Source organism: Bacteroidetes Order II. bacterium (assembly GCA_016788705.1).
Lineage (GTDB): Bacteria > Bacteroidota > Rhodothermia > Rhodothermales > UBA2364 > UBA2364.
The window spans coordinates 1-47,757 of record JAEUSQ010000046.1 but is presented as its reverse complement, the minus strand read 5'-3'; the positions used below and the strand labels follow the sequence as shown (position 1 = coordinate 47,757).

Sequence of the window (47,757 nt, the reverse complement as noted above, 5' to 3'; positions counted from 1 at the left end):
ATAATAGTCAACAACGTCGTCAGCAACGGATGCAACGATTCGGGTATGTTCGATAAGTCGATATGAGGTAATTGATCGGGCATGATTCAAATTTAATACAACAGGCATGACAAATGTCTGTCATAGACCTCCTAAATAGTTGCTTTTATTTTTTGATTAAAACTGTTGATGGTCTTGAATAGTAGTAAAACAATGTAAAATGTAAATGTGATAGATTTTCAAAGCCTGCATGTTTTTTTGTTATTATTCTACTTGCACTTGTGCCAAAAAAGCCGTAATCTTGCACGTTGTAAGCATGTAAACGCTTTCGCAAACCCCAACTGAAACCCCAATTCTCATTCATCAAACATAGGAAGTAAAAATGAAAAAACTTCTACTCATGCTGGTGATGGGTGCTTTCCTGATTCCATTGACTGCCCAAGCGCAGACCCCATGGACACAGGCAGGTGCCTTTCCATCAGCAACTTTTAGCCCCACCACCAATCCTAAGACAAACTGGGATGGTCATGGTGTTGCGGTGGATCCGGACGGCAAGATTTGGTACCAACCTTATTACGCAACGGATAGTACCAATGTAAACTGGCAAGCCAAAAAGGTGGCCACTCGTGTAATCTATGTGTTTAATCCGGATGGTACACAAGCGTCTTTTTCACCCATTAAGTACATCCCGTTGCCCGGTGGCAAACGCGATACCTTGGGAGGCGTTACCATCAAAACAGCCGCTGGTGCCAAGTCTTTTGACCCGAATACCGGTCGGGGATTGCGCCTTGCACAAGATGGGCATATCTTGGTTTCGCAGTTCAACATCCTTTACAAACTGAACTACAAGACAGGTGAAGGGATGAACAAAGCAGTGGTTAACTCGTCTGGTCAATCTATTGCCGCAGCAGCAGTTGATAATGCGGGGAATATTCTGGTTGCCACCGTTGCTCCTGGTGTAGAGCCGATGAAAATGTACGACAAAGATTTTAACTTTATTGGCAACGTCATCGAAAAAAGTAAAATCAGAGGATACTCCCGCTCGTTTTTACTATCTCCGGATGGGAATACGATTTATTGGACGGGCTATGATAAGTCTGGGGTAATGGTTTATAAACGTGCGGATGAGTTTTCTCCCTATGATTCTACGGGTATCGTACTTGCAGGATTTTCTTCTGAGTCACTGACGTTCCATCCGGTAACCGGGCATTTATGGGCCAGTGCGGGGTCTTCCACCGATGCCCCGAATCGTTATCCCGGTGTTAAAACTATGTGGAAGCGCCGTACTTGGTACTCTTTTAATCCTGCAACCCTCACGCCTAAAGACCTTACGGATGCTGAGACGGCGATCGAAAGCCTGACTTGGAAGCCGAGTGTAGAAGCAGACACTTTGGGTCGTCCACGGGGCATTGGCTTCTCTCCGGACGGTAAAATAGCCTATGCAACCGTTTTTGCTGCGGGTTCTACGGCTGGTGTGATCAATCCTACCCTTCAAAAATTTACGGCTGCTGCCGCTTCTTCGGGCAGGATGATCACCTTGATGGTAAACATGGCTTCTACGCGGGATACCGTTGGGGTGAAGCGTATGATCCAAGTGCGTGGGGATAACGGTGGTCCCTTGCCAGATGGCAACAACATTACATGGAACGATGCAACCACGCTGAAGCCTGTAAACGTGGGTGGTGACTACTGGAAAATCCAGTTCAAAGCCAATCCAGACAAAGACCTGAAGTATAAATTCTGGGGTGCAGGCGATGGCCTTGGCGACGGTTGGGAAAATGGTAGCGACCATGCGGTTGCCGCTGGTACGGGCGATGTAGATCGCGGCGTACACTTCTTTAACCGCACCGGGGGCGATAAAGCCTACGACTGGAAGCCATTCCGTCAGGTGGGTACAGACTCGGTGGCCGTTCTGTTCCGTGTTTATATGAACACCAAAGAAGCCGGAACGGCGGGCTACGACCGTACCAAAAACCCTGTGGTGGGTGTTCGTGGGGATGGCGCTCCGGGTGGCGTTGTGGATTGGGGTAGCACGAAAGTGAAACTGAAACCAGAAAGCGCCAACCAAAGCGAAACAGGCTACCATATCTACTCGGGTATTGGGGTCTATCACAAGTCCGAAACAGGTAAAGTTCAATGCTTTAAATATTTTGTTGAACCAAGTGGCTGGGATGGAACAGGGGGCAAAGGTGGTTGCCCGTCGGATGCTGATAACCGCTGGTTCAAAATCCCAACCAAAGACTCCACCCTCCATTGGGTGAAGTTCCAGAACGGAACCGATGCACCAAACGCAACCAGAGACAAACACAACGTGGTATTCTCGGTAAACCTTGCGCCATTGGAAGCCATTGGTATCTTTGACCGGACTCGTGGGGACTCCCTCCAAGTACGGGGCGACTTCAACGGCTGGGGTTGTTCAAAAACCAATTTCGACCGTTGCTTGTTAGACAAAGTACCTGGTGGTGCAATTTATGAGTTGACAGCCCTTTTAGAGAACTTTGGTGGTACCGAGATGAACTATAAGTACTACTTGGACTTCAACAATGCTGAGTTTGAGAAGAAATTTGCTTGGACACCCAATGGCTGGGAAGAGCCACTCTCTACAACGGGATCTAACCGGAAGTTTAATTTTGCAGCCGGAACCGCAGATCAAACATTGGAGCAAGCCCGCTTCAATGACATTCAGTCCAAAAACATTATGCCAGCTGGAACCACCGTGAATGTGAAATTTACGGTAGATATGCGTCCTGCCTTAACCGCAGATCGCACCTTCAATCCGGCTTCCGATTCGGTGTATGTGGATCTGACGGGCGACCCAATCTGGGCCTTAACACAAGGATTTGCGCCTCAGAAAGGAACGGATGGCAAGCCTAATGGCAATGCTGACTTTAACTACAAAGTATTCCTTACCGATGCAAACAATGATATGGTCTATGAAGGCACGGTTGCCGTAAAAGGTCCTATCTATGGATCCTTGCAATATCGCTATGCCTTTGGTACCAAAGCATCTGGTACTTATCTCGAAGAAGGTGGAACCACTGCTGGTATTGGCCGCCGTCGTACCCGTTATATCCAATGTACCTGGACGACCAAAGGCACTTGTGCCTCTTGGCCTGCAACGTTTACGCTGGCTTCCGAAACCTTCCAGCCTAAGGGCAATCTTCCTTATGAGCAAAACGTAGTGGCTGTAGAACCCGTAGAGTCTTCGCAATTGCCAACGGCCTTTACGCTCACGCAAAACTACCCGAACCCATTTAACCCATCCACCAGCTTCGAATATACCTTGGCCAAAGACAGCCACGTAAAGGTTCAAGTATTTGATCTGACCGGACGTTTGATTCAAACGCTCGTAGATGGTTTCCAAACGCAAAATACCTATCGTGTAACGTTCGATGCCAGCACCCTTGCTTCCGGTACGTATCTGTATCGTATGCAAGTAGGCAACAACATTATCACGCGCAAGATGACGTTTGTGAAATAAGCTAAACAGCCTATTATAAGCAAAAGGGGTTGTGCCAAACGGTGCAACCCCTTGTTTTTTATATTGTTACGTTTGTGTAGCTCTTGGAATATCCGCTTATTTTCCTACTTTCAACCGGTCTGCAAGCGACTCAGGCAGGCCCTCTTCTATAATTCTGGCGGCTGCGCCTTCCACATTGTACGGAACCCTAACGAGTTTGTACAAGAGGGAGTCCGTATCAAAAACACCAAATCCAAGTCTTGGATTGTTGTCGCGTGGTTGGCCTACGCTGCCGACATTAATCATGTATCGGTTGCCCGGACGCACACGGGTCACGCCTAATTTATCTGCCATAATGGCTGGTAGATGGGTATGACCGATAAAGCAAAAATCGGTTTTGAAGTGCTCGAATTGTTCCACCGTCCCAAAAAACGATTCCAAACGGGTGTATAAGTGTGGATTCATAGGCGAGGCGTGGACGATTGTAAAATTATGGGCCTCCACCATGTACGGTAAACTACGAAGATATTCTAATTGGTGATCGTTGAGTTTTTCGCGGTTGTGTTTTGCCGCAACCTGTCCGGATTGGGGCAGCACATCTAATCCGCGCCCAAAAACAATGGCCTCGTCGTGGTTGCCCATAACAGAAGCCGTACAATAACGCATCACCAAATCCACACATGGGCCAGGGTCGGCGCCGTACCCCACGATGTCGCCGAGGCAATACACCTCTTCCACGCCTTCTTTTTCTGCGGATTCTAAAGCTTTATAGAGGCCATGAAGATTGGCGTGTATATCCGAAATAAGGGCAATTTTCATAATGTAATTGAGTCAAGACGGTTTGGGATGCTTAACATAGGGCTGTTAATATAATTCGTTTTTAAACGGACAAAGCAAATGCGCTGATAATCTTTGAAGATTTGAAGCCAACTTCGCTATTCATAAGCCTTTGAAATGATGTACACACCCAATTTGATATTCCGTAACCTGACAATTTTAGATCCTTTAACCGGAGAAATCTTTGGTGAAGATTTGTTGATTCAAAATGGTCTTATTGCCGCACAGGGTTCTCATCTATCCGTTCCCGACGGGACACCCGAATATGATGGAACGGGTAAAATGGCCTCGATTGGTTGGATGGACATGCATGTTCACCTGCGCGAGCCGGGGTTTGAACACAAAGAGACCATCGAAACAGGTTGTCGGGCAGCTGCTTTTGGTGGTTTTACGGCGGTTGCTTGTATGCCCAACACCAATCCCCCCATTCATACTGCGGATGTGGTGTCTTTCATTATCGAAAAGGGTCGGAAAACGCCTGTTGATGTACACCCCATTGCCTGTGTTTCTAAAGAGCGGGCAGGAAAAGAATTGGCGGAATTGGCGGAACTCAAGGAAAATGGTGCGGTGGCATTCAGCGACGACGGTGCGCCCGTACAACATGGTGGTCTAATGCGGACAGCCTTGGAATATGGCGCTATGATTGATGCACCGATTATCAACCATATGGAAGACCTAACGATCAATCCGCATGGTCAAATGAATGAAGGGTTTGTTTCAACACGCTTGGGGCTAGCGGGTATTCCCGGCCTGGCGGAAGAGGTGATGATTGCACGGGATATTTTATTGGCGGAATTTACGGGCGGACATGTTCATGTAGCCCATATTTCTACGGCTCGGGGCGTGGAGTTGGTACGTGAAGGCAAATCCAAAGGCATTTCGGTTACTGCTGAGGTCTGTACCCATCATTTTGCACTAACCGACGAGGAAGTGGAAAAGCGCAACTATGATACCAATACCAAAATGCACCCGCCCCTCCGCACACAAAAGGATATCCACGCCATACTAGAAGGGTTAAAGGATGGTACCATTGATGTGATTTGTACCGATCATGCGCCACATGCTCATTTTGAAAAGGAAGTGGAGTTCATTGCCGCACCTTTTGGGATTTTGGGTCTTGAAACCGCTTGGGGTCTTATTGGCCGCGAATTGTTGGCTGGTAACGTCCTTTCGGTACAAGAGGCTGTCTATAAAATCACGGTTGCACCCCGCAAAATTCTCCGTCTGCCTGTTCCTGCGTTGGAGGTTGGGTCTGCGGCAAACCTCACCATTTTTGATACCACCACGCAGTGGACGTTTGAATCCCGCCATATTCATAGCAAGAGTATCAACACGCCCTTTGTGGGTGCGGCCATGACGGGAAAAGTCTGGGGGATTTATAACCGAGGGCAATGGGTTCCGGCAATGGTTTAGGCGTTAATAGGGCATCGCGGAAACAACAAAGGGGATGTGACACGTGGTTACATCCCCTCATTTTTGGCGATAGCTTGCTCAATGTACCGAGCCTGCGCTAAGAGCTGTAACGACCGTCACTGCAATGATGAGCAGGTTGATGTAAATAAACAAGACGGCTGAATATTTAAAAAAGTCCTCTATCCATTCTCGATCGCCTATGGAAGCCAGTACGGTAACCCATTTGGATTCCTTTGGCAAAATTCGGAAGGAGACCAAACGATTAAATAGCCTAAAAAACCACTGTCCCACCAAGGCCAGCAAAAGGGGAACCCCCAAGACCGTGAAATAGAAAAACATAAATGGACTTAGCAGCAAGAGGCCAAAAATGAGAATTAGTTTTTTGCCAAAAGTAAGGCTCCTAAATCCTTGCCAAACCGAGGGATATGGTTGAGCGGGTGTTTCCTTTTCATAAACATTATAGAACGCCAAGAAACCATATACCACCAACCCAAGCCACAATAAAATGACGACGGCATTGGCCCAAGCAAAATTTCCGGCCCAAAGAACCACGCCCAGCAATAAAATCAGAAAGAGGAACAGAACGCTATGAAAGTGAACCGCAAAAATAAGGTGTTCGTAATAAAAACGCCCTCGGTAGAAATATACCAATTTGAGTAAAAGTGCAAATAAGGGCATCATAAAAAACATTGCATACGAAAGTTGCTTAATGGCCGCATGGGCCAAATCTTTTGGTTTTTTCTTGGCCTCATGCCACCGGATTTGTGTTTTTAAAGCAAATCGGTGGAGTGCATCTGGATTAAGTCCTTTCGTTTGTAAGAAGGTATTAAGTTCTTCGTTAGACGATTTTAATAGTTTTCGGGCTTTTTCGGCGGATATTCTTTTCCCAGAGGTTAAAGGAATGGTCACAGAATCTGCTTCCACCACAATGCCTTGCGCGGCCAAAACCTTGTTTTCACGTGCTTTGCCCAACATCCGGACAAATCGGTGGTGTGTAGAATCGGTTTGTGCCACAATTTTGGAGCGGGTCGTGTCTGGCAATGCCAAAAAATCCAAAGAATCGGGTGTCCATATATCTGAAATAAAACCATATTCTTTCTGTGCCAATTCCGTTAGGTGTGATTGATCTGCTGGAAGGAGTGCAACAGCATGGGTTTTGACTTCGTGCAGGGTATTAAATAAATTTTGGCGGTTCTTTTTGGGTAATGGTCCTGTTTTCTCCTTGATTTTATCCACATATTCCTGAAGCCTACTTTGTGAATGCGAGTCTAAAGAACTCTCGGTTTGCTCCACAATACGGTCTGCAAAAAGTGTAGAGAGCAAGAAAAACACAAAAGCGATAAAGACATACATCCGAAAGGGCGGAATATGATAAGCACGTTTACCTTGGATAAAATCTAATGTTACCTCGCCCGGCTTGGTCATAATAGACTTTAGCGAGTGCCATAATTTGGTATCAAAATGCAGGGTGTTTTCCAATAATTCCAGGATCAGGTGACCAGCGGGAAGGTGTAGATCATGGTTCTCTTGCCCGCAATGGGGGCAAAAATTGGCGTGTTCAACATTGGTTCCACAGTTTGGACAATACTGAAACTTTTTTTTGTGCGACATGCGGATATAGGGTTAGGGCTGTAAAATACGCAACCGTTTAAAAAAAACACATTCAACCTTGTTTAGACCCCTGGCATCAGGACATATACGTTAGGATGCGGTCTAAAGTAGTTACCAAATAGTCTGCGTTGGCTTCATTAAAGCACATGGGAGGTTTTATTTTGAGGATGTTGTAATAATCACCAGTTGGATAGATGATAATTCCATGCTGACGCATGCGTTCAGAGATCCACATGGCCTCGTGGGTTGCGGGTTTGCGCGAGGATTTGTCCTGAACAAGGTCCACCCCCAAATAGAACCCATGCCCATAGATAGCCCCAATTTTTTCATGTTTGTCTATTAAGTTAGATAGGCGGTTTTTTAAGTATTGGCCTACCCGATCCGCATTTTGTTGCAGACCTTCTTCTTCCAAAACATCTAACACAGCATGGCCTATCTCGCAAGAAACCGGATTTCCTGCGAAGGTATTAAAATAGGTGTATTGGCGCTTGTAGGCTTCGGCAATTTCGGGTGTGGTGACAACTGCCGAGAGGGGGTGGCCATTGCCTATTGGCTTGCCAAGGGTTACGATATCCGGTAAAACCCCTTCTTTCTCGAAGCCCCAAAAATGTGTTCCCATACGTCCAAATCCAATCTGAACTTCATCGGCAATACAAACACCGCCCGCTTCATGTACAATTTTATAAACTTCCTGCAAGTATCCGGTGGGCATTTCTACACCACCGCCCGATCCAAGCAGCGACTCTGAAATAAAACCAGCCAAACCATGTCCGTTGGATTGTAGGTGCGCTAATTTATCGTGGGCATCTTGTGCATATTTTAGGGCAAGGTTGGTTTCTCCTATCCGAAAACGACCTCGGTAGGTATTGGGCTGTATAAGCGGATGTGTAAACGGTCGCAAAGACTTTGCTGCCGTTGGATTGTCTAAAAGGCAAGTGCTAATCTCATCAACGGCGGTGGTATTGCCATGATATTCGCCATCAATAACCAACATGTCTTTACGCTCGGTATAAGCCCGCGCCAAGCGTAGGGCCAAATCGTTCGCCTCGCTCCCGGTGCATACAAAAAATACCACACGAAGGGGCTCGGGGAAATAGCCCAACAACCGTTCGGCGTATTCCACAATGTTTGGATATAAAAACCGTGCATTGGTATTGAGCCGCTTAAGTTGCCGCGTTGCCGCCTCCCACACTTTCGGATGGCTATGGCCTATGTGTGCCACATTGTTTATGGCATCTAAATACACCTGCCCGTCGTCTCCAATCAGGTACTGCTTCCATCCACGAACCAAGTTCATGGGTCGTTCATAATAGTACTCTTGGGCTTGCTGTATGGACTTGCGCCGACGAACAGCCAAGTCATCCTGACGAGACCTTTCTATTTGGGCAAGGGGTTGCTGAAACAAAAAGCCAGGATCCCACACCCGATGCGCGTATAAGGCTTTTTCGCTGTTTTTGACGCGAAAAGGTGGGTTGACGTCTAACCCCAGTTGAAACTGAAAGGGGCGGTCGGAGGAACTCAGGCCCAAAACTTGCCCTTTCTCCACAGGCCCGTTTTTTAGTGTAGATACCACGCCCCGATACACCGCGTGAAACGTCGTTCCATTCTGAGCATTGAGCAGAACCGAAAACCCTTCTTCTGTTGTGGTAACATAACCGTTATCAATGGCATATACAGGCAATGGCGTAGGGGTGAAGACGGATATTCCAAGAGCGGTGTATCCTTCATCATGGGTCGGGTTGTCTGCGGAGGTTACCTGTATCTGGGCTTCTCCAAACCGCGAAAGGCCACATGAATCAGGATCAAGCAACGGGGTAGGAACGTCCTTTAGCCAAGCGCCTTCATCAAAAAGATCAGATGTTGGACTGAAATCGAGGATTTTATAAGGGGTTGGGCAAAGAAGGGGTGGATGAAGGGGGGCGGTGCTGTTTATCAAATCCGTAAAGAAGGCGTTTGGGGCAGAAAAACCACACACCACCCGAAAGGGTGCTACCAAATGCCCCATTGGGAGGGCCGTCAACGCCTCGAAGGCTGCGCGGTCTGCAAATGCTTGTTTGCGAACATACGCATTGTTGGGTTCTAAGGTGAGTTGCCGGGCAGAAGCACATACAATGGCACACGAACGCATGGCCAAAAGTGCAGGCAAGACCGAAATCTCAGATTCCGATAGCGGAAAAACCGCATGAAACGCTTTTACTACCGTTAGGGCGTCTTCAATGGGCGATGGGCTACCTGTCATGACGCTTTCCAATAACATGACTGCCAGCTCGCCTACTGTCCAAGAGTGGCAAACATCGCCAAAGTCTATCAAACCGTTAATGTGGTTTCCGGTATCGTCCACGAGCAGGTTATAACGGGTAATGTCGCCATGGATAATACTTTGTCTCAAGACCGGCGCATGGGTTTGCACTTCGGCATTAGCCCAGGTTATAATCGCTTCGATGCTGGCACGCAAAGAAGGATCTTCCACAAAACCGACCCATGTTTTTACCAGTTCTACCGCCAATTGTAAATCCCATTGTATAGGACGATGGGCGGCAGGATGCGAAAAATCGTGTAATGCGTGTGTAATCGTGCCCGCAAAATGGCCCATTTCGTGTAATAAACCAACCGATCGAAAGGGCACATCGGACAACATCTGACCCGGCAAAAAAGACACAAGGCGCCACCAATGCCCTTCCGCTTGTACCATTTCTACCCTAAATCTCGTTGGGATGGGTCTGGGGAGCGGCAACGTAGGGGTTTGTATCTGGAGATGGTCCAATATCCGGGTCTGTAAATCCAACCATTCGTGGGGTGTGGCTGCATTCGCAATTTTTAGTACATACCGTGCTCCGTCTTCGCAACGGACCAAAAAGTTTTGATCCTGATAACTGTCTAGTGGTTTTAAGTTTCCGGAAATATCCCAATATAGGGCTAATATTTCCAACGCTTTTTGTGTCGAAAACTGTGGGCAGGCTTCTAAGGTGCTTTCAAACATACAGGTTTTTTACGTTCAAATCTGGTGGCGAAATGGAGATAAGACCGAAGGCAAGATACAAAGAATTACGGAATGGGGATGCTTGTTTTTGTGGGCGAGGCCCGTTTTGATGACTTGAAATCCATAAGGATGCCCCTAAAACGAGGTGTTTTTTTGACAAAACGTTGAAAATTGCTTTTAGAAATCATTTTTTCGTACAAATGGATTCAGGGTCGCATCATAGGGGTGGCTTTTGTCCTTCACTAAGGCGCCGTAAAATAATTCGGATACCCTTCGTTCCCAAACAAAACAGGAATAAGGGAATGGTACATTTATGAGGAATATGCCAACCTGAATTGCGTCCGTCACGTAGAAGCGGGAATCGTTGTATATTTTATCCTTCTTGCAACTTTAAGGTTTCATGCGCTATACGCTGGGTTCTCTTTTTTTGGTCAGTTTACTTTCGGTACATTTGGCGGCACAGCCGGATCCTTATGTGTCGGGAGGGGAATTGTTACCCGAACAGGCGGCTTATGATGTGGGGTATTATGATCTCACATTGCAGATAGATCCGAAAAAAGAAGCAATTAAAGGCACATTGACAGTTAAAGCCCTCATACTCTCTCCCCTTCGCCATTTCGTGCTCGACCTAGATCCCCGCTTAACTGTTCGCCGGATTGTAGAAACGACCACATCGGGAGTAGAACCGCGCTCGGTGATCCGAAAAGGGGGGCAACTTTGGATTCAATTGGGAGCGGAGCGAAAAATTGGTGAACTGGTCGAACTCAGCATTCAGTATGGAGGCATACCCCGTGTGGCCCCGATACCGCCTTGGGCGGGTGGGTTTACGTGGTCTCGTACTCGTGATAACCGCTATTGGGTTGCGACCAGTTGTCAGACAGAAGGCGCCGATGTCTGGTGGCCCGTAAAAGACCATCCATCTGACAAACCCGACTCTATGGCCATGCGGTTTACCGTCCCACGTGGATATTGGGCGGTGTCAAATGGTAAATTAGTGTCTCGTACCAAAAATCTGGATAAGACCGATACATTTTTATGGAAAACCTCAGTTCCGATTAGTCCATATAATGTCACCTTGAATATGGCCCCTTATATTCGGCTAGAACAACCTTACAAAGACATTGAAGGAACAGAATACCCGCTTCAATATTGGGTTTTACCGGAAAATGTAGAAAAGGGCAGGACATTATTGGTGGAAGCGGCTAAACAGTTGGCCTTTTTAGAAAAGACATTAGGGCCATATCCATTTAAAAAAGAAAAATTTGGGATTGTAGAAGTACCCTTTTTGGGGATGGAGCATCAGACGGTCATTGCATATGGCGCGCGCTATAACAACGATGCCATGACGGGATATAATGGAGGCTTTGATGCCCTGCTTTTCCACGAAATGGCACATGAATGGTTTGGGAACTTAATTACAAACCGCGATTGGAAGGATATGTGGATTCACGAGGCGTTTACCACGTATTTAGAAGCGCTTTATGCCGAACACCTAAGAGGTGCTGTGGCGTATCGGGCATACATGAATATGCAGGAAAAACAAATTGGCCATGCGGCGCCTGTGGCTCCGGTAGTGCCCGTCAGCTCAAAAGATGTCCCGACGGATGTGTATAACAAAGGGTCTTGGATGTTGCATTCTTTGCGATATCTGCTGGGTGATGACCGGTTTTTTAGGCTGCTCAAGCAATTTGTGTATCCGTCGGATGACAAGCCTGTGCGAGCGCATTCTACCCCGAACGTGCGATTCTCCGATACCGACGAGTTTACTCGTATGGCAGAAGCGGTCGCTGGTCAGCCTTTGGATTGGTTTTTCGAGGCCTATTTGCGTGAAGCCAAGCCTCCCGTATTGCATATTACTCGTACCCGGCGATATACCGATCTCGTTTGGCATACATCGGGGCAAAAGCCTTTTCCCATGCCAATTGAAGTGTTTCTGGAAGGAAAATCACAGCGGGTTCCCATGTCCGAAGGACGCGCCAGAATTTGGGCATCCGAAAACCTTTCGCTGGTGGTGGATCCGGAGCGTTGGGTAATGCGGGGCAAAGATGCGTTTGAAAATCGGTTTGCACGTCCACTCTCGGAAGATGATTTTATCGGGCGTTATGTGATACAGCCAGGATACGCCTTCGAGGTTTGGAAGTCGGAAGGGAAATTGCTTTTCAGGGCGCCTGGTAGTTTTGTGCGGGAGTTAACCCCAATCAACGAACGCCAATTTGAAGTGAACGCTGGAGAAGCGGAGGTACTTTTTGAGGTTGATGATCGCCAAGAAGTGAATGTGCTTGTCTATAAGCGGAACCAGTCGGTTATTACTGGAACCCGTATGGATTTTGTGATACCAGACCAATTTTATCCGCTGAAACTTCCAGAAGAGATCTTGGATCGGTTTATTGGTCGTTATCGGGTGGGTAATGCGCCCAATGCTGCCGACGTGGTGATAACCCGTGAGAAAACCCAATTGATGCTTCAGGAAGGGGGGAATCCGCCCGTGGAAATTTTTCCAATTTCAGATGCTGTATTTGAATGGAAACTATTGCCTGCCCAAGTTCATTTTATCGAAAATACTGATGGTCTGGTGGTTGGCATAAGGATTGAGCGAGGAACCACGACCATATCCGCAATCAAACGTTAAATCTAAATCTATGCGTAACTATTTGCTGCTCTTATTAGTCTGTCCGCTATTCGCAATGGCACAATCGGATTGGGATCATGAAGCACTGAACAAAATTTATGCGCACGAAACGCCCTTGTTTTCTAAAACCATGCAAGTTGCGGATCGGAGTTCATACCCTCTTTTTTTGTTGATCCCTGCGGGTGCCATGACAGCCGGTGCCGCGAATATCCGTGAGTATACGTTAGAACAGGGTTGGGCGGTGGTTGCATCTGGTGTGGGGAGTTATGCGGCCATGGAAGCCCTCAAAAGAACCTTTAAGCGGCTGCGTCCCTATCAAACATTGCCCAATATCGCCTATTATCGGGGAGAAAAGACCGTTCCTGCGAACGACTCGTATAGTATGCCTTCTGGCCATGCAACACTTGCTTTTGCCCTGGCCACAGCCTTGACCATACAACACCAAAAATGGTATGTTGTGGTTCCTGCGTATTTGTGGGCTGGAAGTGTGGGCTTGTCAAGGGTTTGGAATGGGGTACATTACCCTTCTGATATATTGGCTGGTGCGGTTATCGGGAGCGGGGTGGCATATTTGGTACACCGGAATATCAACCGGATTACGCCAAAATCATGGCGGAACGACAGGGTGCAATATCAGATGGTACCACTGGGATTTTCCTTCCATAAAAATTTTTAACTTTTTCAATACCTCAGTAAAGAGATACGATGCCTAAATATCTGTACAAAACCACATTTGTCGAAATTCCATCCGAAAAAAAATGGTATGAATCGGCACCGCGCACCGATCCACATTCGTTGGTACGAAGCGGTTATTTTAAAGACCATCTGAACGAGATGGGAGACGAGGGGTGGCAGCTGGTTACCGTGGAAGCACTCAATACCGCAGAGCCCTCTTCTATGACACCATTTTCCATGACCAAGGGATATTACTTTTTTTGGATGAAAGAAGCCTGAGCGTTATGATCTCACGGATTTTGACGAGGTGCCTCTTTCTTTGCTTTTGTGAAGTATAAAAGACCCTTTGCATATTCACCAAGCCTAAAGTAGGAGAGAGAAGACGGAGGAAGTAAGTGCCATTTATGGGCCTTGTCCCAACTCTTGTAGGTGTGACAAAAGGTTTTTGCACGTTCGCAAGACCATTTCATACACCTCGTCAAAGCCCTTTTGCCCGCCATAGTATGGGTCGGGTACCTCACCATTACTGGGCATGGGGTCAAAATCCCGAAACAAGCGCACCTTCTGGACATCGGCATCCAACTCGTCGCCCGCACCCGCAATCAAAAGCATATTTTCCACATTCGAGCGATCCATACCGAGAATTAGGTCATACTGATCCAAAAAACGGGCTTTAAATTGCTGTGCCCGTTGTTTGGAGATATCCACGCCATGCTGTGCGGCGGTTTTGGTCATCCGACGATCCGGTGGCTCACCTACATGCCATCCACCTGTTCCGGCGGAAGCAATTTCAAATCGTTCTTCTAATCCGGCTTCTCGAACCAAATGGCGGAAAACGCCCTCGGCCAATGGACTTCTGCAAATATTGCCGAGACAAACAAAAACAATACGGAAGGGTGGTTTTTTCATTCGAGTAGGTTGTGGATATGGGTAAAAAGGCCATATTAAAGTACAAAACCAGTGGGAAATGGTCAAACGAAACAAAGGTATTTTTTCCAAAAAACGGATTGATATACCGTTACGGAAGTGGTATTATGGTTAAGGCATTGCTCCCAAAACGCAATTTCTGAATAACCATTCAACCTCCTTTCACATGACACACACGCAATATCTAACGGCAGAGATGGCCAAAGCAAAGGGCTGGCTCGGCCAAAAAACTGATTTTACAACTGACAAACAGGGCCGATTGATCGTTGGGCAGGGGGAATTTCGATACATCGTAAACTTGGGATGGGGGCAACTGGATCCATCCGTCACTCCTGTGAACGATTGCCACGAGATGGTACAAGACTCACAAGGGCGTATCTTATTGTTGACCAATGAAGTACGTAATAACGTGGTGATTTATGACAAAAGTGGGCATTTCATCGAATCATGGGGAAACGAATATCCTGGAGCACACGGCCTTACCCTGAGTCGGGAAAACGGGGAGGATTTTTTGTTTATCTGCGACAATACACGCCACCAAGTAATTAAAACCACGTTATCTGGAAAAGAAGTGATGGTTTTGGATTATCCAGAGGAGAGCGGTGTTTACGACTCGGCAGAACAATACATCCCTACCGAGGTGGCGGTTGCCCCGAATGGTGATTTTTATGTGGCAGATGGTTATGGGTTAGATTGGATCGTCCAGTATGACCACAGCGGGAATTATATCCGGCATTTTGGTGGGAAAGGTACTGGACAAAGCCAATTGAATAATGCACACGGAGTCTGTGTGGATGTCCGGAATCCTGAAGACCCTTTTTTGTGGATCACATCCCGTCCGGATCATACCTTCAAACGCTTTAGTTTATCGGGGGAATATCAAGGTAAAGTACATCTACCGGGGGCATGGGTGTGTCGTCCGGTTATATATGGCACTTATCTTTATGCGGCTGTGTTGGTCTCCGAAAAGTTAGGCTTTAATGGAGGCTCTGGCTTTATCACCATTTTGGATGAAACGAATCGGGTGGTCTCAAACCTTGGAGGACTTGAACCGACTTATAATGAAGGTCAACTCCAAGAAATGTGTCAGGCATTCCCCTTGTTTCAATATCCACACGATGTTTGTGTGGATGACGATCAGAATCTATACGTTCCTCAGTGGAATTCAGGAAAGGTATATCCGTATAAATTAGAGCGCGTTTGATTCAGAGGGCTTGTTGATGTGTTTTCGGTTCAACCAACGACGAATCAGGGCATACAAAGCGAGGAACCAACCAATTGGGTAGGGTAAAATGAGGATGCCCCACCAAAGCGGGTATGGACTTGTCCCGCCAATGCCACCTAATGCCGTAAAAATCCACATGGCCGTAACCCCAATGGCCATCAACACAAAGGCCATCAGAAATGTTTTGTGATCAGGATCGTGGCTGAGGCGTGTGGAAAAGGCTAATAGGACACTGCCTATAAATATGACAATGGAACCTTCTAAAGGGTCTATTGCACCGAGGAGTGTGGCGACAACACCAATTATGAATAAAATGTGCGGCCAATTGGTTTTGTTCTTCATGGGTTTTTAGTGGAGTGATTATCAAGTTGAACAGTTTAGGCTACGTGCAAAAAACGGACTGGTTTCACGTGTTTTGATAAATTATTATTGTACCAGGTCTCGTATTTCCCGTGTTTCCTCATGCAGCGACAAGAGGAAGTCGAAGAGATAGTCTTTTCCCGCCACTTGTGCCTGATGATGCCAAGGATTCATGACGGTGGAGCGTAGGACAAATAACCCTTCTTTTTTGTAATCGGCTTTACTCACCCTGAGCATTTTAAGCAATGCCGAAACCGACTTGGTGGCGTATTGTGAGGCCATAAACCGTGTACGCGAGACAAAAAAATCCTGAGAATACAAACTTTTACGGGTATCTTGTTTATTGCGGATTGTAAAACGGTCATAGATCATTTGGTTTAGCCGATTCAGTTCTATGAGGCTGCTATCCACCCGCACCAACGTGTCGTCGTGCCACGCCATCGGAACGGCTACAAAACACACAATATTGGTATCGGGCGGGTCATAAACGGGTACGAAGGTAAATGGGAATTTGCTCGTATTTTCTTTTCCAAAAACTTCCTCATCCAAGTATCGGAATAGTTTTTTGTGATGATTTAGGTATTGTGCAAAACGGCGGGTGTTTAAAACACTGGTTCGGATGATTTTGCCATGCCCGTGTGTTTCAAGCGGAATGGTTTTGTGTGCAAGATAACAAGCCGCCGCCGCCGCTCCTGGCTTTGAGCCTTCCAGAATGTAGGGCCCAACAGCATGAATGATCGGTGTATGATCAAGGTGATGGAGGCCGCCTTCTTCTTCCGAGATGTATTGGGCTTTCTGGACGATATGCTCGGTTACAATTCCTTGCTTGAATGCAATGATACCTGCCGGATACGGGATATAGCCCATTTTGTGTGGATCAATCGTAATCGAATCGGCGTCCGGAAATGCCAAAAAGGCTCCATATATTTCGGGGTCGCGCCACGATATTTCGATCGGAGGGCTTAGGGTTTTGCCTTGCCGTGTAATGGTAAAGGACTCACGGACATCCAATTTATCTGCATAGGACTGTAACACATCGCCCATTCCACCAGGTTCTTTTTTTGCAAGATCCGGATGACAAAAAATACTGCGAAAATATCCACCCCACGCGCCATCCACATGCAACCAAAAAGAACGGTTATGGTCCTTATTGAACTCATCACGGAGAAATTTTATGCGATGGACGGGGTCCACCGCTCCTTCTTCGGTTGTACCCGCTACGGCAATGACACTGGCGGTATATTCCTCCGGCTTTTGGTGTAGGAGCAATTCGCGAAGGGCGTGGACATCCATTCGGAATCGGGCATCCACTGGAACGGGTACAACTGCATCCTCACCATAACCCAAGATATTCGCCGCTTTTTTGATACTGTAATGCGCCGATTCCGAGACGTAAAGGCGGGGATTAAGCCCCAGACGATGCAGAACGGTAAATAAACCACGTTTGCTTACATTAAAAAGGCTATTCGCTACATGCTCATTTATTTCATGTAAAACCACTTCCGGAACTTGACGCTTTTCATAAATCAGGTAATGGGCTAAGTTGCGCAGGATGCGTACAGATTGATCAGATTTTAGGGCGATGAGGGTTTGAGGGGGTACTTCCAAAATAGAAATCGTATGGCCCTGTGCCATATTGGGCGTCCGGATTTGGAAGGCGAGTTGGTGTTTTTGGCAATATTCTTGTACTATAAAGGGCAGAAATTGTACGGTTCTGGCCACCCAAAGGGCCTCGATATTGGCCACTGTACCACCAGAACAAATATGCGCCCAAGCAGTTTCTGGATTATAACCCAGCATTTCTGCAATCATTTTACCTACTTTCAATTCTAATGGAACCGTTACCGAGGCCGATTCATCGGTGACATTGTTGGGATTATAGAGCATACCTGCAAAGTACCCCACCACCGAAGGCAAGGTTTGCTCGCTGAGCATATGGGCAATATAACGTGGCGAATAAAACGGGAAGTGGGCTTTTAGCTGATTTAGTACGGTTTCTAACTCGGTATCTAATTGGTCAAACCAGTGCTCATGTTGCCTTCTTTTGGTTCGGCTGATGATGATGGGGTCTTCAGGGAAATAATTGCGTCGCCAATGAATATAATCGTTAAAAATGTTCATGAGCATTTGCGCCCAAACATCGGCATGTTCTGCTTTGGGACCGAGAAACCATGCCGATAGTGGGTTTTGGGTGATCCCCTCAATCTTGCTGGGGTCGTGTAGCCGATTTTGGCTTTTTGCAGGGTGATGTTCCATGTGTTTTTGAACACAATCTACCGCAATTGGCCGCGCCGCATGTATAGGAACCTTGTAAGTGCGTGTCAAATTTTCCGGACAAAATGAGGTGCAAAGTTGTCGGAAGTGCTTTGAGGAACATAGGCCCAAATAGAACTTTGGGGTAAAAGATTAAAAGATACGGCCTGGTTTGGGTCTGTTAGGATTCCATTAAGGGCGAGAGCGAAATCCAGGCTATTGGCTTCTTAAGCGACATAGATGGGTGGTGCATGAACGGATGCCTGATGTACGTTAGGCGATGCTGATGAATGTTGTAAACAAGCATTTGTGGCAAAGCGATGCGAGCCATTTAACCCAAACCTTGCCCTGTCTGCCCTGTGGCAAAAGTTCCCAAACCATGTATTGGCCGTACACAAGGCAAGGGGCCTTCCCCATAAAAAAGATTTTTCCCGAGTGCAGAAAATGCGTCTGGGCAAGGTTATAGGTTTGCTGGTTTTGGAAAAAATCAAGTCCGTTTTAATAAAACTACGCCTGTCATTTCAGGAACCACAATCCCTTCATAGGTTTCTGTGGTTTCGGGCCAAATCTGTTGCCAATGGCCTTCAGGCATGTCAAAAGAGCGCGCTTCGGTTCCTGCATTAATGTACACCAATGCTTCCTGTAGTTCGTCGCGACGACGGAAAATTAGGTTCATGTCTTCTGCATGTACCAACTCATAGTCACCTGTACGCAAAACGGATTGGGTATTGCGTAGGGCGATGGCCTGCTGGTAATAGACAAATAAGTCCCGATCCCACTTTTCCGGTTCTTCCCAAGGGAAAGCGGCGCGACACCCCGGATCATCTCCTCCCGTCATCCCAATCTCGGTTCCGTAGTAAATACAAGGTGCGCCGGGTAAAGTCATGTATAACAAAAAGGCGAGCCGGAGCGCCGTTTTATCTTCTTGCAAAATCCAAAGTGCCCGTGCCGTATCGTGGCTGTCTAACATATTGAGTTGGGCATAAACAATTTCTGGATCATATAGACCCAGCATGTGGGCCAATACCTTGGCATAAGCCGGCGCATCCAGAGCGGATAGGTTCATGAGGTCGCGGCTATAGCCCGGCCGGAGAGAGCGGTTTCCTGCAAAACTCATGGCAGACCAAGCCATCATGTAGTTCATCGTCGCATCCCATTGGTCGCCCTGAAGCCAAGGCTGGGCTTCCACCCAGACCTCGCCCACTATATAGGCTTCTGGATTTGCGGACTTTACGACCTCGCGGAATCGTTGCCAAAAGGTATGGTCTTCAATTTCGTTGCCCACATCAAGGCGCCAGCCATCTATACCAAACGCTAACCAATGACGGGCTACGTCCAAGAAATAATCTTGTACATCAGGGTTGTTGAAATTAAATTTGGGAAGCGCGGCAAGATTCCACCAAGCGTTGTAATTAATCGGCTTGTCATCTTCTGGATACGGTCGTAGCGGCCAGTCGTGTACGGTGAACCAATCTATATAGGGTGAATTTCCTCCATTTTCCAAAATGTGATGGAATTGCCAGAATCCTCGGCTGGCATGGTTGAATACACCATCCAAGACCACTTTCATGTTGCGTGCATGGGCTTCGTCAAGGAGAAGGCGTAGGGCGTCATTTCCACCAAGCAAGGGATCAACGGTGTAATAATCGAACGTGTGGTAACGATGGTTGGCTGCAGAGGAAAAAATGGGATTTAGGTAAAGTGCATTGATCCCCAACGATTGGAGGTAGTCCAATTTTTCTACGATGCCATATAAGTCTCCACCTTGATAACCTTGTTCTTCGGGTGGACTACCCCAAGGTTTAAATTTTAGATGTGGAGGATGAATGACTTGACGTCCTTTTGCAAAGCGGTCGGGGAATATCTGATAAAATATCGCATTTTTCACCCAATTGGGTGTTGAGACAGATTGGGACATAGGGATGAAGGAACGTTTGAAGGTTATTTTGGATGAAAACAAAGTGTTTAAGCTACAATACAACCCGATATCAAAATGACAAAAAACGGACAAGATTTTGATGGCGCATCCCCTTCCGATGAAGTCGTTGCATGGCAGCGTAAAGAACAAGAAATTATGGAGGAATTGACAGAAATGCTTCGCCACATAAAGGTGGTCTCGGAAGATAATACAAACTTTAAAGTTCTTGAACCTGCATTGCCGCCCGAAATAGGATTGAAATTGATGGAATCGCAAGCACAGGCAATAGAAGGCGATGTGGCGGGGGCAAAGGAGGGCATAGAAGCCTTGATGGATCAAATACCGGGGAGCATGGCCTTAAGACTTGCATATGCAAATGTTTTGCTGCAAATTGATCCGGAGGAGATGGAGGAAGGTGCGTATTTAGCGCTATACGAGCGGGCCATCACCATTCTTGGCGTTCATTTGAATGTGGTCTTGAATCAGTTAGACCAGTTTGGTTTTGAGAGTATAGAAGACATTCATTTCCCAAGTAGCTATCCTGAGAATAGTTCTTTTTTAAATAGCCTATATTTCTTGGGACAAGAGCAGGAACTGATGGGGAATTATGACCAAGCGATTGAGTTGGGTATGATACAATTGCAGTTTGATGGGGCAGATATCTTGAATGTACGTCGTCGTCTGGTGGATTGTTTGCTGGTCTGCGAAGAACCACAAATGGCCTTAGAGATTTGTCAAGACTTTGAAGATGATGATTCAGCCGCGATGTTATACGGCAAAGCATTAGCGGCTTTTATGCTGGAGAAAAAACAAGCCCCGCGTTTTCTTCAGGAAGCCATCCAAAAGCACCCTTTGTATGCTTACGAGATGGCGGGGCTGGAAGCGCCTGAAAAAATAGAAGAAGCCTTTGAAATTGATCTTGAATATGCACAATACCTTCATAACTTGTGGGCGGATGTTGAAGGAGCGCAAAAGTTTTTGAAAAAAGAGCTAATGCGGCTTTCGTAACATCCAAGCCTGCTTTTTGCCTAACACCTCATCAGTCAATGAGCAAAGGAAAGGTTGTATGGATAAGCATACGTATTAGGAGATCGGTTCGTGCGTTTTCTTTTAATCTGTTCTGTTCATCTCTTTCGGGAAAGAGGCTGCTCGATTGGGAGTGCCTTTTTCTTTTTGTTTAGCTAAAATGTGTCGTATGAACAAAGCCTTGTAGAATAAAAATATGGTCGAGACCTTGGCGGTGTAGGAAGTAGGGTACTTTCAATTCCTTGTTTTCAAAGTATTTATGCCAAATAAAAATACGTCACTTATCTTTTAGGGTACTACAATGTTTAGCCGGAGAATAAGGCCCGAAAATTTTGCGGGCTAATGCCTACATACTTGGTAAATTTCATGGAAAAGGCATTCGCTCTTCGATATCCCAACATAGAGGCTACCTCATTGACGCTGATGGAGGTTTGACGTAACAATATCTTGGCCAACTCCATACGGTGGAATGTTTCAAAGGACTTATAGGAAAATCCTGTATGTTTCCTGAATGAAAGTGGTGTACTATGCTGGTAAAAGCCAAGTTCGCTCTTCAGTTCATTGATCTTGTAGTTTCCTGTGGTTAGGTTCTCTACCAAGGCATGGTACAGGGTGTGAATGGGTGTTCGGGGCGAAGGTGCTACCCGTCGGAGGTGTGCTAAGTACGCATCGGCTAATGTTTTTGCCAGTGTCAACTCCTCTTGGAAAACAGATTGTGTTTTCATATTCATAAAAAATTAAAGACATTATTTCTGTAAAATTTGCTGCTACAAAGCCGGATTTTAGGGCGTTTCGGGAATGGGAATTGAAGGCATAGAAAAACCTTACGGCCTATCTCAAAGAAGAACATCCTTTTTGCATTTGCTTAAGTCTATTATTAACAATACTATTAATGGGTTATGTGAATTGAAATGTCTTAACACATTCTTGCTTTTTCAATATCTGTAAAAAACGGACAGAAGTCACGGAGAATATTCCGTACTCCATCAGAGCAAGAAACAAGTTGTGAATTTTCTTTGCCTGGAAGCGGTTTTTGGTAGTGGAAGCGTTTGCAAAAAGGGGAGGGAATGGGATAAATTAACTTTTCTGTTAAACTCCTTTGAAAAACAGATCAGACAGATTGATTTTATGAATCTTATCTGTGTGTAGTGCGCTGTGGTACAATGCTGTATTCACAGTTCAATATCTTTATCTCTTCAATTTTTCTCCCTATGACAACCACAGCCCCTAAGCCATCCCTTTCCTTTTGGCAAATTTGGAACATGAGTTTCGGCTTTTTAGGCATCCAGTATGGATTTGGACTACAACAGGCGAATATGAGTCCAATTTTTCGATATCTGGGCGCGGATGAATCCAGTTTACCCGTTCTTTGGCTTGCAGGCCCTATAACGGGCCTTGTGATTCAACCCATTATAGGGGCCATGAGTGATAAAACTTGGACCCGTTATGGCCGTCGCCGCCCGTATTTTCTCATAGGTGCGCTGGTGGGCAGCATTGCGGTCTTGCTTATGCCCTATTCACCCGTACTATGGGTGGCGGTAAGCTTGTTTTGGATTTTGGATGCGGCGATGAATACGGCCATGGAACCCTACCGGGCTTTGGTGGGGGATAAATTAAATGACAACCAGCGAACGGTTGGGTTTGCGGTACAGTCTTTTATGATTGCAGGCGGTCAGATTTTATCTGGATTGATGCCTTTATTCTTGGGATTGGTTGGTATTTCGGCGGTGGCATTGGGACATGGTGTACCAGACATCGTAAAATACTCATTTGTGATTGGGGTTGCAGCGATGTTGGTCACCGTGCTCTGGACGTTTTATACCACAGAAGAATACCCTCCCGAAAACATGGCGGAATTTCGCAAAATGCAAGCCGAAAATGGGGGGTTGTGGAATGCTTTTAAAGAAATTGCAAATGCAGTACGCGAAATGCCGGATGCCATCCGTAAACTTTGGTGGGTCAAACTGGCCACATGGTATGGAATGCCTTTGATGTGGCAGTATTTAGGGCTTTCCATTGCCCGCCATTGCTTTAATGCACCGACTCCCGATTCGCCTGGCTTTGAAGCGGCTTCTCAATGGGGCGGCGTCGCACTAACAGTGATGAATATCACCACGGTGGTTATGTCCATTCTTATTCCAATGGTGGTGCGTAAAATGGGAACCAAGCAAACCTATGCGGTCTTTTTAACTATTGGGGGCGTGGGGTTTCTGGCAATGCTGTTTACCCAAAACATCAACTTGGTCTTGGCGTGTATGACACTGGTGGGTGTGGCTTGGTCTGCCATTATTACAATGCCTTTTATTATTGCCACCGCCGCCGTGCCTGCTGAACGGATTGGCGTGTATATGGGACTTTTGAACGCTTTTATTTGTATTCCGCAAATCATCAATATGGTAACCGTTGGTTCTTTTTATGATTCGCTATTGGGGGGAGACCCTCGGAATGCGTTGGCACTATTGGGCGTATGTTTACTGATAGGTGCTTTTGCGTGTATTTTCTTGAAGGTTGACGGTCGCGTCCAATCGTCTCCTTTGGTGTCAGGAGGACATTAATTGGACTTCATCAATCGTGCGGGTTAAATAATCTTACCTGAACGAAGGAAAATTATTGGAAGTTATACGTACATTCTACGATCAACGGGCATTCCGAAAGGTCTATAATAGATACTGCCGGAATGCCTGTCTTTTATGATTGATCGTGCAAAAGGAAGACCTCAAAAAGAATGACTGCCCGCAAAGGGAAAATGGATTTTTGGATCATACCGGGGACGTGGTATATAGGTATTTACACCACGAACGGCTTTTCCCCGGAACAAAATAGCATGGTGGTCTGGATTCAGGATTTTGGTCGTCACAGGGATGTACCGGAGGGTAAGCCCGATGCGCCATTGATCCGAATGATTGGGTTCTGATCCATGGATAATATTAGGATTGTGTACCGATACATCACCAGGTTGCAGTACCAAGTCTATGGCTTGAGATTCGTCAATGGATTGGGGGTCTAGTCCAGAGCCGAGTACATTGTCTCCGTCGTCATGTTTGCGCAATTCCTCCCAAGACACCAACTTATCATGGTGTGTTCCCGGAATAATGCGCATACATCCATTTTCGGGCGTGGAAGGCGTCGCCGCCAACCAGAGCGTAACCACTTCCATTGGTTCTAATGGCCAATAACTACCGTCTTGGTGCCAGAGCACCTTTTGTCCGGTCTTGGGGGCTTTAGCAATGTAGTGCGCGGCAAACAAGGCCACTTCGTCACCGATAAATTGAGCGGCAATATCCAAGAGCCGTTCGTCTCCGGCAAGACGCCAGATAAATGGATCGTTCACCAACATGTTGTGGTGCAATTGCTCTGGACGGGTACCCGGATAGCGATCTAATAACCAAAATACATGATCGCAGGTCTCTTGTGCCAGTGACTCTGATAGGGCATTTCGGAAGATCAAGTATCCATCATTTTCATATGGTTGTTTTAACGTATTCATTTGGTTAAGTCATTGAAACTTCCCAAGGATTCCCCATACTACTTTCGTGCCATAGCATGGGGAAGTAGGGTCCAGCAAACGGATCTCCGTCGTGACCAGATAAAAGCCGGACATTCATATGCGGATCGGAAGGCGTATCGGCCTTGTAGCAGGTTCCATCGGGCATAAGGTGGGCCACCAGCGAAAGTCGAGGGGCCATACTCAGATTCGGGCGGCTTCCATGTAGTACGCGACAATGATGGAAACTGACTGCGCCCGCCGGAAGTGGGCAAGCCACTGGTTGGAAGGGTTTCCCCGTTTCTATTTCAATGCGCTTTTGAAGGGTGTCCAAATCGTGTTCAAAGAAGTCATTATTGCTGATCAATCCCCAATTATGGCTTCCAGGAACCACTTCCATACAACCGTTTTGCTCGTTGACGTCCACGAGGGCAATCCAAGCTGTAAGCATATTAAAAGGGGTGGCACATTGCCAATAATGATGGTCTTGATGCCATCCAACGGCTCCCGTCCCGACATTTTGAGAGGGTTTATAGAGAAGTTGATCATGCCATAAGCGGATTCCTTTTGCGCCAGAAAGTAGGGCGGCCATTCTGCCAATGACCGGATGGATGACCGTTTTGGCAATCAAGGCATCAGCCCAGTGGGCATTGTCAATTTTGATCATCTGGTTAAGCGGCGTACCCGGCGTATGACTGTTGTAATGCGGTGGTCGTCCAGTCTCGTACACCCCTTCAATCACTTGTGCATGATGGGCACGAATTTCGGCGAGTTCCTCGTCCGAGAAAATGATCGGGGAAATCCAGTAACCATTCTCCTGATAAAACGCAATGTCTTGTTCGGTGGGTAAATGGCCTAAATTCATATATTTATAAGTTTAAACGTGATCATTTTTTATGCCCTGCAGAATTGCGCGTGGCGTGGTAGTTCCAGCCATTGAGTACCAGATGTTCATCGGGGTGGGCAATACCCTCTTCAATATGGTCATCTCCGGCATATAGTTGTGCCAGCACTGTTTTGCGTACCTTCTGCGAACGGTTGGGCATAGATCCATGCAAGGTAAAGTAATGGAAAAAAACAACATCGCCCGCTTCTGCCTCAACAACCGTTGCATGTTCTATGGGGTATTGTGCAAGTAATTCAGACTCGTTTTGCCCATCGGTATTTTGGATACGGCCTAATTTGTGGCTGCCGGGATATACCCGGATACATCCCATCTCATCCGTTGCTTCTGATACATGAATAATACCTGCAATCATGGTATCTTTGACCGAAGGGAAGTAATTCCAATCTTGGTGCATTGGAAAGGGAGAGCCTTTCTCGGCAGGTTTTTGGAAAAGTTTGGTATGATGCAGAACCACATTTTCGCCCATAATGGCAGTTACCACTTCTGAAAAAGCAGGCTCCAACAAGGCCCGGAGCCATAGACCGGAAAATTGCTGAACGTTGTGCGTGTGATAGATCACACTATCCCCGCCATCTAAGCGTTCCATTTCTTTCCCTGCCCAGCGGGCATTGACCGATTCTTGTTTTGCAGAACGGATTTGATCCACAATTCGGTCAAATTCCTGTTCCATCGTTTTTATCTGAGTAGCACTATAAATTCCTTTGGCAAGGTAATAACCGTCGCGGTCAAAAGCGTCTTTAATGGCATTCATTGCATTGTTGTTTGGTGGAAAAAGCGTTTCCAGCATGTTACACAAAAAAGCCGGAAGTTCAGCCCCGGCTTGTATGAAGAACATGTATTTTCGTATCAGCGGTAAATATCTCTATGATTTGGCTTTGGGCTTCCCTGTACTTTGTTTGGTTTTGGGCTGTGGCTGTGGCTTGGGCGCGGGCTTGGCCTTTGGGGATGCGGCTCTCTGTGCCTCTAATCTGATGCGCCTTTCCTCGGCCAATCGTAGTTGATCGAAGGCTTGTTGCTGCGGGGTTCCTGCAGGTACTGCATAAGGATTTTTCGGGAGGGGCATCACACGAACACCAGGTTCTCCTTTAATCCGGGTGAAAAACGAAGGCGTTCCTTTAGGGTCTTTGTGCAGCACCAGAACGGGCGTTCCTTGTTTTTTTACTTTGCAACGTGTCCCATGACAAACCATAGCAGAATCAGAAGCCACCGTTGTCTCCCACGGTTGGGTCCAGGCATAGAGCCAACGGGCATCTTGCCCCCCTAACCGGATACAGCCATGGCTTGCCGGGCCTGTGGTGGGCATAAAATATTGATGGAAGTGGATACCACGCGATTCGTGGATGTTCATCACATATTTCAGGAACCACGTTTCGGTGGAAGGTTTTTTGCCTTTTTTAGGTTTTTGGAGCGCCGGGCTAAGCGTGGAGATACGCGAGGGCTGCTTCCAATTTACATTAAACCGACCCGTTGGCGTGGGGGTCTCATCTTTTCCCGTTACTACCAGACCCCATCGGGTTAGTTTTCCTTTCTCATAAGCGGCAAATGCCTGATTGGTTTTGTCCACCAATAAGAGTTGGTCTAATTTATCGGCTGCTGGCCAAAGACGCTCAAAAGGGGCATATGCCCTGAAATCTAAATGCAGGGGCTGTGGAATAAATAGTGAATCACCCTTTTGTAAATTTTTCAGGTCATTACGGTTGAGAAGTTTAATTAAAGCCTGTGCTCGTCTTGAAGGCACATCAATTTTGTTAATCCCGTATTTTTCATAGAGGTTTAGACGGGCCATTAAGGTGGAAGTCTCAGTCACAAGATGTACATCCCATTTGACATCGGGGATTTTTTGAACATCGCCTCTCATGCTACTATAAAGAGAGTCTAAACCAGCGCGTTCCAGTCCTTCCAAATTCACTTCTGGGTCTTGTGCATAGACCGTTCCTAAGGCCATTAAACCACAAGAAAAAACAAAAAGCAGTTTTTTTATCATAAAAACTCCGGATTATAGGCACTAAAATGCTGAAAATACCTCAAACAAAAAACCTGCTCTCGAAGTTCCGCGAACAGGTTTTTAGCAGACAGATCAGCATTACCGCCGTTTGGCTTGGTTGTTTTTTGGCTTGGTTGTGGTTCGTGGTTTCACCTGTGTGGTTTTGGGCATAGGGCTTGCTACGCCCCGGTTGGCTGTTGTCCCTTTCCCAAGCCTAATTCGATCAAAAATCTTCTGCTGGTCGGTCCCTGCAGGAATGCTATAAGGATCCGTAGGCAAGTCAATGATTTTGAGAATTGGATAACGATTTTTATATACAAACGGTTGTGCTTTGCCCTTGGGGTCTGGGCCAAGTACCAGCACCATGGTGCCTTGTTTGGTAATTTTGCAATCTTTCGATCCCGTACATTCTTCGGCATTGGGCTTCGAGGTTTCCCATACATCCACCCAGTTAAACAGCCATTCGGCATCGGCATCATTCATGCGAACACATCCATGACTGGCAGGGCCTCCTGTGGGCATGGCGTATTGGTGCATATGGATGCCGCGCTTCTCATGAATATTCATCACCCACGTCATATCCCACATTTCATCAGATTCTTTTGGTTTTAACACACCGGGGCTGAGCGAGGAAATGCGGTTTTCTACTTTCCAGTTTACGTTAAACCGTCCTTCAGGAGTTTGAGAGGCATCGGTTCCAGTGTTGATAATTCCCCAACGTCGGAGCACGCCATCTTCATAGGCGGCAAATGCTTGGATTTCTTTGTCTAAGATGACAATCTTATTATGTTCCTTTGCTGCCTGATAATACCGAGGGAAGGGAGAATAGGCCCGCAAATCAAGTCCCAATTGGGTGGGGACCACAAGGGTATCGCCAGGGCGGAGGTCTTCCAAAAGATTTCGGTTGATTAGTTGAATCAATACCTGACCTTCTCGGCTTTGGGTGTCACCTTTGTTAATGCCCATATATTCATACAGGTTTAGGCGGGCCCGCAGTCGAGATTCTTCCTTCACCACATAATAGTCATAAAACACTTGTGGAATTTCGTCCGGATTTCCAATCTGGTTGTCTTGGATGGCACGTAGTGCTTCCTGATTGAAATGGTCCAACGATTTAGGCGGCTCTTCGGCAGGGGGCGTCGTAGATGGTTTGGTAGGCTGTGCCTGAACAACCAAACTTAGCCATAAGGGGAAGAGTAAAAAAAGTTTTTTCATGGAGAATCGGCTCCTGTATTTACGGGTGGTGGTAGTCGTACTATTCGGTTTCTGATCAGCGGCTGGCCTCTGTTGCGCTTTGGTGGCGCTCTCTACGACGGTCAAACATCTTTTGTTGAGGACTTCCTGCCTCTACCGTCCAAGGATCCGGTGGAAGGGAAATCATTTTGAGATGGGGACCTGTTTTTTCTTTTACAAATAGTTTTTTGGCTCGTGGCAGATCTTCTCCTTGAACGATCACCATATTTCCTTGTTCTAAGAGTTGTTTGTTTTTCATCACCCATCCACGATGCCACTCATACACCCATTTTGCATCGGCATCAATCATTCTTACACAACCATGACTCGCTGCCCCAACAACCGGAATGGCATATTGGTGGGTATGAATTCCACGCTCTAAATAAAAGTTAGATACCCAATTCAGGCGCCATTCCTGCCCAGGTGGGCTGTCACTCGAAATCCGAAAATCTTGTCGCCAATTGAAGTTAAAGCGCCCCGAAGGCGTCCAAATGGCTTTTGCACCTTTACGACCCGTACTGACGACCCCCCAACGGGCTAATTTCCCAAATTCGTAGGCGGCATACAGCTGATAGCTTTTATCCACTACAAAAAATTTATCCAACAACTCTGCACCAGCATAATATTTAGGAAATGGAGAATACGTGCGATGGTCTAACCCCAATTGGTTAGGCACAATCAAGGAGTCTGATGTGGAAATACGGCCCATGATATCACGGTTTAGCATTTGCAACAAGGGTTTGTGTTCCTTTCCTACCGATTGCCAGAATGCTTCGGCTGAAGTGGCCTGGATATAAGAATAGGTCACTTCGGGAAGGGTGTCCAAACTTGGGGCTTTGGTTTGGTAAACTTTGGCCAAGGCGCGTTGATCAAATACGCCGGATTGTTGGGCAACGACCCAAGAAAGGCTTGCCAGTAAGATGCTGAAAATAAAAAGCCTGACACGCATTATATAGATGAATTTGGGTGGTGAAATACGTGATTGGAATTAATCAATCAAGCTAAGAAAAAACAAGGTGTTTCCCAAGTTAAAAACTGTTAATTTTGGCAGGCGCGTGCAAGGTCTCGTAGTTGATTGCCAACACCCATAACAATCAAGGTTTGTCCGGCTTCAATAATCGTTTGTGCGTCGGGATTAAAGAGGGTTTCATTCTTGATGGGATCGTGGATGGCAATAATAATGGCGCCAAAGGCTTGTCGGATATTCAGCATGGCCAGTGATTTTCCGTTGAACCGCGCATCAGGGCCCACCAACATCTCATCCATTTCTACTTTAAGGTTACGGAACGTATCCAGTTCTTCCATAAACGAATGAACGAGTGGACGGGTGAGCAGTTGGGTCATACGGGTTGCGCCAATCTCATATGGAGAGATAACCTTGTCTGCACCAGCACGGGTGAGCAGGGAACGGTTGTGTGGTGTCGCATAATCGGTTCGGGCCAAAATAAATAAGTTAGGATTCATGCCTCTGGCCATCAAGGCCAAAAAAGCATTGTCGCGGTCTTGTTCTAATGCAAGTACCAATTTTTTGGCCCGGAGAATCCCCGCTTTGTCGAGGGTTTCTTCTTCTGCATTTCCCAGAATATACAGGTAGCCCGCCGTTTGCATCCGAGCGGCCCGTTCTTCGCTTAATTCGATCACTACAAAAGGGTGCTCTGCTTCTTGAAGACCTTGTGCAACTCGTTCGCCGATACGGCCAAAACCGCAAATAATGGTATGATCCGAGAGTGCTTCAATGGCGTGTTTCATACGGCGTTCAAATAATTGTGTTTTTCCAAGCATGTATTCAACCGAACGGGTGAAAATATATCCACCCATCCCAATGCCCAAAAAAGCAATGATGATTGTCTATAGCCGACCTAATGGATGTAGTGGATGAACCTCGCCATATCCGATGGTGGCAAGGGTAATAAAGGTCATATAAAAAGCATCAAAAAAAGTCCAGCCTTCTACCCACATATAACCCATTGGAGCGATAAGGAATAGAAGGATAAAAATCAGGGCATATTTTAAAAAATCCGAACGTTGTGTGAATGGACTTCGCGAACGGTTTTTCGCCAATATCCGGTACAGAATATGTATTTTTTCGAAGTTCATCAACCAACCAAGCGGTAAAACTGTTCAATATTTTGTCCCGAACCACTCAGGTATAAGGTGTCTTGGTGCCTGATCTGGATATCGGGAGCGTGGATTTCCATGAAGACACCATTGCGCTGAAGGGCCAGAATGGTGATTCCATATTTTTGTCGGATTTGTGCTTCGGCAATGGTTTTACCGATGACGTCGTTGCTATCCCCAAGAACACGCACGCAGGAAATACGTAGTTCGGGGATAGGAGACGCCGCCCATCGTTCTCCTCGTTGTACGGGTTGTCTAAAAGCACGGTAATTGTCGGATCGTACCTTTTCAACAAAGGTATCCACTTCATCTAAAGGAACCATAAAGCTGTGCATTACCCTAGTAAATATTTCGATGGAAGTTTCAAATTCTTCCGGGATTACCTCGTCTGCGCCAATGGCCAGTAAATCCGGAATTTCAGAGGTATATCGGGTTCGAACCACAATCTGGGCCGATTGTGTGTGCTGCCGGATATTGGCCACAATGGTTTTGGTGGCCTGTGGATCCGAAATGGCGACTACCACCACCCGTGCATTGTTGATACCTACTGTTTCCAATACTGCGTCTTTCATCGCATCGCCGTAGTGAATCGGCAAGCCTTTTGCTTTTTCACGTTTCACGGTTTCTGGATTTAGTTCAAGAATATGATAAGGAATATGGGCGTAATCTGCTGCTTTGGCCACATTAGAGCCATTGAGTCCGTAGCCAATAATAACCAAATGATTTTTTAAGGTATCGGTATGCTGTACGTTTGATGTGTGTTTTTCTTCGTGATGATTTCTTACGAAGGTTCGCGTCCATTTGTCTGCATATAGCAGTGCAAAGGGAGTGAGTAGCATGGTTAGAATAGAAACGGAAAGGAAATATTGGTTTAGATCGGGCGTAAGCAGCCCATATTCTATTCCTATGTCGGATAAAATGAGGGAAAATTCTCCGATTTGGAAAAGCGAAAGACCCGTTAGAAGGGTGGTTCGGGTGGGGTATTTTAGGAGGGCAACGGCAATGTAAACGACAAGCACTTTGAGGATGGCCACTGCAAGGGTGAGTCCGACAATAATCCAGACATGTGCCAAGAAAAATCCAAAGTCCAACAGCATTCCAACGGAAACAAAAAAGAAACTGGTGAACAATTCACGAAAAGGGAGAATAGTCCCGACGGCTTGATGGTTGTAATCGGACTCGGAAATGAGCAGTCCAGCAATAAAGGCTCCCAGCGCCATTGAAAGGCCCGCTTCGGCCGTCAGAAAAGCCAAAGAGAAACACAGTAAAAAGGTGGTGATCAGGAATAACTCTTTGTTTCCTGTTTTGGCAACTTGATAAAAAACAACGGGTAAGACAAACCGCGATAATAAATACGTGAAAACCAAAACCGCAATGGTTTTCGCAAAGAGCAACAGTACCGAAATGGTTACAGAGTCCGTTTCTCCAGCCATAATCGGAACAACGAGCATCATAGGCACCACAATAATGTCTTGGAAGATCAAAATTCCAAGTGCATTTCGGCCATGTGGTGCTGCTATTTCATTTTTGTCTTGGAGGAGTTTCAGAACAATAGCAGTACTAGAAAGGGAAACCAAAAACCCCATAAAAACGGCTTCTTGCCAAGCCAAACCGCCAAGCCATGTGATCAAACCTACTAAACCAATGCTTAGCCCCACCTGAACCACCCCTCCCAGAAAAACGGTTCGCCGAATAGAAAAAAGCTGTTTGAGGGAGAGTTCGATCCCGATCACAAATAACAAGAGGATAATCCCGATCTCTGCAATAACCTCGATCTCGTGAATGGCTGAGATGAGCCCCAGTCCAAAGGGGCCTATGAGTATTCCTGTTAGGATAAATCCTAGAATGGCCGGTATTTTGAGCCGCTGTAAGGCATAAACCACTCCGGCTGCAAACAATAAAATGAGCAGTAAATCTTTAAGAATCGGAAAGTGCATGGGCTTTGTCTATTTATCACCATATAAGACCCTTGTAAAAAGGGTGTGAAGCGGAAAATAGGTGATTGGCGCAGGCCCAAAGATACATTCAATCCTCTTTAACGCCCAAACAAATATTTTCGCGGTTAATTACGCCAATTTAACATCAAGAGGGACTATCTTCTTTCAGGTTGTTCTCTAAAGCACAAGCCTTTGTACCACAAGACTGTCTATATACCCTCTTTACGTGCACGATATGTCCTGCTTTAAGTGGATTTTCTTCTTCATTCCGATGGCCTTCTTGGGTTGTCGGCCTTCCTCTTCACCGATAATACCGGATCAAAGTGGATGTAATGCGCCGTTTGATCCCAACCGAGATTACTTTCCTGTTCAAACGCGGCCCGAAGAAGCGACAGGGTTTGCTGTATCGTATCATCGTTATTATAAATTGGTGAACGTCATTCGGGCATGGCCGGGAACTGCTAAAACGTTTACTTATGTACTCAAGGTGTGTGGCGCGCCCGCGCCAAAGGTCGTATCGGATGCTGTTATCACCATTCCGGTGCAAAAATTGGTGACCACCTCTACTACGCAACTTCCAGGATTACAACAATTGGGTGTTTTGGAAAAATGGGTGGGGCACGCAGGAAAATCATTCATCACGTTGCCCGCTCTTGCGGCGAAAGCAAAATCCATTGCAGAAGTGGGAAGCCAAGAACTGGATGCCGAAAAAATATTGGGCTTAAAACCGGATATGGTGATGGGCTATGCAATGGGCGCCCCTACCGATCTCCATCATAAACTTCGTCCCCTGCCGATCTCGGTAGTACTCAATGGGGAATTTGCCGAGGCCAGTCCGCTTGCCCGCACGGAATGGATTAAGTTTATGGCGTTGTTTTTCAACAAAGAGGCCGAAGCCAATCAGATTTTTGATGGACTCAAACAGCGCTATCGTACCTTACAGAAAATGCCCACCCCTGGGCCTAAGCCCGTTGTTTTTACGGGTAGTTATTTCAATGGTAACTGGTATATTGCGGGTTCAAGTAGTTTTATGGCCCATCTGATTCGGGACGCGGGTGCAACCTATGCCATAAAAGACACCGCAGCCACCCTTACCTTGGATTTTGAGGGTGTCTTGGGGCGTACAAAAACCGCAACCCATTGGATTGGGACTGTGCCCTTTGAGAATGAAGCGTCCATCAGACAAACAGATGGACGGTTCTCGATGTTGCCTTCGGCCCAAAAAGGAGCCTACTTCTCGTATGATGGGCGTTTTTTTGAAGCAGCGGTCTTAGAACCAGATGTTATTCTTCGGGATCTTCGGGCTATTTTTTACCCGGACCAGGCAAAAGACTATCGGATCCAGTATTTCAAAGGATTGCAATAATGCGTCACCGTTTCTGGGTACTACCTGTTTTGGGTATAGGTTTGTTTGGTTGGGCTTTGCTGGCAGGCAGTGAAGTTATTCCGGTGCAACATTTGTGGAACCCAAATCAACTTACGGATCAGCAGCGGGCGATTCTTTGGGCCATTCGACTCCCAAGGGCGCTTTCCGGCGTGTTGACAGGGGCTGCTTTAGGGGTTGCGGGCTTACTGATGCAAACCTACTTCAGAAATCCATTGGCTGGGCCATTTGAACTAGGGATTCAATCGGGCGCAAGTTTAGGGGTTGCTGTGGTTCTGCTCACGGGGCCGGGTATTGTTTCCACTTTTTCTCATATTCTGGCCGGAAGTTTGGGTGCGGGCCTTGCTCTATTCCTCATGTTACTTGCTTCACAGAGAGCCGGAGGAACCGCCTCGTTGTTGATTTTGGGGGTTTTGTTTGGCTATATCATTGGCGCGGTGGTCAATTTATTGGTCTTCTTTAGCCCGGCGGATCAAATCCGACTTTTTTCGATTTGGGGAATGGGGAGTTTTGGCGGGGTGTCTCCTAGTGATCTACTTTGGTTTGCCCCGATTGTGGGTGGGTGTTTATTGGTCGCGTGGCTGATGGCCAAGCCATTAAATGCTTTGATGCTGGGAATCACGTATGCCCAAAGTTTGGGAGTAAGCGTCGGTTCGGTTCAAACTTCTTTGCTTGTTATTGCATCGGTTTTAGCAGGTGTTACAACGGTTTTTTGCGGCCCTATTGCTTTTCTGGGAATTGCGGTGCCTCATATAGCGCGGCTTTATTTTCAGACCGCCGATCATCGGTTGCTAATCCCGGGGGCGGCTGTTTGGGGAAGTATGTTGGCATTGTTCGCTTCTAACTTAACGTTGCTCCCCGGAAATGGACAGATTATGCCACTGAATGCACTTATGGCTTTGCTGGGTTTGCCAGTCATTCTTTGGGTCTTGTTTAAACGTACCACTTTAACGAGCTGATTCGTTATGCTTTCCACCGAAAACTTGGCTATTGGACATCGGAAGAACGTGCTTCTGAAGCAACTAAACCTACGGCTTGAAGCGGGAGAACTGGTTTGCTTGATTGGGCCAAATGGTGCAGGAAAATCTACCTTATTAAAAACACTGGCAGGCTTGCTTCCACCCCTTTCCGGAAGCCTCATGTGGAAACAAGTCCCTGTTCGCAGTTTGTCGCCTCAGCAACGCGCACAACACCTCGCCCTGATCCTGACCGATCGTGTGGAGGCGGGTTACCTTACAGGACGCGAGTTGGTAGCCCTGGGACGGTATCCATTTACTGGCTGGAGTGGCCAATTGACGCACGAAGACCAACACTGCGTCGAGGAAGCCATTCAAGAAACCGGAGCTGCTCATATTGCAGACCGATTGTTGATGGAATTGAGCGATGGTGAACGACAAAGGCTTATGATTGCGCGTGCATTGGCACAAAAAACGCCCCTTATTTTGGCAGATGAGCCTACTGCTTTTTTGGACTTTCCCGGAAAAGTAGCATTATTTAGGTTGATGTATCAGTGGGCGACGACGGAAAAAAAAGCCCTGCTAATTACTACCCATGACCTTCATCTGGCCTTTTCGTTTGCAAACCGCTTTTGGCTCATAAATCGCTCTGGCATTCTCACCGATCTTCCGCCACACGAGATGGTGCAGTCGGAAGTTTGGAAAGATACTTTTCCCGAATGGAGCATGGCGCTTTAAACGGACGTTGCAGCAGGTAATCGGAAAACTCTTGCATGCCAAGCGTCTTTTAAGGGCAATTCAAATGATTGATTTTCAAGGGCTTGTACTTCAGTAATGCCTGGATTAAAAACGATGGTTTCCGAACCAACATGCTGTTCCTGTACCATTTTACGAAAAACCGCTCTCGGTACAGATTGGACAGCACCCGTTGCATCCCGATAAAACACCTTGAGTGGAGACTCCCATGCAAAGCCAAATGCTTCGGGAACGGCACCAATGGCATGTACCGAAGCATCTATCCCACAGCCCGAAATGGTACCACCTTCTATAAATGCGCCTACACACAAAAAACGATCTGCCCAAAACCGTGCTGCCCCTCGAACCGGACGGCCATGAGACTTCCAAGTGGAAAAAAAGGTTTTTAATTGTTCCAGAACCGCTTGTTGAACCGATGCACTAAGTGGACGGTCTGCGATATAAACCCACGCTTGGGCGTCGGGTGGTAAGGCATTAAATTGCATATTCGTGTTGTCTTTTGAGTGTACAAATGGATGGAGAGATTGGGTTAACCAGCACATAAAGTGTTCCGAAGCCGAGGTTAGCAAGGCGAGGCCAGAAAAACTTATCTCATGTTTGGTCGCTCCACCTTCACTTGACGTTCTGCACGTTCTGCTTCCTCCGCTTCGTTGGTGGCCACCAAAACCAATTTGCCGGACGCCCTGGCTTCTTCTACCGTATTCCATACAAAGGCTTTGCCCGAATCATCTAAATTTGCGGTTGGTTCATCAAGCATCAAAACAGGTGGATTGGTAAGTAAGGCAAGCGCAAAACGTGCCCGTTGCTTCATTCCGGAAGAATAATTCCCCACCAATTCGTCGGCGCGTCCTTGGAGTTGGACTTTTTGAATCAGGGCCTCTTCGGTTGCAGTCGTGGTACCAAGCCCACGTACCCGTGCAACAAACCGCATGTTTTCACGAAGGGTAAAGCCTTCATACAAGTTTAGATATGGTGCAACCAAACCGATAAAAAAGGGACGTTCCGTTAGCTCTATGCCATCGGCCAACAGCTGAACCGTTCCAGCCGTTGGTGCAAGAATACCAGCCAAAATGCGCACCAAAGTGGATTTTCCGCTCCCATTTTGTCCGGTTATCGCCAAAAATTCTCCGGAGGAGGCCTGAATATCGAGGTTACGGAAGAGTAACCTGCGTCCAAACCGCATTTCCAATCCTTCTGCTTGAAGCCTTATAGACGCCATTTTACGCCCCTTGTCAAACGATTGCAGCATCCAAGACGATACAGGGAATTGTTCATCCAAATGTGGGTCAAGATTTTGGCTTAATCGCGGATTTAAGGGTGGTGGCTTCCATATAAAGTACTTCTGCCGTTTTTAGTACTTCACTTTTCGGGTACAACTCCACGAGACGGTTGTAGGTTGTAATGGCTTTATCGAAGCGTTCTGCTTGCTTGCTTTCCACACTGTTTTTGGCATACAGAACATACGAACGAATGGCACCCAGCAAGGCATTGTCTGCCCAAGAGGTGTCGGCATAATTTTGTAGAACCTGTTCAAAAGTATGTGCAGCGGCCTGATAGTATCCACGTCGTTCATACGTTTTTCCTGCTTCATACGCTTTTTGCCCCAGTTTTTCTCGTAATTCTTTGATCATAATACTGATCTGAGAAACTCGGTCATCATTGGGATACCGTTGCAGGAAAATATTCATATTGGTCAAGGCGCGGTCGGTATCGGTTTGGTCCAATTCAAAGGTTGGCGACAACTTGTAGTAGCAAATCAGGCGTTGGAACTCCGCCTCGATGGAGCGTGGATCCGAGCGGTATAACGAGACAAATCGCATCAGTTCTTGTTCGGCCACCATATAATCTTTGCCGCCCATGTAGCTCAGGCCGAGATAGTATTGGGCATCATCCGCCCATTCATTGGTACGGCCAAAGTCGAAGACACCTTTAAAGAACTCGATGGCATCGGTATAACGCTTTTTTTCGTAGAGCGCTTTCCCTTTTTCAAATGCTTCTTGAGGCGTCTGGTATTTCTGCTTGTTTTGCTTAGAACCACTACAAGCTGTAATACCTGTGGCCAGTATAAGCAATACTATTCCAAATAAGCGATACATTATTTTTTGTTTTAAATTGAGCCAAGTGATCCCGCAGGAACGCTGAAACACCTGTAATATTGCACACCGACCCGTAATTTTAACTTAACGGTCTAAGGTAATCAGACCATTGCGGTAACGGAGGTAGAAAACGGCTTGGTTTTGATTGCCATTTCGGAAATCATAGCGGCGCCCCAGTCCATCGAACGGTATGGCTGTCCTGATTTGTTGCTGGAGCGAACTGCCTTCTGGTGTATTGCGAATTTGCGTGATTAAAAAATTGGTCAAATCGTAACCAGCATGAGAAAGTCCCAACTCATCTGGCATTTGACCTGTTACGGATTGATATTTTCGTGCAAATTCCTGAACTCGCGGGTCGGTGGGGCTTACCCAAAAATCGCTCGTATAAGCTGCCCGATAACGGCTTGCCAAATCGGCATTAGACAAGTCATGCCAATCGGAATTTCCCAAGACCACATTGGTAGCGCGCACCTGATCTAACGATGTAAGGGCACTTTCGATATTTCGGGCCGCGTCTCGGCCATTAATGGGCATATAGATAGCTTGGGCTTGCGCGAGTTGGGTTGCCGGAATGGAACGTCCGAATTTTGCCCATTCACTGGCCGAGGTCAATGCCTTGCTAAAGACCACCGTTCCGCCCAACCTCCTCACTTCGGCAGTGAAAGATTGTACGGTTTGTTCATTTTGTGAATTGCTCTCATAAGCAACCCCCACATTTTTGTATCCCAGATCGGAAACGGCGTACCGTGCCATCAGTTGACCACGCATGGTGAAGGTCGAACTGGCTTGGAAGACATAGCGCTTTCCGTCCGAAACCCGACTTTCGGTTGCAACAGGCGCGACCATTACTACTTGTGAACGGTCTGCAACTTCGGCAGCCGAAAGTGCCTCTTGACTAAACAATGGCCCGATGACCGCACCAACTTTACCATCTCGGATGAGCGATGTCATGGCAATTTGAGCGGGGTCCAGTTCTCCGCCGGAGTCTCGGAATACCATTTTAACTGGAATTCGTGGACGTGAATTGTTGTAATCTTCTACGGCAATTCGGATACCGTTAAACAAGGCCCGTACATAGGTGTCACTTGCTTTAAGTGGTAGGGCAATGCCTAGGTTAAACACTTGGGGCTGTTGTGGGTTATTGTTCTGGCCAGATGCCATGCTTTTTAGCCTGCTGGCATCCGAAACATAGCGGCTATCCGGATATTTGCTTAAAAGTTGGTTGGCCAACTCGATACTTTCTTTAAACATCCCTTGCGAAAACAAGGCCCGTGCCCCCATCAACATGGCTGCGGTAGTTTTTTGGTTCAGCGGAAAGTCCGAAACAACCCGCGAAAAACGTTGGTAGGCCAAATTGTATTCTTGCTGACGGTACAATTCTAAACCGCGCTCGAAGGTAAATTCCGCCACTTCGTTTTTAGGAACGGCCTGTGCGGACGCACTTGTCGCGGGCAAGAGCAAAAGGAGAAAGAGAAAAATACGTTTCATAGCTTCAATCATTTTTTTGGTTCTATTCCCATTCGATGGTTGCGGGTGGCTTGGAACTAATGTCATACACAACCCGGTTTATTCCACGAACTTCATTGATAATACGATTAGAAACATGTGCCAAAAAGTCATGTGGCAAATGGGCCCAGTCTGCGGTCATTCCATCCACACTTGTGACGGCGCGTAAGGCACAAACGTTTTCATACGTCCGCTCATCTCCCATTACCCCCACAGATTGTACGGGAAGTAACACCACAAACGCCTGCCAAGTTTCAAGATAGTATTTTTTCTGCTTGAGTTCTTCGATAAATATGGCATCGGCTTCTTTTAACAACGCCAAACGTTCGGGTGTGATTTCACCAATAATGCGGATCGCCAGTCCCGGACCAGGGAAGGGGTGACGATCCACAATGGTTTCAGGAACATTCATAAAACGGCCAACTGCGCGGACTTCATCTTTAAAGAGTTCGCGAAAAGGTTCTATGAGTTGAAACGGAAGGTTTTTAGGAAGTCCTCCAACATTGTGGTGAGACTTAATGGTGACAGAGGGGCCTTTGAACGAGACACTCTCTATGACATCTGGATACAGGGTTCCTTGTGCCAAGAATGCAGGCTTTAACCCCAATTCATCCGAGATTTCATGGGTCACCTGCTCAAAAGCCTCGATGAAAACCCGTCCGATGATTTTGCGTTTGGCTTCGGGGTCTGTAACTCCTGCCAACTCGTTCAGAAACCGATTGGAAGCATCAACGGCTTTCAGCCGAATGTGGAAATGATCGCGGAAAGTTTCTTGAACCTGCGAAAACTCCCCTTTACGCAGGAGACCGTTATTGATGAAAATACAAGTAAGCTGGTCTCCTAATGCTTGATGCAGTAGGACCGCCGCCACCGATGAATCTACGCCACCGGATAAGCCCAAAATCACGTGTTGGTCGCCTACTTGTTTCCGAATTTCGGCAATCTTCTCCTCAACAAACGAAGACGCCGTCCAATCCCCTAGACAACCACAAATATCCAGTACAAAATTCCGGAAAAGGGTTTTACCTTCGGGTGTATGGGCCACTTCAGGATGAAATTGAACGCCCCAGATAGGTTTTGTATCCGACCGTACTGCGGCAATCGGTGCATTTTCGGTGTGTGCGATGCCCCGAAATCCATCAGGCAGTGCCGTCAGATGATCACCATGGCTCATCCAAACAGTGGCGTTTTCGGGCATATCAGCAAAGAGGCGTTCGCCATAAACGGCATTCAGGTGTGCCCTGCCAAACTCTCGTTTAGAGGCCCGTTCTACGATCCCGCCCTGAAGATGGGCAATGGCTTGAAGTCCATAGCAAATTCCAAGTATGGGCATTAGGCTACCATCCGAGCGGTATAAGTCCAAGAATGCGGGGTCCAACTGCGGGGCTCCGGCATCATAAATTGAATTGGGACCGCCCGATAGCACAAGACCGGATGCTTGCAGGGCTTCTACTTCGTGTACAGGCTTTGTACAGGGGTGAATCTCGCAATAAACCCCCAATTCACGGATGCGTCGTGCAATCAGTTGTGTGAACTGTGAGCCAAAATCCAGAATAACAATTTTTTGATGCATGTATTTTTGATGCTAATTTCGCCACCTGACCCAACCTTTTTGGCATGTTGTGCCCTTCCCGAAGTCTGTGTTCAAAAAAAACCTTGCGCCTTGGTGAACCTTGGTCTAAATATAGCCACCTCATAGGTTAACCTAATTTCCGAAAAGAAAAAATCACCGAATCTATGATACCGGTGATTTTTTCAAAAGCCAGTTGGTATTATTTCAGGCTAAAACCACTCATGAAACCCGTGTCGAATTGCCCAGAGATAAATCCGGGGTCTTCCATCAACTGGCGATGAAATGGAATGGTGGTTTTTACGCCTTCTACCACAAATTCATTTAATGCGCGCCGCATTTTGGCAATGGCCAGTTCACGGGTCCGTGCCTTGACAATGAGTTTGGCAATCATCGAATCATAATAGGGGGGGATTACATATCCCGCCGAAGCATGTGTATCTACCCGCACGCCATGTCCTTTTGGGGTATGGAATGCCGTAATTTTGCCTGGAGAAGGCCGGAAATCACGGTAGGGATCCTCTGCATTGATTCGGCATTGGATGGAATGCCCCGAGATCGGTATTTGCCAATTCGGATCAATAGATTCGCCATTGGCCACTCTGAGCTGCATTTCGATCAGGTCAATATCGGTCACTTCTTCTGTTACAGTGTGTTCTACCTGAATCCGAGTATTCATCTCCATGAAATAAAAGGCCCCAGAGGCGTCTAAAAGAAACTCTACCGTTCCTGCCCCTTCATAATTCAGGGTTCGTGCGGCTTTACAAGCGGCTTCGCCCATACGTTGGCGCAAGTCGTCGTCAACAGCGGGGGAAGGTGTTTCCTCGACCAATTTTTGATGACGGCGTTGTATTGAACAGTCACGTTCGCCGAGGTGAACAACATTTCCTTTGCCATCACCCAAGATTTGAACTTCCACATGGCGTGGGTTGAGAACTAATTTCTCCATATATACATCGCCGTTTCCGAAGGCCCCTTCGGCCTCTTGACGTGCCGTATTGAACGCTTTCAATAGCTCTGATGATGCAAAGACGGGGCGCATCCCGCGACCACCTCCTCCGGCACTGGCTTTAATCATAATGGGATAGCCCATTTCATTGGCCAAAGACAGGGCTTGCGCTTCGGAAGTCACCACACCGTCGGAGCCAGGAACAACCGGAACACCCGCTTTTATCATGGTCTCCTTGGCCTTGCTTTTGTTGCCCATCAGGTCAATAGATTCCGGAGAAGGCCCGATGAACTTAAGGCCATGATCCTGGCAAATGGCACTGAACTCACTGTTTTCCGAAAGGAACCCATAGCCCGGATGAATGGCATCCGCCCCCGTCACTTCGGCTGCCGAAATAATCCGGTCTATGCGCAGATAACTTTCTTTGGAGGCTGGTGGGCCAATACACACCGCTTCATCGGCAAAGCGAACTGGAAGCGAATCTCGGTCTGCCGTAGAAAATACGGCAACTGTCTTGATGCCCATCTCGGCGCAGGTTCGGATAACCCTAAGGGCAATCTCGCCTCTGTTTGCAATAAGTACTTTTTTGATCGCCATAAATGCAGGTATAAGAATAGAAATTGATTAACCGATAACAAACAATGCCTGGTCGTACTCGACTGGTTTCCCATTTTCAACCAGAATCTGGAGAACCGTTCCGGAAACCTCTGCTTCAATTTCATTCATTAGTTTCATGGCTTCGATAATACAAAGCGTCTGGCCTTCGCTGACCGAGTCGCCCACTTTGACGTATGGGGGCGTTTCCGGAGAAGAAGCACTGTAAAAAGTGCCAACAATGGGTGCTTTTACCACATGTCCCGAAGGGCTCGCTGAGGCCATAGGGGCCTCGGTTTTGGGAGTCGGCTGGGGCGCCGGAGCAGGAGGCGTTGCCGCCTGTACAGGTAGGGGAGCAGGTAAGGGAGGAGCATAAGGCATCATCGGTGGGTACATGGTAGGCATAGGGGCCGCATGTTGTACACTGATAGTTGGGGCGTTTTTGCGAATGACCAACTTAAAGTCTTTTTCTTCGATTTCAACTTCGGCTACGCCACTTTCTCCAACCATTTGGAGCAATTCGCGTAAATGTTTGAGATCCATGATATTTGTGGGTGAGCGTGAAAGAAGGAGGGTGTCGAATGCGCTAAGATACGATGAAAACGCATTTAAAAAGCGGCTAAAACCGATAAAAAAGAAAAGGGGTGCAGAAACGGGTCCATGACCCCATTCGGACACCCCAAGATCGGTTCTTATTTGTTAACCCGTGCCAGATAGGTACCGGAGGTGCTTGTGGTATCCACACGAATCAGGTCCCCTTCGTTGATAAACAACGGAACCATGACAGTGGCCCCCGTCTCGATAACTGCAGGCTTAGTTGCACCAGTAGCCGTATCACCCTTGAGTCCTGGATCGGTTTGTTCTACCCGTACTTCAATGGTTTTGGGAACTTCTACGGTCAGGATTTCACCGGTTTCAGCATGGATCAAAACATCCACTTGGCCATCTACTTTGAAGAAGCCCTTGCCCGATATGACCTTCGCGAGTGGCGCTTGAATCTGATCATAGGTCTCGGTGTGCATAAGATGGAGCCCCATCTCATCTTCGTACAAAAATTGGTATTGGTGCCGTTCAACGCGGGCGGTCTCAACCCGTTCGCCTGCCCGGAAGGTATTGTCAACCACTTTGCCGGAACGAACATTTCTGAGCTTTGAACGAACAAATGCACCACCTTTGCCAGGCTTAACGTGCATGAATTCAATAATTGTCCAAAGATCACCGTTCCAAACAAGGGTCAGGCCATTCCGAAAATCGCTGGTATCTGCCATAATGTTTGGTGATATGGTTTGGTGAATAATTTTATACAGAACTGCCAATATAGGCATTCTCTTTGGGAATCCCATGCGTGATAGACGAACTCTTGTCAAAGAAGCAATGGAAAAGAAAAAGCTCCGGAAAAACTCCGGAGCTTTCTTCATGCCTTTTGAGCCAATATTTACTCAACCGCCAGTAACATTAACGGTGACGGTTGTGCCGTAACGAATGCTCCCATTGGTGCCAACGGATTTAGGCTGTAGCACGTGCATACCTATGGGCAATGTCCGTGTATCCAAGAAAAAGTTGTAAGGATCCGAAGCATCCGTCGAAACCTGGACACCATTTAATAAGAGGCTGACCGATTGGATGGGTGTTGGCTCTTGTGCGGTAGCATCCACTTGGATGACTCCACGAACTTGTTGGCCTGTGGTATGGCTGGTAATGGCAACCCGTGGGCCGGCCCCGTTTCCGTTGTTCACCACAACACTTTGGGGCAGGGTAATGGTTCTCGCGCCTTCCGAGTCCGTAATGGCTGCCTGAAGTTGATAGGATCCGTCTGGTCGTCCGGTCGAGTCCCAGATATATTCAAAAATGGGCTTGGGGCCTGCTGTTAAGCGGCTGGCTTCACCTATTTCTACACCGTTTACGGAGACCAAAACTTTCTCGACCAAAGCATCGGTGTTTATGGCTTGGGCTTGAACCCATACCCGAACCATCCTGCCCACAACATTTCCGGTTTTCGGGGAGATCATATCACCAACGGGTGCAACATCAACTACGGCGGGGGTATCACATCCCGGCATGATGACCAATACGCCCAACATGAGCAGACTAAGGAAAATGGATCGAACCTGTTTCATCGTTAACTAATGGTTGCTGTGTTATAAAAAACCTACTTGACACCGAAGAAAAATGACCACTTCCGTACCTTGATGAATCCCAAACGGGATCGTGTCGTAAGCAGAGGGACTGGGGGCTTCCTTTCTACCAGAAGCTATAGGCAAAATTCAGACCAAAGCCACTCGGAAGCGGTCTGTTTTGGATGACATCAGCAAAAATATCGTTGCATGTGGTTCCGGAAGTTATGGAGAAGCCCATTTCATGGTTGTATTTCTTCAGCGATGATACTATTTTTGACGCTCAAAATAAAAAATGTCCGATATGTCATTTACTTTTTCAACTTCTGATTTTAACAATATTGGCCAAACACTCGGTGTCATGCCGAAGGAAGAAGGCCAGATGGTTCGGTACGAGCTTTCAGACCCCGCGTCTGGACGCAAACTGGCGCTGGAAATTCAGCCAGAAGTGGCGATCCCACATGCGGAAAGCCTTTCATTGGTCACCGTTTTTGCCTCGAATGCTTTTTTGCAGCTTCAGGGATGCACCGGGTTTATTGCCAGTGAGGAATTGGGTGAAGTCATTTTCTTTGCTCGTCGTAACGGTGCCACCAATGGATTGGTCGTTGAAAAAGGCGCAGGATGTTCGCTCTATGCCAACGTAGAAGATGCCTTGTTAAATGCAGACTTTACGCAACTCCCGCCCGAAGTGATGATGAGCAGTGTTGCCCTGTCTATGACGGAAGACTTGTTTAACGACCTTAGTTAGTCCAGATATGACCCCATACGAAGCACCACTTGCGATCGAAAACGAACACGCTAGCCTGCAATTGGATCTGGAAAAAATTAAAACCCTCGTATATCTGGTATTGGATGGCGAGGGTTTTACCTTAACTTATCTGGGCATTGTCTTATCGGACCACGAGGCCATTCACGCCATGAACCGCGAATATTTAGGCCACGATTATGAAACCGATGTACTTTCCTTTCCACTGCAATCCGGTCACCACATTCGCACACACAGGCAGGTTGAAGGCGAGATCTATGTAGATTTAGACACTGCCTTAGAAGTGGCACCAGAATACCATACGGTATTTGAACAAGAAGCACTCCGTTATATTGTGCATGGGCTGCTACACCTCATGGGCTATGACGACGCCACCGAGGAGGCGCGGAAACTCATGTCTATGCGCGAAGATCAATATTTAAAATTGCTGTAAGTTATTTATGATCAATATCTTACAATATTGGTCTTCCAAAATTTAGCCGATTTACTTGGTCACCAATTTGATAGCCCAGATCAAGGCCACGTTCAATATCCATCCGGTAATGAAGTCCTCCGTATAGGCGTGAAAAAGCGGATTCTTGTGCCACTTGCTCAAAATTGTTGAAAAAGCGGATGGTTCTTGAAAATCCGAAATAAACCTGTGTTCGGTCAGAGAACGACCGATTGGCCCCGAAAATAGAGGTAAAGACCTTGGAGGCGGCGCCAATCTCGGATGAATGCCCCGAAACATATGCCGGAAACGGCGGCGTTTCTATAAGGGTGTTCCAGTTTGGATCAATATACCGCTTAATATAGGTTACGGGACGGATCAAGAAATACTCGTATTTCACCCACCAACAACGAATAAAAGCATCGTTTTCTGCTATGCCCATCTTGGCATAAGCCAAAGCGGAACGTGCCAAACTGGCGCGGTCTTCATCTAAAAGTTGTGTCAAAATACTAAAGGTGTGTCCAGTAGGCGTACAAGTAAGAAAGGGGTCGTCTGCCCAAAAGCGTGCAATCTCTTTTTGATCTTCTGTATTGATCTGAGACTGGGTATAAACTTCAAGGGCTTCCTTATAAAACGTGGAGTTCGGATCTGTAGAAAACGGATGTGGCGCGGGAATCTGGGCCGAACTATTGGTTGCAATCATGAGCCGATTGTTTCCCCACTTGGGTCCGACGCCTTGCCCTGAACCCGTTTCTTGCCAAGCAGAGGCCGCAGAACTGGGAACGAGGCCATCATGCGGTCGGAGGTACCCTTCGTGTCCGCCATCACTCTTCGACCATTCAAAAATGGCATTGGCCATTTCTTTGCCATACTGTACAGAAAGGGCAGCCGTTTCAGTTTTTTCGTTGGTTGTCAATACTTTGTTCATGTAAGACTCTAAAGAATCCAATGAATTCCGGTCTTTTGGCCTAAGGTTAACAAAGAAATTACGCATGGTTTGTGCCATCGCGGCATTGGCGGCAATACCCCAATTGTAAGACTTTGTAGGATCCGTTTTGGGCAGTTTATCGGCACTTAATTGGTTGAGTTGCCCTGCCAAGGAAGCCGATTCTGCCATTCCAGGCTGTACTGTTTGGTATAAAGCCACGCCCATATATCCAAAAGCACGGGCAGCCATAGGTGGATAATACCCATCGGTGGTTTTGACCACTCGACACAATAACTTGAACCATTCGCGTGCTACCTCGCCGCCATGTTCATGAGCAGCAATGCTGGCATGGGCGTCGGATGGTTCGGTCAAGGACTTATCACATCCAGATAATAGGAGAGCGAAGAAGAGCAGTGGCCACCAGTGGGTATGTATATTAATCTTTTTCATAAGTCGAATGTTTGGTTTTCCATGATGCGTCTTTTTGCTAATTTCGTGCCATAATGCGCAATTAATAAAGTAAACAAGTTGAAAAAAGAGGGACAGAACAAGGGTTTCTTTACTTGGCTTTGAACCCAGTTCATTTGTCCACAACGTTTTCTAAGAAAAATAGTAACTGGTTAGCCTGATTCCAAAATTGTTATCGGGCATTGAAAAATAGTTTATTTTTGTGTTTCAATGGAACTACCCAACGACATAGCAAGCTGCCACCGGATAATCCTGGAATTGGTAGCCGTTATTGAAGGCTTCAA

At 46.9% G+C, this 47,757-nt stretch carries 40 protein-coding genes; 13 read left to right on the top strand and 27 right to left on the bottom strand.

The annotated features are described in order from the left end of the window. Positions 1-361: 361 nt before the first annotated feature. A complete protein-coding gene (locus JNN12_12170; GenBank protein ID MBL7979088.1) occupies positions 362-3,460 on the top strand; it encodes a T9SS type A sorting domain-containing protein in 3,099 nt (1,032 codons plus the stop codon). A gap of 96 nt (positions 3,461-3,556) precedes the next feature. On the opposite strand, the gene JNN12_12165 is transcribed toward JNN12_12170, so the two are convergent. After that, positions 3,557-4,258: a metallophosphoesterase family protein gene (locus JNN12_12165; GenBank protein ID MBL7979087.1), complete on the bottom strand. Its 702-nt coding sequence runs from the start codon at positions 4,256-4,258 to the stop codon at positions 3,557-3,559. Between the two features lie 135 nt (positions 4,259-4,393). Between JNN12_12165 and JNN12_12160 the strand changes: the two genes are divergently transcribed. Continuing rightward, entirely contained in the window at positions 4,394-5,689 is a 1,296-nt protein-coding gene (locus JNN12_12160) for a dihydroorotase (GenBank protein ID MBL7979086.1), read from the top strand. Positions 5,690-5,767: 78 nt separating this feature from the next. Here JNN12_12160 and JNN12_12155 read toward each other — a convergent pair whose 3' ends face one another. Together JNN12_12155 and JNN12_12150 are read right to left on the bottom strand one after the other, a co-directional pair. After that, positions 5,768-7,300: a DUF3667 domain-containing protein gene (locus tag JNN12_12155; GenBank protein MBL7979085.1), complete on the bottom strand. Its 1,533-nt coding sequence runs from the start codon at positions 7,298-7,300 to the stop codon at positions 5,768-5,770. Between the two features lie 76 nt (positions 7,301-7,376). After that, the gene (locus tag JNN12_12150) at positions 7,377-10,280 is read right to left on the bottom strand and encodes an aminotransferase class III-fold pyridoxal phosphate-dependent enzyme (protein ID MBL7979084.1); all 2,904 of its coding nucleotides are present in this window, start codon (positions 10,278-10,280) and stop codon (positions 7,377-7,379) included. A gap of 400 nt (positions 10,281-10,680) precedes the next feature. Here JNN12_12150 and JNN12_12145 point away from each other — a divergent pair, with 400 nt between their 5' ends. From JNN12_12145 to JNN12_12135, 3 genes are read left to right on the top strand one after another with little or no spacing between them, the layout of a single operon-like run. Further along, positions 10,681-12,909 (top strand): M1 family metallopeptidase, encoded by a 2,229-nt coding sequence (locus tag JNN12_12145; GenBank protein ID MBL7979083.1) that lies wholly within the window; start codon positions 10,681-10,683, stop codon positions 12,907-12,909. Between the two features lie 10 nt (positions 12,910-12,919). After that, positions 12,920-13,585, top strand: a complete 666-nt coding sequence (locus JNN12_12140) for a phosphatase PAP2 family protein (GenBank protein ID MBL7979082.1) — start codon at positions 12,920-12,922, stop codon at positions 13,583-13,585. A 29-nt stretch (positions 13,586-13,614) separates the two neighbouring features. Beyond that, positions 13,615-13,863, top strand: coding sequence for a hypothetical protein (locus JNN12_12135; GenBank protein MBL7979081.1), 249 nt, complete (start codon positions 13,615-13,617; stop codon positions 13,861-13,863). Positions 13,864-13,986: 123 nt separating this feature from the next. Here the strand turns inward: JNN12_12135 and JNN12_12130 are convergent, their stop codons facing one another. Then, the gene (locus tag JNN12_12130) at positions 13,987-14,493 is read right to left on the bottom strand and encodes a low molecular weight phosphotyrosine protein phosphatase (GenBank protein ID MBL7979080.1); all 507 of its coding nucleotides are present in this window, start codon (positions 14,491-14,493) and stop codon (positions 13,987-13,989) included. Between the two features lie 184 nt (positions 14,494-14,677). On the opposite strand from JNN12_12130, the gene JNN12_12125 reads away from it, so the two are divergent. Further along, positions 14,678-15,715, top strand: a complete 1,038-nt coding sequence (locus tag JNN12_12125) for a hypothetical protein (protein ID MBL7979079.1) — start codon at positions 14,678-14,680, stop codon at positions 15,713-15,715. Here JNN12_12125 and JNN12_12120 read toward each other — a convergent pair. The 3 genes from JNN12_12120 to JNN12_12110 all read right to left on the bottom strand — a co-directional run bounded on the left by JNN12_12120 (position 15,701) and on the right by JNN12_12110 (position 20,267). Then, on the bottom strand, positions 15,701-16,078 hold the full coding sequence (locus tag JNN12_12120) for a hypothetical protein (protein MBL7979078.1): 378 nt from the start codon (positions 16,076-16,078) through the stop codon (positions 15,701-15,703). The genes JNN12_12125 and JNN12_12120 overlap by 15 nt on opposite strands. 84 nt (positions 16,079-16,162) lie before the next feature. Further along, complete coding sequence (locus JNN12_12115) at positions 16,163-18,352, bottom strand: hypothetical protein (GenBank protein ID MBL7979077.1); 2,190 nt, start codon at positions 18,350-18,352, stop codon at positions 16,163-16,165. A gap of 484 nt (positions 18,353-18,836) precedes the next feature. Then, complete coding sequence (locus tag JNN12_12110) at positions 18,837-20,267, bottom strand: glycoside hydrolase family 13 protein (protein ID MBL7979076.1); 1,431 nt, start codon at positions 20,265-20,267, stop codon at positions 18,837-18,839. A gap of 75 nt (positions 20,268-20,342) precedes the next feature. On the opposite strand from JNN12_12110, the gene JNN12_12105 reads away from it, so the two are divergent. After that, entirely contained in the window at positions 20,343-21,275 is a 933-nt protein-coding gene (locus tag JNN12_12105; protein ID MBL7979075.1) for a hypothetical protein, read from the top strand. A gap of 323 nt (positions 21,276-21,598) precedes the next feature. On the opposite strand, the gene JNN12_12100 is transcribed toward JNN12_12105, so the two are convergent. Beyond that, a complete protein-coding gene (locus tag JNN12_12100; protein ID MBL7979074.1) occupies positions 21,599-22,018 on the bottom strand; it encodes a helix-turn-helix transcriptional regulator in 420 nt (139 codons plus the stop codon). 486 nt (positions 22,019-22,504) lie between these two features. On the opposite strand from JNN12_12100, the gene JNN12_12095 reads away from it, so the two are divergent. After that, positions 22,505-23,848, top strand: coding sequence for an MFS transporter (locus tag JNN12_12095; protein ID MBL7979073.1), 1,344 nt, complete (start codon positions 22,505-22,507; stop codon positions 23,846-23,848). A gap of 161 nt (positions 23,849-24,009) precedes the next feature. On the opposite strand, the gene JNN12_12090 is transcribed toward JNN12_12095, so the two are convergent. From JNN12_12090 to JNN12_12050, 9 genes are all read right to left on the bottom strand, one after another. Continuing rightward, a complete protein-coding gene (locus tag JNN12_12090; GenBank protein MBL7979072.1) occupies positions 24,010-24,780 on the bottom strand; it encodes a phytanoyl-CoA dioxygenase family protein in 771 nt (256 codons plus the stop codon). A gap of 4 nt (positions 24,781-24,784) precedes the next feature. Next, positions 24,785-25,642, bottom strand: a complete 858-nt coding sequence (locus tag JNN12_12085) for a phytanoyl-CoA dioxygenase family protein (GenBank protein ID MBL7979071.1) — start codon at positions 25,640-25,642, stop codon at positions 24,785-24,787. A 22-nt stretch (positions 25,643-25,664) separates the two neighbouring features. Continuing rightward, a complete protein-coding gene (locus tag JNN12_12080) occupies positions 25,665-26,519 on the bottom strand; it encodes a phytanoyl-CoA dioxygenase family protein (GenBank protein ID MBL7979070.1) in 855 nt (284 codons plus the stop codon). A 27-nt stretch (positions 26,520-26,546) separates the two neighbouring features. Further along, positions 26,547-27,668, bottom strand: coding sequence for a L,D-transpeptidase (locus JNN12_12075; GenBank protein MBL7979069.1), 1,122 nt, complete (start codon positions 27,666-27,668; stop codon positions 26,547-26,549). A gap of 99 nt (positions 27,669-27,767) precedes the next feature. Continuing rightward, positions 27,768-28,883, bottom strand: coding sequence for a L,D-transpeptidase (locus JNN12_12070; GenBank protein MBL7979068.1), 1,116 nt, complete (start codon positions 28,881-28,883; stop codon positions 27,768-27,770). Positions 28,884-28,938: 55 nt separating this feature from the next. Next, on the bottom strand, positions 28,939-29,850 hold the full coding sequence (locus JNN12_12065; GenBank protein ID MBL7979067.1) for a L,D-transpeptidase: 912 nt from the start codon (positions 29,848-29,850) through the stop codon (positions 28,939-28,941). A gap of 89 nt (positions 29,851-29,939) precedes the next feature. Next, a complete protein-coding gene (locus JNN12_12060) occupies positions 29,940-30,650 on the bottom strand; it encodes a TrkA family potassium uptake protein (protein MBL7979066.1) in 711 nt (236 codons plus the stop codon). 99 nt (positions 30,651-30,749) lie between these two features. After that, a complete protein-coding gene (locus JNN12_12055; protein MBL7979065.1) occupies positions 30,750-30,998 on the bottom strand; it encodes a two pore domain potassium channel family protein in 249 nt (82 codons plus the stop codon). Then, complete coding sequence (locus tag JNN12_12050) at positions 30,998-32,956, bottom strand: cation:proton antiporter (protein MBL7979064.1); 1,959 nt, start codon at positions 32,954-32,956, stop codon at positions 30,998-31,000. Before JNN12_12050 ends, JNN12_12055 begins: the two co-directional genes overlap by 1 nt. Before the next feature lie 235 nt (positions 32,957-33,191). Here JNN12_12050 and JNN12_12045 point away from each other — a divergent pair, with 235 nt between their 5' ends. Genes JNN12_12045 through JNN12_12035 form a run of 3 tightly spaced genes read left to right on the top strand, consistent with a single transcriptional unit; the run spans position 33,192 to position 36,034 of the window. Further along, positions 33,192-34,322, top strand: coding sequence for an ABC transporter substrate-binding protein (locus JNN12_12045; GenBank protein ID MBL7979063.1), 1,131 nt, complete (start codon positions 33,192-33,194; stop codon positions 34,320-34,322). Continuing rightward, complete coding sequence (locus tag JNN12_12040; GenBank protein MBL7979062.1) at positions 34,322-35,299, top strand: iron ABC transporter permease; 978 nt, start codon at positions 34,322-34,324, stop codon at positions 35,297-35,299. Before JNN12_12045 ends, JNN12_12040 begins: the two co-directional genes overlap by 1 nt. Before the next feature lie 6 nt (positions 35,300-35,305). Further along, positions 35,306-36,034 carry an ABC transporter ATP-binding protein gene (locus JNN12_12035; GenBank protein ID MBL7979061.1) on the top strand — a complete coding sequence of 243 codons (729 nt, stop codon included), beginning with the start codon at positions 35,306-35,308 and terminating at the stop codon, positions 36,032-36,034. Here the strand turns inward: JNN12_12035 and JNN12_12030 are convergent. The 9 genes from JNN12_12030 to JNN12_11990 all read right to left on the bottom strand — a co-directional run bounded on the left by JNN12_12030 (position 36,031) and on the right by JNN12_11990 (position 44,884). Beyond that, positions 36,031-36,537: a hypothetical protein gene (locus JNN12_12030; protein MBL7979060.1), complete on the bottom strand. Its 507-nt coding sequence runs from the start codon at positions 36,535-36,537 to the stop codon at positions 36,031-36,033. The genes JNN12_12035 and JNN12_12030 overlap by 4 nt on opposite strands. A 101-nt stretch (positions 36,538-36,638) precedes the next feature. Further along, positions 36,639-37,331, bottom strand: a complete 693-nt coding sequence (locus tag JNN12_12025) for an ABC transporter ATP-binding protein (GenBank protein ID MBL7979059.1) — start codon at positions 37,329-37,331, stop codon at positions 36,639-36,641. A 7-nt stretch (positions 37,332-37,338) separates the two neighbouring features. Beyond that, positions 37,339-38,148 (bottom strand): outer membrane protein assembly factor BamD, encoded by an 810-nt coding sequence (gene bamD, locus JNN12_12020; protein ID MBL7979058.1) that lies wholly within the window; start codon positions 38,146-38,148, stop codon positions 37,339-37,341. Positions 38,149-38,232: 84 nt separating this feature from the next. After that, a complete protein-coding gene (locus JNN12_12015) occupies positions 38,233-39,636 on the bottom strand; it encodes an ABC transporter substrate-binding protein (GenBank protein ID MBL7979057.1) in 1,404 nt (467 codons plus the stop codon). Between the two features lie 22 nt (positions 39,637-39,658). Then, positions 39,659-41,227 (bottom strand): glutamine-hydrolyzing GMP synthase, encoded by a 1,569-nt coding sequence (guaA, locus tag JNN12_12010; protein MBL7979056.1) that lies wholly within the window; start codon positions 41,225-41,227, stop codon positions 39,659-39,661. A 199-nt stretch (positions 41,228-41,426) separates the two neighbouring features. Continuing rightward, positions 41,427-42,770, bottom strand: coding sequence for an acetyl-CoA carboxylase biotin carboxylase subunit (accC, locus tag JNN12_12005; GenBank protein MBL7979055.1), 1,344 nt, complete (start codon positions 42,768-42,770; stop codon positions 41,427-41,429). A 27-nt stretch (positions 42,771-42,797) separates the two neighbouring features. Then, complete coding sequence (locus JNN12_12000; protein MBL7979054.1) at positions 42,798-43,310, bottom strand: acetyl-CoA carboxylase biotin carboxyl carrier protein; 513 nt, start codon at positions 43,308-43,310, stop codon at positions 42,798-42,800. 149 nt (positions 43,311-43,459) lie between these two features. Beyond that, on the bottom strand, positions 43,460-44,035 hold the full coding sequence (gene efp / locus JNN12_11995) for an elongation factor P (GenBank protein MBL7979053.1): 576 nt from the start codon (positions 44,033-44,035) through the stop codon (positions 43,460-43,462). A 171-nt stretch (positions 44,036-44,206) separates the two neighbouring features. After that, positions 44,207-44,884, bottom strand: coding sequence for a hypothetical protein (locus JNN12_11990; GenBank protein MBL7979052.1), 678 nt, complete (start codon positions 44,882-44,884; stop codon positions 44,207-44,209). Positions 44,885-45,185: 301 nt separating this feature from the next. Here JNN12_11990 and JNN12_11985 point away from each other — a divergent pair, with 301 nt between their 5' ends. Both JNN12_11985 and ybeY read left to right on the top strand, forming a co-directional pair. Continuing rightward, the gene (locus JNN12_11985; GenBank protein MBL7979051.1) at positions 45,186-45,629 is read left to right on the top strand and encodes a hypothetical protein; all 444 of its coding nucleotides are present in this window, start codon (positions 45,186-45,188) and stop codon (positions 45,627-45,629) included. 7 nt (positions 45,630-45,636) lie between these two features. After that, positions 45,637-46,080, top strand: a complete 444-nt coding sequence (gene ybeY, locus JNN12_11980) for an rRNA maturation RNase YbeY (GenBank protein ID MBL7979050.1) — start codon at positions 45,637-45,639, stop codon at positions 46,078-46,080. 19 nt (positions 46,081-46,099) lie between these two features. Here the strand turns inward: ybeY and JNN12_11975 are convergent, their stop codons facing one another. Continuing rightward, on the bottom strand, positions 46,100-47,455 hold the full coding sequence (locus tag JNN12_11975) for a vanadium-dependent haloperoxidase (protein MBL7979049.1): 1,356 nt from the start codon (positions 47,453-47,455) through the stop codon (positions 46,100-46,102). Positions 47,456-47,757: the final 302 nt, after the last annotated feature.

Coding starts and splice junctions, on each gene's coding strand:
- JNN12_12040 (MBL7979062.1), top strand. CDS start 34,322: ATGCGTCACCGTTTCTGGGTACTACCTGTTTTGGGTATAGGTTTGTTT.
- JNN12_12055 (MBL7979065.1), bottom strand. CDS start 30,998: ATGAACTTCGAAAAAATACATATTCTGTACCGGATATTGGCGAAAAAC.
- JNN12_12095 (MBL7979073.1), top strand. CDS start 22,505: ATGACAACCACAGCCCCTAAGCCATCCCTTTCCTTTTGGCAAATTTGG.
- JNN12_12145 (MBL7979083.1), top strand. CDS start 10,681: ATGCGCTATACGCTGGGTTCTCTTTTTTTGGTCAGTTTACTTTCGGTA.
- JNN12_12165 (MBL7979087.1), bottom strand. CDS start 4,258: ATGAAAATTGCCCTTATTTCGGATATACACGCCAATCTTCATGGCCTC.
- JNN12_12085 (MBL7979071.1), bottom strand. CDS start 25,642: ATGAATTTAGGCCATTTACCCACCGAACAAGACATTGCGTTTTATCAG.
- JNN12_12150 (MBL7979084.1), bottom strand. CDS start 10,280: ATGTTTGAAAGCACCTTAGAAGCCTGCCCACAGTTTTCGACACAAAAA.
- efp (MBL7979053.1), bottom strand. CDS start 44,035: ATGGCAGATACCAGCGATTTTCGGAATGGCCTGACCCTTGTTTGGAAC.
- JNN12_12140 (MBL7979082.1), top strand. CDS start 12,920: ATGCGTAACTATTTGCTGCTCTTATTAGTCTGTCCGCTATTCGCAATG.
- JNN12_12135 (MBL7979081.1), top strand. CDS start 13,615: ATGCCTAAATATCTGTACAAAACCACATTTGTCGAAATTCCATCCGAA.
- JNN12_12050 (MBL7979064.1), bottom strand. CDS start 32,956: ATGCACTTTCCGATTCTTAAAGATTTACTGCTCATTTTATTGTTTGCA.
- JNN12_12115 (MBL7979077.1), bottom strand. CDS start 18,352: ATGGAACATCACCCTGCAAAAAGCCAAAATCGGCTACACGACCCCAGC.
- JNN12_12015 (MBL7979057.1), bottom strand. CDS start 39,636: ATGAAACGTATTTTTCTCTTTCTCCTTTTGCTCTTGCCCGCGACAAGT.
- JNN12_12090 (MBL7979072.1), bottom strand. CDS start 24,780: ATGAATACGTTAAAACAACCATATGAAAATGATGGATACTTGATCTTC.
- JNN12_11990 (MBL7979052.1), bottom strand. CDS start 44,884: ATGAAACAGGTTCGATCCATTTTCCTTAGTCTGCTCATGTTGGGCGTA.
- JNN12_12100 (MBL7979074.1), bottom strand. CDS start 22,018: ATGAAAACACAATCTGTTTTCCAAGAGGAGTTGACACTGGCAAAAACA.
- JNN12_12060 (MBL7979066.1), bottom strand. CDS start 30,650: ATGAAACACGCCATTGAAGCACTCTCGGATCATACCATTATTTGCGGT.
- JNN12_12170 (MBL7979088.1), top strand. CDS start 362: ATGAAAAAACTTCTACTCATGCTGGTGATGGGTGCTTTCCTGATTCCA.
- JNN12_11975 (MBL7979049.1), bottom strand. CDS start 47,455: ATGAAAAAGATTAATATACATACCCACTGGTGGCCACTGCTCTTCTTC.
- JNN12_12080 (MBL7979070.1), bottom strand. CDS start 26,519: ATGTTCTTCATACAAGCCGGGGCTGAACTTCCGGCTTTTTTGTGTAAC.
- JNN12_12130 (MBL7979080.1), bottom strand. CDS start 14,493: ATGAAAAAACCACCCTTCCGTATTGTTTTTGTTTGTCTCGGCAATATT.
- JNN12_11985 (MBL7979051.1), top strand. CDS start 45,186: ATGTCATTTACTTTTTCAACTTCTGATTTTAACAATATTGGCCAAACA.
- JNN12_12070 (MBL7979068.1), bottom strand. CDS start 28,883: ATGAAAAAACTTTTTTTACTCTTCCCCTTATGGCTAAGTTTGGTTGTT.
- bamD (MBL7979058.1), bottom strand. CDS start 38,148: ATGTATCGCTTATTTGGAATAGTATTGCTTATACTGGCCACAGGTATT.
- JNN12_12120 (MBL7979078.1), bottom strand. CDS start 16,078: ATGAAGAACAAAACCAATTGGCCGCACATTTTATTCATAATTGGTGTT.
- JNN12_12035 (MBL7979061.1), top strand. CDS start 35,306: ATGCTTTCCACCGAAAACTTGGCTATTGGACATCGGAAGAACGTGCTT.
- JNN12_12160 (MBL7979086.1), top strand. CDS start 4,394: ATGATGTACACACCCAATTTGATATTCCGTAACCTGACAATTTTAGAT.
- accC (MBL7979055.1), bottom strand. CDS start 42,770: ATGGCGATCAAAAAAGTACTTATTGCAAACAGAGGCGAGATTGCCCTT.
- JNN12_12000 (MBL7979054.1), bottom strand. CDS start 43,310: ATGGATCTCAAACATTTACGCGAATTGCTCCAAATGGTTGGAGAAAGT.
- JNN12_12045 (MBL7979063.1), top strand. CDS start 33,192: ATGTCCTGCTTTAAGTGGATTTTCTTCTTCATTCCGATGGCCTTCTTG.
- JNN12_12125 (MBL7979079.1), top strand. CDS start 14,678: ATGACACACACGCAATATCTAACGGCAGAGATGGCCAAAGCAAAGGGC.
- guaA (MBL7979056.1), bottom strand. CDS start 41,227: ATGCATCAAAAAATTGTTATTCTGGATTTTGGCTCACAGTTCACACAA.
- JNN12_12065 (MBL7979067.1), bottom strand. CDS start 29,850: ATGCGTGTCAGGCTTTTTATTTTCAGCATCTTACTGGCAAGCCTTTCT.
- ybeY (MBL7979050.1), top strand. CDS start 45,637: ATGACCCCATACGAAGCACCACTTGCGATCGAAAACGAACACGCTAGC.
- JNN12_12030 (MBL7979060.1), bottom strand. CDS start 36,537: ATGCAATTTAATGCCTTACCACCCGACGCCCAAGCGTGGGTTTATATC.
- JNN12_12105 (MBL7979075.1), top strand. CDS start 20,343: ATGACAAAAAACGGACAAGATTTTGATGGCGCATCCCCTTCCGATGAA.
- JNN12_12110 (MBL7979076.1), bottom strand. CDS start 20,267: ATGTCCCAATCTGTCTCAACACCCAATTGGGTGAAAAATGCGATATTT.
- JNN12_12075 (MBL7979069.1), bottom strand. CDS start 27,668: ATGATAAAAAAACTGCTTTTTGTTTTTTCTTGTGGTTTAATGGCCTTA.
- JNN12_12155 (MBL7979085.1), bottom strand. CDS start 7,300: ATGTCGCACAAAAAAAAGTTTCAGTATTGTCCAAACTGTGGAACCAAT.